This window comes from Bacillus sp. B2-WWTP-C-10-Post-4, assembly GCF_009183805.1.
GTDB classification, from domain to species: domain Bacteria; phylum Bacillota; class Bacilli; order Bacillales; family Bacillaceae_G; genus Bacillus_A; species Bacillus_A cereus.
This window is the reverse complement of sequence record NZ_WEII01000002.1, coordinates 57,672-115,342: the sequence shown is the minus strand read 5'-3', so window position 1 is coordinate 115,342 and position 57,671 is coordinate 57,672. Positions and strand designations below refer to the sequence as shown.

Sequence of the window (57,671 nt, the reverse complement as noted above, 5' to 3'; positions counted from 1 at the left end):
TTGCAATTACATCTGTACTAATATCAATTTGACCGTACTTCGTTTTAATTTCAATTGACATCTCGTTTCCCCCTTCATAAATGGTGAAAGTGAGCTAGACTACTTTAGTTACTATCATATAATCTTTTTAAAGAAAATTCCATCGTTCTTTCTTTTCACTCTCATATTTTATGTTTTAAATTACACTTTTTTATGATGAGCAAAATAGTCCATTGTTATTATACAACATGTACCACTATAATATGTCAAGCAATTTTTATGGATTTCAACTTTTCTTCATTGACATATAGTGTCAAGTAAATTTTCTTGATTTCTTTTTTCTACGGTGTTGCATTCTCTTTTTAGTTGTGTTAAATTATAGTAGTGTTTTTAGCATCGCATAAAAGACTAACATTGAAAAATTACGTATGGTAAGGTATCAAGGGAGGGAAATATAAATGGCTCGTGTTTGTGCTATTACTGGAAGAAAAGCTCGTTCTGGTAACTCTCGTTCTCACGCAATGAACGCTACAAAACGTAAGTGGGGCGCTAACCTTCAAAAAGTTCGCGTACGCATCGACGGAAAAGTTCAACGTGTTTACGTTTCTGCTAGAGCATTAAAATCTGGCAAAATCGAACGTGTTTAATAATAAAAAAAAGAGCCGATAGGCTCTTTTTTTACTATAACAATGGAAAAAGCACCGGTGATAGGTGCTTTTTTTAATCTTTTTTGAAGGTATTTAACATTGCACGAACTATTCCACCAAGAAATTTAGGTAACTTAATTGTATAAAATCTCATGGTTTCCCTCCTAATCCCCATTACTCCACTTGGTCACTATATGATGTAAGGAGCAAAATTGTTTCTTCAATCAGTGCTTCTTATCAACATTAATATGCCAGAAGTAAATGAAAAAGTACCTTTTTCCTCAACGAGTTCGTTACTAATACAAAGTGTTGATCCCCACTCTATTGTTTTATTAGTAAGAGGGTACTTAAAACCAAACAATGTAATCCCTTCCACTATTTCAGTAACTGGTACAAAAGATACATAAGGAAAATTTTTATTTTCTTCAATTATATGTGTACCCATTTTTTTAACTGTTATTTCATTTTTATTGTCCACAATACACATTTCTATCTCTACTTCTAACCCTTTTAAAAGCATCTGTATATTTGCCAAACCGTGATCAAGCCTTCCACCAGTAGCACCAAAAATACGAATTAGTGCCGGCTTCTGTTCTAATGCCCAGTTGATTGCAATTTCTAAATCCGTTTGATCTTTTTCCCGCGGAACAATATGTAATTCGTTCGTTTGCTGTCCCATCCATACTAATTCTTCTTCAGTAACTGAATCGTAATCTCCAAACGCAACAGCCGGGGTAATCCCTTTCTTTAATAGACGGTATACTCCCCTATCAACCGCTGCCCACACTACTTCCTCATTCTCGTATCGAGCAAAATCTGCGCAATATTCCGAAGGTCCTCCTGCCAAAATATGAATAATCATTTTTTCTTCTCCTTCCATTGTAAAAAGGCAATCTGCCATTCGGTAGATTGCCTTTTTACATATTTTTATCCTATCCTATAAATGCCTTACTAGGATAAAAGTTCATCACTACCCACGAATTACGCGAATTGCTTCACCGCGGTCTTTTTGATTGTATACTGCTGACCCAGCTACAAGTACATTTGCTCCTGCTTCCACACAAAGTCTTGCTGTTTCAGCATTTACACCACCATCAACTTCAATTTCCACTTCTAGATTGCGCTCTTTCACCATGTCTGCAACTTGTTTAATTTTCGGTAATACAGAATGGATAAACTTCTGTCCACCAAATCCAGGGTTTACTGTCATAAGTAATACCATATCTATATCTTCTAATACATGCTCAATCACTGAAACTGGCGTATGTGGATTTAATACAACGCCCGCTTTAATACCATGAGATTTAATTAACTGAATTGTACGATGTAGATGCGGACACGCCTCTACGTGAACAGTAATAATATCCGCTCCCGCTTGTGCAAAAGTCGGGATATAGTTATCAGGATTTTCAATCATTAAATGTACATCTAATGGTAATGATGTAATCGGACGGATTGCTTCTACAATTAACGGTCCAATCGTAATATTTGGTACGAAATGTCCATCCATTACGTCAACGTGAATGTAATCCGCTCCGCCCTTTTCTACATCTTTAATCTCTTCCCCTAATTTTGAAAAATCTGCTGATAAAATCGATGGTGCAATTTTAATCATAACTAATACCTCGGCTTTCTCTCTCTAATTTCTTCTACAAATTGTTTATAGTTCTTATAGCGATATTCTGTAATCTTCCCTTCTTCAACCGCAGCTTTCACCGCACATTTCGGTTCAGAAAGATGTGTACACCCTCTAAATTTACAGTATTGGCTCGCTTCTTTCAACTCTGGAAAACAATATGTAAGATCTTCTACTTCTATATCAATGAAATCTAGTGAACTAAAACCCGGTGTATCTGCTACAAGTCCACTCCCAATTGCAATTAATTCTACGTGTCTTGTCGTATGCTTCCCGCGTCCTAAATGGGAGGAAATATCATTTGTTTTCAGCTCTAATTCTGGACGTAGCACATTAAGCATTGAAGATTTCCCAACACCAGATTGACCCGCAACGACAGAAACACAATTTTCTAAGTATGGTTTTAATATATCAATACTTTCTGACGTATTAATAGAAGTAAATAAAACATCATAACCCATCTCACGATAATCATTCGCATAAGCTTCAACAGTTGCTTTCATCTTTTCATCTACTAAATCCATCTTGCTAATACAAATAATTGGCTTAATGTTATGATATTCAATCAGCACTAAAAATCGATCTAACAGTCCAGGATTAAAATCTGGTTCTACTGCAGAGAACACAAGGATCGCTTGATCGACATTAGCAATAGGAGGTCTAACAAGTTCATTTTTTCGATCAAACACTTCAAGCACATAACCTTCAGTTGGATTATCTGCCTGAAAAACAACTTGGTCTCCTACAAGTGGTGTAATTTTATTTTTTCTAAATACACCTCGCCCACGACATTGCGTAACCCCTTCTTCATGCTGCACGTAATAAAACCCACTTAAAGCTTTTATAATTTTTCCTTCTGGCATAGAATTCTCCTTTTTTGTATAAGGTGATGCTGAATTTAAAAATGAATGGATTTAAATTTTCCAAATAACGATTTCAAAACCTACCATATATACTTTCGCTAATATACATTGAATTTCCCATTAAATGCAAAAAAATATTTACAGCTGCATCACTTTACTAGCTTTTTGAATCATATATTTTTGCCTGCTATACCGTCCACTTTGTAGACAGCATAACAGGCAATAATAATAAGTAGACTTTCACTATTATTGAGTTGGATATGGTACTTCTTTATCAATAATCGTTACTCCATCCCGTACAATTTTATAGTGTCCCTTTGAACCTTCTTGAATTACAAATTCTAAAGAAATAGTCGCTGATTCAGTAATTGTTCTCGTTTCAACCGGTCTATCCATTTTTTGCTGCATGTCTTCTTTATAAATTTCTATTGTTTGCGGCTTTTTTTCACCTGTTACAGCAGGCTCATATGGGATAGAGATATTGTCCACTTTTACCGTTTTAGTCACTTTAGGCTTTTGACCATCAGAGATAATAATAGTTACTTTATCTCCCTCTTTTAATGGTGTACCTGGTTTTGGAAATTGCGAAATTACAAGTCCTTTTTCGACTGTATCTGAATACTCTCGTTTTATATCTGACGTTAGTTTTCTCTCATTCAAATAACCAGTTACACTATTTTCAGTCCACCCCGAAAAGTCACCTGGTCTAATTTGATAAGGCCCTTTACTTACCCAGATTTTCAGTTCTTGCTCCGCTTCTATAACCATCTGATCAGGCGTCGGAATTTGTTCTACAATTTCACCTTTCGGCTTATCATTTTCAATATAATTTACCGTAACTTGTTTATATTTTTCTTCTAACTCAGCTTTTACACTCTCAAAGTTTTGACCTGTGAAATTTGCCATCTTACTTTTCTTTTTTCCACCTGATTGATAGATAGTAATTTTAGCGTTTTCTTTTACGACTCTTCCTGCTACAGGGTCCGTTTTTATTACATCCCCAACTTCAACATCATCTGTATATACAATATTAGGCTCCGTCACCTCAAAGCCCTTTTCTACTAATGTATTTACAGCTGTCGTGTATTTCATACCAGCCACATCAGGAACTTTCACATCTTTCGGAATAAATAATCCTGGAATAACCGTAAGTGCTAATGTTATTCCTATTGCTAAAAATAAAAATGTTGAAATTAAAACTTTAAGCCACTTGTTACTCCGTTTTTTCTTCTTATCTAACTCAGCTGCTTCTGCTCTTATCGGTTCTTCTACCTTACTCCCTTTTAAAACAATCGTTTCATCACTTACATTTTCAAATAATTGTTCTTGTTGAATAATCGGAATCGCTTTCGTCGCTTCCATATCTTCCGGTATGTAAAATGGTTGCTCATTTATCCTCTCTGGATATAGCGCAGTTTCAATATCTCGCTTCATCGCATTGGCAGATTGATATCGGTGAAACGGATCTTTTGCAGTTGCCTTTAATATAATATTTTCAACACTTTGCGGAATATTTTCATTCCATCTTTTTGGTGATGGGATTTCACTTTGTAAATGTTTTAAAGCTATGGCAACAGCAGATTCGCCAGAAAACGGTTGTCTTCCTGTTAACAATTCAAACATAACTATCCCAAGAGAATAGATATCTGATTGTTTATTTGCTATCCCGCCACGTGCCTGTTCTGGTGATAAATAATGGACTGAACCGAGCACTGAATTTGTATGTGTAATTGTTGTTGCACTTGTAGCTGTCGCAATTCCAAAATCTGTTACTTTTATTATTCCATCAGCTCGAATTAAAATATTGTGCGGCTTTATATCACGATGCACAATTTCAAAATGATGGGCATGTGCCATAGCGGATGTTAACTGCTCCATAATATCAAGAGCTTCTCCTATAGGTAACATCCCTCGCTCAATTATGTATTGCTTCAATGTTTGCCCTGGTACATATTCCATGACAAGATAGTATATACCATCTTCTTCTCCGACATCATACATATTCACAATATTTGGATGCGACAACGTTGTAACAGACTGCGCTTCTCGATGGAAACGTTTAATAAACTCTTCGTTATTTGAGTAGTCGAGTCTTAATATTTTTACCGCTACATCTCGGCCAAGTATATCATCATGAGCTAAATATACATTGGCCATTCCGCCACCACCAATCATTTTCAGCAGCTTATAACGGTCATTTAAGCGTTTTCCAATCAGCACGTTGCACTTCACCTACTTTCGTTTGTCGAACCCGCATAATCAATAAGAACAAGTGTGATATTATCTTCTCCACCGCGATCATTTGCCAATTGAATGAGACACTGCCCTTTACCTTCAAGCTGTTCATTTAACTGTAAAATTTGTCGCATATCATCAATAGAAACTTTGTTTGATAACCCATCAGAGCAAAGAAGTAATTGATCATCTTCCTCAATCACCAACGTTTTAACATCTAACCCAACTTTTTCTTCTGTTCCTAATGCTCTTAATAACACATTCTTTTTCGGATGATACTCTGCGTCTTCCTTTGAAATTTCACCATGTTTCACAAGCTCATTTACAAGTGAATGATCTTCCGTTACTAGCGTCATTTCTCCTTCTGATACCATATAGCAACGACTATCTCCTATATGCCCTATTGTCACAAAGCTTGGTGTACAAACAGCTATTATAAGCGTTGTTCCCATACCATTACATTCTGCATTTTGCTGAGCGTATTCATATATACGCTCATTAATAATCCCAACACTAGTATGTAACCATTGTTCTACTTTTTTCGGCTCATTCATATTATGTGTTTGCTTCCAATAATCATGGAATAATTGAATGGCCATCGAGCTAGCTACATCACCAGCTCGATGACCTCCCATTCCATCTGCTACTACCGCTAATACATTTCCATCTAAATTGTGAAAAACTCCTGCACTATCTTCATTATGTTGACGAACTTTTCCTTTATCCGATAGAAATACGGCTTTCATCTCGTCACCTCGTCTCTTCTTTGCGCTCCTTCGCACGCAACTGACCGCAGGCTGCATCAATATCATGACCTTGTTCACGGCGAATCGTTACATTCACTCCACGATCTTTTAACGTTTTCTCGAACAAGAAAATTTGTTCACGTGGCGTACGTACATAATCACGTTCAGGTACGTAGTTTACCGGAATCAAGTTCACATGACATTTTACACCTTTTAAGAGCGCAGCAAGCTCTTCAGCATGCTCTACTTGGTCATTTTCTCCTCCAAATAATCCATATTCAAAAGTAATACGACGCCCTGTTCTATTTACATAGTATTTAATAGCTTCCATTAAATCTGGTAATTTATAAGCACGGTTAATCGGCATTAATTTTGAACGTAATTCTGAGTTTGGAGCATGCAATGAAATCGCAAAATTAATTTGTAGATCTTCTTCAGCAAACTTATAAATTTTCGGGATAATTCCACTCGTCGAAACAGTCATATGTCTCGCACCAATATGAAGTCCTTTTTCATGGTTAATGATGCGTAAGAATCCCATTAAATTATCATAGTTATCAAATGGTTCTCCAATCCCCATAACAACAAGAGAACTTACACGTTCTTCTGTTTCATCAAGCGCGCGCTGAACTTCTACTACTTGCGCTACGATTTCTCCAGCTTCTAGGTTTCGCTTTAATCCACCAAGTGTCGAAGCACAGAACGTACACCCAATACGACAACCAACTTGCGTTGTTACACAAATGGAATTTCCATATTCGTGTCGCATTAATACCGTTTCAATAGAATATCCGTCATATAATTGGAATAAGAATTTAATTGTTCCATCCGAAGACGTTTGTTTTACTAACGTGTTTAAAGTAGTAATATCAAAGGAATTCGACAATTTATCACGCAATCCTTTAGAAAGGTTTGACATATCCTCATAATTTTTTACACGTTTTTTATATAACCAATCAAAAATTTGTCCAGCACGGAACTTCGGTTCTCCTTGTTCCTTTAACCAATCTTGCATTTCATGAAGTTGTAAAGAGTAAATTGATGGTTTCTTCGTTTCTAAATTTTTCTTTTGTTTTCTTACAGTCGTTTCCATGATGCTACACCTTCTTCCTTAAACAAGCAATATAAAAGCCATCCGTCGCAAAATAATGCGGTAAAATTTGTACTTGACCTTCATCAATATACGGAGTTAATTTTTCTGGCATACGCTCTTTAAGCGTAGTATCCCATTCAAATTCAGGATGTTCTTGTAAAAATTTCTCTATTACTTGTTCATTTTCTATTTTCTCAATTGTGCACGTACTATAAACAAGACGACCGCCTTGTTTTAATAATGGTGCTATTTTTTCTAGTATTGCAATTTGAATCGTCGATAATCTTTCACTATCACCTTTATCTTTTCCTAACTTAATATCAGGTTTACGTCTAATTACACCAAATCCAGAACACGGTGCATCTACCAATATTTTATCAAACGTTTCATTTGCAAAGTGCTCTTGCACTTTTCTAGCATCTAGCGCTTTTGTTTCGACATTTTCTAGACCAAGTCGCTCTGCTTGCTGTTTAATTAAACGTACTTTGTGTGCATGTAAATCAAGGGACATGACCTTACCAGTTCCCTTTAATCGTTCCGCGATATGCGCTGTTTTTCCGCCTGGAGCAGCACAACTATCAAGAACTGCATCTCCCGTATTCGGTTCTAAAGCGCGTGCTACAAGCATAGAACTTTCATCTTGAATAGAAAGAAATCCTTTTTTAAACGCTTCTGTATGCGCTACATTTCCTCTTTCAATCTGAATTGCATCATCTGACAAGTCACCACGTTTTGCTTCTATACCTTCACTTGCCAACAACTCAATCGCTTCTTCTACCGTTACCTTATCAACATTCACACGTGCTGTTGGTACAGGTGGTAACATGTTTACTTCGCACATTTTCTCTGCAGTTTCTAAGCCATATGCAGAAGTCCACTCTTGTACAAGCCAAACTGGATGACTCGTCGCAATTGCAAGACGTTCTACTGGATCCTTGATTTCATCTACAGAAGGTACACCTTCTCTCTGAATCGAACGTAATACACCGTTCACCATACCAGCAATTCCTTTATGCCCGCGACGCTTTGCAATCTCAACCGCTTCATGAATAGCCGCTCTTTCTGGCACTCGGTCTAAATAAATCATTTGATATAAAGATAAGCGAAGCAATACTCTTACCCACGCCTCAACCTTCTTTTTTAGAAAAGGCTGTAAATAATAATCTAATGTGTCACGACGTTGAATCGTTCCATATACAATTTCAGTTAATAAACCAATATCTTTTCTATCAATTGTACTTTTTTCAATTAGATTATTTAAAAGTAAGTTGCTATATGCACCACTTTTTTCCACTTGAATTAAACCATCAAGAGCTAATTCACGAACATTTTGTCTCATGCATTTTCTCCTAACTTCGTTCCAATTTCAGGTTTTGTTCCACGTAAAAATTGTGAACAACTCATACGCTTTTTACCAGAAGGTTGCAATTCAGTAATTTTAACACCTGTTTCATTACTAGTTGCTACAACAAAACCATCTTCTTCGATTGCAACAATCGTACCTGCTTCAGCCGGTTCAGTTACAGGCACTTTTTCTCCCCACCATACTTTAACAACTTGTCCTGCTAAAGTTGTATAAGCAACTGGCCATGGATTCAATCCGCGAATGTGATTGTATACTTCTTCACCTGTTTTTGTCCAATCAATTTTCTCTTGCTCACGTTTTATATTGTACGCAAACGTTACTTCTTCTTCGTTTTGTTTAATCGGTTCTAACTTACCTTGAATTAATAAAGGTACTGTTTTAGATAGAAGGTGTGCTCCTGCTTCACTTAATTTATCAAATAATGAGCCTGTCGTTTCACGCTCTTCAATTTCAACTTCCACTTGCGTTAAGATATCACCAGCATCCAATTTTTCTACCATATACATAATTGTAATACCTGTTTTTTCTTTACCTTCCATAATTGCATAATGAATTGGTGCACCACCACGAAGTTCAGGAAGTAAAGAAGCGTGAACATTAATACATCCATACTTCGGTGCTTCTAAAATTTCATTTGGTACAATCTGCCCAAATGCAGCTGTTACAATTAAATCTGGCTCTAATGCCAATACTTTTTCATATTCATCTTTTTCACGAATTTTTAACGGCTGTAACACAGGGATACCATGTTTTTCCGCTTCAACTTTAACAGGTGTAGGTGTTAATACTTTTTTTCTACCTACTGGACGATCAGGTTGCGTCACAACACCTACTACCTCATAGCCATCTTCAATAAGACGACGAAGCACCGGCACTGAAAAGTCCGGTGTTCCCATAAACACTACTTTTATCATTTAAAAACCGCTCCTTTTAACACCTATTCTAGTTCGTTTTCTTCATAATATCTTGTCACTTTCGATGTAAATAAAACACCGTGTAAATGATCGATTTCATGTTGAATTGCACGCGCTAAAAATCCTTCCGCTTCTAATAAGAATACTTTCCCACGGCGATTTTGTGCTCTTACTTTAATATAATCGGCACGTTCTACTTCACCATAAAGTCCCGGGAAGCTTAAACAGCCTTCGGGACCTACTTGTTCACCACGTTTTTCTAATATTGATGGATTGATTAACTCGATTTTCCCAGTATCATCATCGACATCAACAACCGCTACTTGCAAGCTTACACCTACTTGAGGCGCAGCTAAACCGACTCCGTCCGCAATTAACATTGTTTCATGCATATCTTTCAACAATTTCACTAACTTTTTATCAAAGTTAATTACTCTTTCGCATGGTGTTTCTAACACTTCATTTGGATGCTTTATTATTTCTAAAACTGCCATATTTCCCTCCGCTACATTAACATTGTTGGATTAAAATCAATTGAGATTTGTAGCTCTTTTTGCATTTCTGCTTGATAATGTTCATTTACCATTTTGAGCACGTTCTTTAAGTTTGGTTCCCGTTTGTATTTTATCATGCATTGATAACGATATCTATCTTTTATCCTTGGAATCGCTGAAGCAACTGGTCCTAGCACCATTGTTTGCTGTGAGCAATGCGTTCGTAAATACGAGGCAATTTTTTCCGTCACTTGTACCGCTTTTAATAATTCAGAATGAGATACAGTTACGAGTACAACATAGTAATATGGGGGATATTGTCTTGTTCGTCTCATTTGCATTTCTTGGTCAAAAAACACATCATATTGTTGGTTCTTCGCTAACTCTATACTGTAATGTTCTGGCGTATACGTTTGAATCACAACTTCCCCTGGCAATTCATGTCTACCCGCTCGTCCACTTACTTGCGTCAATAGCTGATATGTCTTTTCACTCGCCCGAAAATCAGGTAAGTGAAGCATCGTATCTGCAGTTAACACCCCAACGAGCGTTACTTTCGGAAAATCTAATCCTTTAGCAATCATTTGTGTTCCGAGTAATATATCTGCTTTTTCTTCCCCGAACGCCTTTAATAATTTTTCATGCATTCCTTTTCGACTTGTCGTATCTACATCCATTCGAATGACTCGTGCCTCTGGAAATAGTTTTGTAATTTCTTCTTCTACCTTTTGTGTACCTGTACCAAAGAAACGAATGTATGTACTTTGACAAGCTGGACACTCAGTTGGCATATTCTCTTCGTAACTACAATAATGACATTTTAAACGATGATTCATTTTATGATATGTCAATGAAATATCACAATGCGGACATTGAACAACATACCCACAATCACGGCACATAACAAATGTAGAATGACCTCTTCTATTTAAAAAGAGTACCATTTGTTCTTTCTTTTCTAATCGATCTGCTATTTTTTCATGCAGCGCCTTAGAAAACATTGATCGATTCCCGTCACGAAGTTCTTCTCGCATGTCAACAATCTCTACCGTTGGTAAAGCTTGTTCATTCATACGTTTTTCCATTGTTAATAGTTCATAAACACCTTTTTTCGCCCTTGCAAACGATTCAAGTGTTGGTGTCGCACTACCAAGAACGATAGGACATTTATGATATTGTCCTCTCCAGACAGCTACATCTCTTGCATGATACCTCGGATTATCTTCTTGTTTGTAACTTGATTCATGCTCTTCATCAATAATAATAATCCCTAAATTCTCAAAAGGCGCAAAAACAGCTGAACGCGCACCAACTACAACTTTCACTTCTTTTCTTAAAATCTTACGCCACTCGTCATACTTTTCTCCAACAGACAACGCACTATGAAGAACTGCAACTTGTGAGCCAAACCTACCTTTAAAACGATCCACCATTTGGGGCGTTAGTGCAATTTCAGGAACAAGAACGATAGCTTCTTTTCCTTTCTTGAGCACTGCTGCTATAGATTGTAAATATACTTCTGTCTTTCCACTTCCTGTAACACCATATAGTAAAAATGGATTATAAGTTTCATTTGTAATTGATGATAAAATCGGTGTAATAACTTGTTTTTGTTCCTCCGTAAGCGGAAATGGTTTTGTTTGTTCAAAATCATCATCGTCATACGGATTTCGGTATACTTCCACATACTTTTCTGAAATGAATCCCTTTTTAACAAGTGCTTTTATTGGAGCATCTGTTATTTGTAACTCTTCTGTAATTACTTTCAACGGTGCACTTTTATAATTTTCCACAAAATAATAAAGTACATCTTGTTGTTTTTTACTTTTCAGTTCAAATGCCGCTAATTCCAATTTATCTTCTGGCAACTCCGGCTGAACCACTCTTTGCTTCTTCTTTTGTACTTTATCTTTCACTTGATAAACGACTTCAACCGTACCATTTTTAATTTCTTGTTGAATAGTTCGGTATAAATGTGGCTGTTGCTCGATTACTTCAAAATCAATTGCTTCTTTATCCTGAAATAAATATAGTATTTCAGGTGCTATTTCTTCCTGTTTACAAAGTTGTAGACGTTTTTTATACATTGCTTTTATCGCAGTTGGAAGCATCACTTGAAAAGCTGAAATCATGTAGCATAACGTTTCACTTGTAAGCCAATATCCAAGCTTTAATAATTCATCATTTAAAACCGGTGTTACATCTAATATTTCATGGATTGTCTTTAACTTCTTACTTTCTACATCCACCGAATCTTTAATCCCAATAATAAAACCTTGCAATTTTCTTGGGCCAAACGGAACTACTACACGCATTCCTGTCTGTACAATATCTTCCCATTTTTTAGGGATAATGTAATCAAATGGTCGATCTGTCTGACGAGCAGGTACATCAACAATTACACTTGCAAATTTCATAAACGATCATCTTCTAACATCATTTCAATTTGCTTCAATATTTCACGAGCTACCTCTTTTTTCATTAAAAGTGGCAACTCAATAACTTTTCCATCTTTTCTATACATTGTTACAATATTCGTATCCGTGCCAAATCCAGCTCCTTGCGCTTTTACATCATTCGCGACAATCATATCTGCATTTTTCTCACGTAGTTTTTTCGTTGCATATTCCTCTACATTTGTCGTTTCAGCAGCAAAACCGATAAGTAACTGTTTATCCTTTTTCTGACCTAACGTTTTTAAAATATCCACCGTTCTTTCAAGTTCAATGACAGCATCACCATTTTGCTTTTTCATTTTATTCTCATGAACATATTTCGGACGATAATCTGCAACTGCTGCTGTTTTAATGACAACGTCTACGTTTTTATAATGTTGAAGAACCACTTCTAACATATCTTGTGCAGATTCCACTTGCACTGTCGTTACATGTAACGGTGGATTTAATGCTGTCGGTCCTGAAACGAGTATAACATCAGCGCCTAAATTCGCTGCCACTTCCGCAATCGCATACCCCATTTTTCCAGAAGAAAAATTTGTCATAAAACGAACTGGATCAACCTTTTCACGTGTTGGGCCAGCAGTTATTAATATTCTTTTTCCCTGCAATGGTTTGTGTTCTGAGAAAGCTTCCTCTAACCGTGCAATAATTGCTTCAGGTTCTTCTAGTCGTCCCTTCGCTACATATCCACATGCTAAAAAGCCTTCCCCAGGCTCAATAAATGTATATCCTAGCGTTTTCAATGTCATCATATTTTTTTGAACTATTTTATTTTCATACATATGCACATTCATAGCAGGCGCAATCCATACCGGAGCTGTAGTAGCTAACAAAGTAGTTGTAATCATATCATCTGCAATACCACCAGCTAACTTTCCAATACAATTGGCAGTAGCAGGTGCGACAAGTACAACATCCGCCCAATCTGCTAAATCAATATGAGCAATAACAGCTGAGTCTTTCTCATCAAATGTATCCGTATATACATCATGGCGAGAAAGCGCTTGGAATGTAAGAGGCGTAACAAACTTCATTGCCGACTCACTCATCATTACTTTTACAATCGCGCCAGATTGTGTCAATTTACTCGTTAACGCAGCTGCTTTAAAAACCGCAATGCCTCCTGTTACACATAGAAGTATCTTTTTCCCTTTTAGCATATGACTCGTCCTCTTTCTTTTTCAAACTTATAATACTGAAATAGAATTCTCAGCTCGTCAGTACCAATATTTCATTCCTTTCGTAAAAAAATAACAACCTACTTGTAAATAGGTTGTTACCGTTACATAGAAAATTATAAAGTCTATGTTTTATTTTGTCGAAGGCAAAGGCTTATTCAGCTACTTTATCTTCACTTGGTACGTAGCTTAATGCTTCTGCATCGATTTCTTCTAATGCTTTACCTACACATTTATGAGAAACAGGTTTTTCTACAACACAGTTATTAGCAAGTTGCATTTCACGCGCGCGTTTTGCAGCTACTGTTACTAATGTGTACTTAGAATCGATTTTTTGTAGTAATGAGTCAATTGATGGATTTAACATAATTATAGACCCTCCGTCATTTCTTTATAATATTTTGCTACCCTTTCGCGGCGGCAATGTTCGCCAACCACAATTGCTTTAATTCTATCACAAGCTAATTCAACTTGATCGTTTTCTACTACATAGTCGTAAGCGTCCATCATCTCGATTTCTTCTTTCGCTACAGTTAAACGATTTTCAATAACATCTTCAGTCTCTGTACCACGTCCGACAATACGGCTTTTTAGTTCAGATAAACTTGGAGGTGCTAAGAAAATAAATACACCTTCTGGGAAAGCTTTCTTAACTTGAATTGCTCCTTGCACTTCAATTTCTAAGAATACATCTTTTCCTTCTTGTAATGTTTTTTCAACATAGTCAATCGGTGTTCCGTAATAATTACCTACGAACTCAGCCCACTCAAGTAATTTTTCATTACGAATCATTTCCTCGAATTCTTCTCTTTCTTTAAAGAAATAATCCACACCATCTACTTCACCTTCACGCGGCTTACGTGTCGTTACTGAAATAGAGTACTGAAAACGTGTATCCTCATGGCTAAACAGCTCTTTACGAACCGTCCCTTTTCCAACCCCAGAAGGCCCTGAAAGAACGATGAGCAATCCTCTTCTACTTCTCATAAATATGTAAAACCTACCCTTCCTCACTTAAATCTTCTTTATTATTCAAACGATGTGCAATCGTCTCTGGTTGAATTGGACTTAATACAACATGCCCATCATCCATAACAATAACCGCCCTTGTTTTTCTCCCATACGTAGCATCAAGCAAAGCATTATGTTCGCGTGCTTCCTGTACTGTTCGTTTAATAGGAGCTGACTCCGGACTTACAATAGCAATAATTCGATGAGCAGATACAATATTTCCGTATCCAATATTTAAAAACCGCATGGCCATAGTTTGCGCCTCCTAGTAAGTCTATCCGATTTCTCCACCACGTATAACTTTATATATTTTTTGAAAGCTACTCAATATTTTGTACTTGTTCACGAATTTTTTCAAGGTTATTTTTCATTTCTACAACATATTTTGAAATTGTTAAGTCATTTGCCTTAGAACCAATCGTATTAATTTCTCTATGCATCTCTTGCACGATGAAATCCATTTTCCTTCCAACAGGCTCTTCAATCTGCAATGTTTCACGAAATTGCTCTAAATGACTTTGCAAACGAACTAACTCTTCATGAATATCACAACGCTCTGCAAAGATTGCGACTTCTGTTAGCAATCTTTGTTCATCTAGATCTTGATTATGTAATTCTTTTAAGCGATTTTCTAATCGTTCACGATATTTTTGTGTAACAATTGGTGCATGTGGAATAATTGCATTTACACAATTGCTAATCTCTTGTAAACGATACGCTATATCTTTATGTAATCGTTCTCCTTCGCCATCTCTCATCGTTTTCAACATATGAGCAGCTTGACGAACAGCCTCATATAAACTGTTCTCAAAATGTTCATTTACATTTTCTATTTCTTCAATTGCTGTTACTTCTGGCATTGCCATTAATTGCTGAAGTGTAATAGAATCTTGTAATTGAAATTTCCCTTTTATATCTTCCATCATCGATTGGTACTGCTCAAGAAGTGACCAATTCACACTTAATTTTCTTTCAACAAGTCCTTCACCCGCTATACTAATAGACACTTCAATGCGTCCACGTCGAACTTGCTGTGCAATTATTTTACGAATTTTGTCCTCAAATACCATCATTTGCTTAGGAAGTCGAATACTCATCTCTAAAAAACGGTGGTTCACCGATTTCATTTCTACTGTAATTTGAAAAGTATCACTTTCTACTTTCGATCTTCCAAACCCTGTCATACTAGAAATCATTTTTATCACATCCAAGCCATAAAATAACTCAATGAAAAAGGTAATAGAGACAAGGCTCTACTACCTTCTGTAAATTATATCACATTTTCATAACATTGACTATTTCAAGTTTAATCCCTTCTTATATAATATCGGCTTTTTCTTCTTAGTCTTTTTCCCTGTTAATAAAGAACCTACTAGTAAGAAAGTCGGAATTGATGATAAACCTCCAATTAATAACCAATCTCTTGCTTGTATCGGCATTGTGCTAAAGATTGGTTGTAACGGTGGATAATATATAACCACTAGCATGAGTAGTAACGAAATAATAACCGCCCCTACTAAATACACGTTCCCAAATGGATTACGGTGAAAGACAGAATGCTCACTACGACAATCAAATACATGAATAAGCTGAGCAAGTACCAACGTCGCGAACGCTACAGTTTGTGCATATTTCAGTTCATTTGGATGTTGGTTATACGCAATAATAAACGCCACTAACGTCACTGCTCCAATTAAAAACCCTCGACTTATTATTTTCCACGCAAGCCCTCTAGCGAATACCCCTTCTTTCGGGTGACGCGGTGTTCTCTTCATCACATCTCCTTCAGCCTTATCCAAACCTAATGCCATCGCTGGTAAACCATCAGTAACTAAGTTCACCCATAAAATTTGAATAGGAACCATCGGCAGTGGTAATGCAAGTAACATCGCAAATAACATAACTAAAATTTCTCCAACATTTGACGCCAATAAGTAGCGAATGAACTTACGTATGTTCTCATATATATTTCTTCCTTCTTTAATTGCTGATTTAATTGTAGCAAAATTATCGTCTAGTAAAACAAGTGAAGAGGCTTCTTTCGCAACATCTGTCCCTGTAATTCCCATCGCTATCCCAATATCCGCTGTTTTTATCGCTGGAGCATCGTTCACTCCATCACCTGTCATCGCTACTATATGTCCTTGATTTTGCAGTGCCTTAACAATTTTCAATTTATGCTCAGGTGATACACGAGCGAATACATACGTATCTTCTACAACATTTTCTAATTCCTCCACATCCATATTCGCGAGTTCTACTCCTTCAACAACGCGTCCATCTGGTGGTAAAACTCCTAATTGTTCAGCAATCGCCATTGCTGTCACTTTATGATCACCTGTAATCATTACTGTTCGAATACCAGCTTCTTTACACTCTTTTACCGCCTGCGCCACTTCTGGCCTTGGCGGGTCAATCATACCTTGTATTCCAACCAACATAAAATCTTTTTCAACGTCTCTTTCATGTTCAATAGAATCCGTGACTTTTAAAGGTTTAAACGCAACTGCAATTGTTCGAAGCGCTTGACTACCTAAGCTATGAATAGCCGCCTGTACTTCTTTTCTATATAGCTCACTTAACGGCTGCTGCTTATCCCCCCATAAGATTGTTTGACTCAGTTGCAAAAGAACATCCGGTGCTCCTTTCGTAACAATAAACTTTTTCCCCTCTCGATCTCGTACAATAACACTCATCATTTTTCGAGTTGAATCAAAGGGGAATTCACGAATAATTTCAAATTTCCCTTTTAATGCCTCACGTGTTATCCCAGCTTTCATTGCTGCAGCTACAAGCGCTCCCTCTGTCGGATCTCCATCTAATACGTACGCCTTTTTCTTTTGAATAATATTTGCATTGTTACATAGTGAACCAAATGTAAGTAGCTGATAAAGTGATTTTGTCTTAGCTGGATTCACTTCTTTTTCACCTTTCATAAAAGAGCCATTAGGTTCATATCCTTGCCCTGTCACTTTCCACAATTCTCCGCCTGACCACATATGTGTTACCATCATTTTGTTTTGCGTCATTGTTCCCGTTTTATCAGAGCATATAACAGAAGCGCAGCCTAACGTTTCTACGGCCGGTAACTTCCTTACAATTGCTCTCTTTTTTATCATACGCTGTACACCAAGTGATAAAGCTACTGTAACAATTGCTGGCAATCCTTCTGGAATAGCCGCAACAGCTAGCGATACGCCAGCTAAAAACATATGATATACTTCATTCCCTTGATACACACCAGCCAATACAACGAGCGCTGTCAAAATAAGAGCTACAATAATTAATATTTTTCCGAGCTGTTCTAACCTTCTTTGCAGTGGCGTTTCCATTTGCTCTGCATTTTGCAACATATTTGCAATTTGCCCCATCGCTGTATTCATACCAGTTGCTACAACGACTCCTGTACCAGATCCTCGCGTAATCATTGTCCCCATAAAAGCCATATTTTTTTGATCCCCAATTGCAACATCTTGCCCTTGCAATGCTTCTACCTTCTTTTGTACAGGTACGGACTCCCCTGTCAAAGCAGACTCTTCAATATATAAACTTGATGCCTCAACAAGACGCACATCAGCCCCAATACGATCACCACTGGAAAACTTAATAATATCACCTAAAACAAGTGCTTTAGATGGTGCTTTTACCCACTTTCCATTCCGCATTACAGTAACTTGCGGAGCGGCTAGTTCCTTTAAAGCTTCCAATGATTTTTCAGCTTTTCTTTCTTGAAAAAAGCCGAGAATACCATTGATAATAACAATGGCAACAATAGCAATAGAATCAATGTATTCACCTAAAAACGCAGAAACAATTGTTGCTCCAAACAAAACGAGTACCATAAAATCTTTAAACTGTGCTAAAAATACCATTAGTGCAGAAGGCCTTTTTGCTTCTTCTAATTCATTAGTACCAAATTTCTTTACTCGCCCTTCTGCTTCTTTCTCTGTAAGTCCAACCTTTACATTCGTATTCGTTCTTTCTTCCACTTCATGTGCTCGCATTCCATACCAGTTCATCCTGCTATCGACCTCCTGATTCCAGACATACTCTATTGAAAGCTTATTCAGCCTCGTCCAAAAAAATGCTATAATTAACATTTAGTTAGAAAGGAGTGTTCATTTATGGCATTCGATGGATTATTTACAAGAGCGATTACACATGAAATTGAAAATTCTCTTTACACAGGAAGAATTTCCAAAATATATCAACCTTCAAAATACGAGATTTTATTACATATTCGAGCGAATGGAAAGAACCAAAAACTAATTCTTTCATCTCATCCTACATATGCGCGTATGCACTTAACGAATCAAAACTACGATTCGCCAGCAATACCGCCGATGTTCTGTATGCTTCTTCGCAAACATTTAGAAGGTGGATTTATTGAAAAAATTGAACAAATCGACTTAGAACGCATTATTCAAATTACTGTTCGCAGTCGTAATGAAATCGGAGACGAATCATTAAAAACATTAGTAATTGAAATAATGGGACGACATAGTAACATTATCTTATTAGATACGAAAACAAACGTGATTTTAGATAGCTTAAAACACGTTTCATTAGCCGTAAACCGTCACCGAACTGTATATGCTGGTGCTGAGTACGTCGCGCCACCAGCCCAACATAAAATCAATCCTCTGCAAATTGAAACCGCAGATGATTTTATTAGACCGCTAGACTTTCTATCTGGAAATATGGATAAACAACTCGTCGGTGCTTTCATGGGAATATCCCCATTATTTGCAAAAGAAATAGTAAAGAAAGCCGGTATGGTAAACGAGAAAGCATTATCAGAAGCATTTTTCTCTATACAAACACCATTACTATCTCATGCATATACACCTACAATGATTACTGCAAATGGAAAAGAATTCTTTTATCTTTTCCCTCTTACACACTTGCAAGGAGAAGAAAAAACATTCTCATCAGTAAGCGAATTGTTAGATCGTTTCTTCTTTGGCAAAGCAGAACGTGATCGTGTAAAACAACAAGCTCATGATTTAGAACGCTTTATGCAAAACGAAAAAAATAAAAACGAGAAAAAACTCATTAAACTCCAAAAAACACTGCAAGATGCTGGAAAAGCAGATAAATATCAACTATTTGGAGAGCTACTTACAGCCAATATGTACGCTTTAAAAAAGGGCGATAAAGATATTGAGGTCGTTAATTATTACGATGAGAATGGTGGAACTGTAAAAATTACATTAGATCCTTTAAAAACACCATCTGAAAATGCACAACGCTATTTCCAAAAGTATCAAAAAGCAAAAAATTCAGTTGTTGTTGTAGAAGAACAAATCGAAAAAACAAATGAAGAAATTCTTTATTTTGATAGCTTACTTCAACAAATGGAAGCTGCTTCTTCAAAAGATATTGAAGAAATTCGTGAGGAATTAGCTGAAGAAGGTTATGTGCGCAATCGTAAAACGAAAAACGCAAAGAAAAAGCCTACTAAACCAGTATTAGATAAATATGTAGCAAGTGATGGCACAGAGATTTTCGTTGGTAAAAACAATAAACAAAATGATTATTTAACAACGAAGTTTGCCCGCCGTGATGAAATTTGGTTACATACGAAAGACATACCTGGCTCTCACGTTGTCATTCGTTCTTTAGAACCTGCTGAAGAAACTTTACTAGAAGCTGCCAAAATTGCTGCCTATTACAGTAAAGCGAAAGAGTCTAGCTCTGTACCTGTTGATTTCACCAAAATACGCCATGTCAAAAAACCGAGTGGTGCAAAACTTGGTTTTGTTACGTACGACAATCAGCAAACCGTATATGTAACACCAGATGCTGATATTGTAATGAAATTAAAAGCGTAAATAAAAAATGCGTTGCTTATAAGCAACGCATTTTTTTATATTCGTTCACACTAATTCATATACCCATTTACTAATTCATAACACCTTGCTTTTGTCATCTTATATTTCTCTTCTGAGGCTTCGATACGCCTCATCGTTCCGTTATTTGTATCAGTACCAATTGCTTTAACTTTACTTTCTTTTTCTTTAACCCACGCAATTTGTTTCGTTTTTAACGACTGGAACGCATCAGCTGACATCGTACTTTTTAATGTACTGTAAATTTCATTTAGTTTATTATCCCACAGTTCATAATTTCCTTCTATTTCATTTACTATATCATTGGTTGACATAGCATTCGTATGTTTTTCTTGTTTATCTATAGCAGCTAATTCGCTTAAAACATTTGCTCTATCTATCTTTGAAGAAGATTCTTTTTGCGATTGTTTCTCGTCTTTTGAGCCTGTATACGCACTGGAATCCTTTCTCTGTACTTGTTCTGTTTCTTGAATATTTCTTTCTTTCGTTACTTTTTCATACCTATTTTCATCTACATTGTATGAAATAAGAGATGTTTTCGCATTTACAGTAATTAATCCGTTACTATCTTTGAATATATATTTCTTATCGCCACTATTTTCTTCACTTACAAATGACACATTCTTATCGTCTGGCATTTGTAAAATTCTATTTGCTTCTTCTTTTGTAAGTTTTAAATCTTCAGGAAAAACGAATGACCATTTATCCATTAACCATTCCCCTTCTTTATACACCAAATGAAATTCCCATTCTTGGGCCGCATGACCTATTTCATCTTCTAAACTTAATGTATGTACCGTTAAATTTTCTTTATCTTGTGAAGAAGAAAATCTTATTTCAGATTGAAAATAATTTGGGAATGGTAACATATCAGTCTCTCTTGATCTATTAAAGTTATTAAGCAATTCAGGAAGCTGATTCTCTACAAACTTTTTTGAAACTAATCCCTTAACTCCTTTTTTAACTGTCTCTAAATCCCCAGAATTATTTCGGCTCCATCCATTTTCTTTTTCCATCTCACTAAACGCGTTTGCTATTCCATCTACACTCTTTCTTACAATCTTTTTTGCTTCTTTTTCTGTCACTTCTGGCGCTTCATCAAGCTGGTCAATCATTTTATTCACTTGAACTTTGTTTTCACTTGTTTCACACCCCGTTATAACAAGCATACTAGCGGCCAAACAAAATGACATTACTTTACTTAATTTCTTCATACATTCACATTCCTTAACTCAATTTTTTCGTTACATCTCTTTACCTACAAAAAAACGTAACAATCCCTTATTATACCAATCTTTTAATTTGTTTATACAAAAAATATAATATTTAAATTAAAAAGATTTTGTTTGCAAGTTTACATTATTGTTCATTCACATAAAAACTTACTGTAAAAATTATATATATATTTATTTTACATCCGTCTAGTTTTTTTGACACACAGCTACCCTCTTCTCTTTTATTCTAAATAAATATATTGGCACAATTCTTGCTTTATTAATATAAAAAGGAGGAATTAAAATGAATATAAGAATAACTAACATCCAAAAACAACTACATAATTACGGAATCGACGGGTTACTTATTACAAAGAAAGAAAACCGTCAATATGCAACAGGCTTTACAGGTAGCGCTGGCGTCGTCTTAATCTCTGCCGATCAAGCTGTTTTTATCACTGATTTCCGCTATGTAGATCAAGCGAAATCACAAATAAAAGATGCTGAAATTATTATGCATAAAGGAAATTTAGAAAAAGAAATTGCACATCAAGTATCGAAATTAAACATTCAAAAACTTGGAATTGAAGAAAACAACATGACATTGCAACAATATAAAAACTTGCAAAAATACGTACAGGCGGAAATGATTCAAGTGTGCGAAATTATCGAAAATATTCGTATCATTAAAGACACGCCTGAAATAGAAACAATGAAAATTGCAGCTAATATCGCGGACGAAGCATTTCACCACATTCTTACGTTTCTAAAACCAGGAATAAGTGAAAATGCTGTACGAGATGAATTAGAATTTTTCATGCGAAAAAAAGGGGCTACATCTTCTTCATTCCAAATCATTGTAGCCTCAGGCGTTCGTTCTTCACTTCCCCATGGAGTTGCATCAAATAAAATAATCGAACGAGGGGATATCGTTACATTAGACTTCGGTGCACTTTACGACGGATATTGTTCCGATATAACACGTACTGTAGCAATAGGGGAACCATCGGAAGAATTCAAAAAAATATACAATGTTGTACGAGAAGCGTTAAAACGTGGGACTGAAGCGATTAAGCCTGGAGAAACTGCGAAAAGTATCGATGATATAACGAGGGATTACATTACAGAACATGGATACGGTCAATACTTTGGCCACTCTACTGGGCACGGTCTTGGGTTAGAAATACATGAACCGCTTCGCCTATCCCAAGAAAGTAAGGTAACTTTACAAGAAGGTATGGTTGTTACAGTTGAGCCGGGCATTTACATACCGAACTGGGGCGGTTGTAGAATTGAAGACGATATCGTCATTACAAAAGAAGGCTATGAAGTTATTACAAAATCAAATCGGGAACTAATTGTAATCCCTTGTTAATAACAAAACTTTTTCTTTGCACATAGAATTCCTTCTCTGGAGTATTCATTTAAAGAGGGGGAATTTTAATTGAATTTTATAATTGAGAAAATAGAGGGTTTACAAGGAGAATTTTCAAATCTTGTTTCCATGATGAATTACGCTCGCTATACAACAATGCAAGCAGTGGAAGGTTTAACAATTGAAGAACTTGATTATTTATATGATAAGGACGCAAATTCAATTGGTATGTTATTGTACCATATGGCTGCTATTGAATTTTACTACCAAATTCATACCTTTGAAGACCGTGAACCGACGGAAGCTGAATTAGAACATTGGTTACCTGCTATTGAGTTAGGGAACCTTGGACGCGAGAAAATAAAAGGAAAATCTATAAAATTTTACATCAATACATTACAAGAAGTACGTTCCAAAACGATTGCAACATTTCAATCATTACCTGATGAATGGCTGTTTAAAACAACAGACTTTTGGTATGACAAACCAGCTAACAACTACTTTAAATGGTTTCACGTTTTTGAAGATGAAATCAATCATCGCGGACAAATTCGTTTAATTAAAAAAATGCAAAAATCTCATTCAGTAAAATGAGAAAATGCCACCGAATAAGGTGGCATTTTCTTTTATTCATTAACGAATAACTTTTCGTTTACTTTTTTAACGATTACCACTACCGACATTAATATACATATTAAATACAGCATTTTCGCAATAAATAACCACCTTGAAACATTACAATTCCATCTAGTATCTCATTTCCTTTCAATAGCAAAAACGGAATTGTGCTGATTATAATGACAAACTCAATGCTGAAAACAATTTTCTTCTTTCGACTATATACTTTCCATTCCTTCCAGCGATACATAGGTGCAAAAATCAATGCTCCTATACATAATATAATCGGTATCCATTCACTTTTAAGAAATTGCCCTGAAATAACTGATAATAGTAAACAAACGAGCACACCATAATACCCTATTTTCTCTCTCATTCATACTCCCCATTCTACTTCTCCTTTAATATGTAACTTGCTATGCTTATAACAATTTTCAGAAAAATAACAACGACAATTACAATATAAAGACCTTTTGCAGACGACATCCATTCTTGAAAAATAGAGATTTTTTCCATTCGTTTCTGCCCTTCTATTAAAATAACTCCTATAAAAAATGAGCAAACAACAATGACACCTATCATAATTCCGATACTTTTCTTACTATATTGTTTCATATCATTCCAGTTATATAACAGTACAAAAACAAAGCCGAAAACAGGTATGATACTGATCCATTCATTGTTTGTAAACAAATTTAAAGTGATTAATAGACTACAAGATATAGTAAATCCCCAAAACCCAATTTTTTTGCGCATAAGCCCTCCTCGAATTCCATTTTTAGGATTATTTGTATTGCAACATCCATTTATCGTTCTTACCATTACAGTACATGAAATTTTACTTTTTTCTTTTTCCTATACTCACATACTTTCATTGCTTTCATACAATAAACTACACGAATGCCTAAAGGATGTGAATGTTATGGGAGTTGAATTAACGCTATTACACGCTCTCTACATTATTTGTTTACTCACTATTATTACCTTTTTTATTCTCCGAAAAGATACGACTATCATTTGTATTGTTTTTATCTTTTTATTAGCATTAACTGCAACAAGTTCTATCCCTCTTGCCATTAGCGGAATTTTTCAAAGTTTCATTTACGCCATTACTGAGCTATTACCAACTATATTAATCATCTCCATTATCGTATCAATGAGCAATTTACTCGTTCATACTGGCATAAATGATACGATGATTTCACCATTTACAAAAATGATTCGTACACCTACACTCGCCTACTGGATTATCGGCCTTTTAATGATGACCATTTCTTTCTTCTTTTGGCCTTCTCCAGCTGTCGCCTTAATGGGAGCTATTTTATTACCGGTTGCTGTACGTGTCGGCCTTCCTCCAATTGGGGTTGCAATTGCTATGAACTTATTTGGACACGGCATCGCCTTATCTGGAGACTTCGTTATTCAAGGTGCACCGAAATTAACTGCAGACGCGGCTGGTCTCCCTGTTTCCAGCGTCGTATCTGCAAGTGTTCCACTCGTTATCGTTATGGGCATTGTGACAACTTCTGTCGCTTTTTTCTTCTTACGAAAAGAGTTTCATACAGGCTTATCTATACAAGAAGCTATTCCATCAACTGAGTTTTCTAAAACGCTCACTTCATTATCTCCTCGCATAAAAAAATGGCTCGCTATTTGTATCCCTATCATATATATCATTGATATCCTTTGCATGATTCAATTTAAATTACAAGGAAGCGACGCAACTGCACTTATCGGCGGAACGACTGTTATTATGATTATCATCATTTCCCTCATCGCCTACAAAGGAAATGGACTGAATAAAACGACCGATTATTTCATAGAAGGGCTCCAATTTGGCTTTAAAATTTTCGGACCAGTTATTCCTATCGCTGCACTCTTTTATTTAGGAGATAGTGGATTTGTAAAAATTATCGGTGACTATTTACCGAAAGGTTCACACGGAATCATTAACGACTTAGGCATCGCTTTATCTCAAACTGTTCCTTTAAATCAATATGTATCGGCAGGGACATTAACCATCGTTGGTGTCATTACCGGCTTAGATGGATCAGGTTTTTCAGGTATATCACTTGCTGGTTCCATTGCCAATCTTTTTGGAACAGCACTTGGCCATGGAACAGCTACATTAACAGCACTCGGGCAAATTGCAGCTATATGGACCGGGGGCGGGACGTTAATTCCTTGGGCGCTTATTCCTGCTGCTGCAATTTGCAAGGTAGATCCATTTGAACTTGCACGCCGAAACTTTTTACCTGTTATTATCGGTTTAATTGTCACCACTATCTTTGCGATGTTTATTTTATAACGTAAGCAAGTGTTCTCTTGCTTACGTTTTTTCTTGTAAAATTCATCATGAATTACTGGTTTTCAACAGGGATTCGTTATCCCTTAGCGAAATTATATTAGGAGAGTAATTTTTTCAAAACGTTTACGAGAAACAGATTACTTCAATTAGAAAAGGGGACATAACTATGAATGAATTGATTTTCGTCTTATTAATTTGTCCGTTACTTATCTTTATCGTTTCTGTTATTGGAACGCGCAAGACGAAAACGTATTACGTAATGCCGATTGTAACGTTTGCTAGTTTTTTAATAATAGGTGTTATCGCCTTTACTCCAAAATTTTTCTTTTGGGTCGGCATGTATAGCATTTTCTCATTTATTGTTTCTTATGTGACTCTATTGTTTGTAAGAGGATATAAGCTTGCAGAAAGCGCTAAGTAGTTAAGGAGATTGTAATATGATTTTCTTTGATATTGATGGAACTTTACTTGAAATTATAACAATGATATAAAAAAACGACCGCGTTCCCCCGCGGTCGTCTTTTTTCGTGTTACGCTGTGATCCAAGCTTCGTTAGCTGGATTTTTACGCCACTCTTGTAATTTCTTCGTTTCAGCTTGTCCAATCATACCTTTTTCTGCTGCAACTTCAGTTAATGCACTGTAATCACTTAAAGAATATGATGCTACGTTCGCTGCTTCTAACTTTTCTTTTCCTGCTTCTAGCTCGTATGTGAAGATTGATACGATCCCTAATACTTCACAGCCAGCTTCGCGAAGTGCTTCTACACATGTAATTGCACTACCGCCAGTTGAAATTAGGTCCTCTACTACTACTACTTTTTGACCTTTTTCAGCTTTTCCTTCGATTTGGTTCCCTTTACCGTGACCTTTTGCTTTACTACGTACGTAGCACATTGGTAAATCCATACGATCGCTTACCCATGCAGCGTGCGCAATACCAGCAGTTGCTGTTCCTGCAATAACTTCTACAGTTGGGAAGTGCTCTTTAATTAACTCTTCTAATCCAGCTGCAATCGCTTGACGTACTTTTGGATAAGATAAAGTTAAACGGTTATCACAATAAATTGGTGATTTCATACCTGAAGACCATGTGAATGGATCGTTTGGTTGTAAAAATACTGCTCCAATTTCTAATAAATGCGATGCGATTTCTTTTTTCATACTGTTACACCTTCCCACTGTTGTTTTACTGTTTTATACGCTTCAAGCGGATTTTCTGCTTTTGTAATACTACGTCCAACTACGATGTAGCTTGAGCCAAGTTCCCTCGCACGTTTCGGTGTTGCTACGCGCACCTGGTCATTTACATCATCGCTTGCAAGACGAATCCCCGGTGTTACTGTTACAAATTCATTTCCGCATACTTCACGTAATTTTGGAACTTCAAGTGTTGAACAAACAACGCCATCAAGTCCACTTTCTTTCGTTAGTTTTGCATAATGAGCAACCGCTTCTTCTAACGTTTTCTCAATGCCGATCTCTTTTTTCATCATAGCTTCCGAAGTGCTTGTTAGTTGTGTAACTGCAATACAAATCGGTCTCTCTTTTCCTTCTTGCTTACCTTCCTCTAATCCCTCAATCGCAGCTTTCATCATACTGCTTCCCCCAGCAGCATGAACATTTACCATATCAACATCTAGACTAGCTAGGCTACGCATAGCGCTTTTTACTGTATTCGGAATATCATGAAGTTTTAAATCTAGAAAAATCTTATGTCCTTTTTCTTTTAAGTACGTAATAATCGCAGGGCCTTCTTTGTAAAATAACTCCATACCAACTTTGACAAATAACTTTTCCCCTTCAAAGTGGCGCAAGAATTGTTCTACATCTTGTTTCCCTGGAAAATCTAATGCAACGATTAACGACTGTGACATGTTTGCTTCCAGCTCCTTCCTTGACATTCCGAAATGTGATCAAATCCTAATTCATCTAGTAATGCTGGTAACTCTTCAATAATTGTCGGACATACGAACGGATCAATAAAGTTCGCTGTACCTACTGCAACTGCGCTTGCGCCAGCATAGAAGAATTCAATTACATCTTCCGCTGTCTCAATACCACCCATTCCGATAATCGGAATGTTTACCGCTTGGCTTACTTCATGTACCATACGAATTGCTACTGGCTTAATCGCAGGACCTGATAATCCACCTGTACGGTTTGCTAAAATTGGTTTAGCTGTTTTTAAATCTAGACGCATACCAAGCAATGTATTAATCATCGTTAAACCATCTGCACCTGCATTTTCAATCGCTTTTGCAATTTCCACAATGTTTGCCACATTCGGTGACAACTTCACGTATACAGGTACTTCAGAAACCTCTTTTACTCGCTTCGTTAAATCAGCAGCAATTTCAGGATTTGTACCAAAGGCGATACCACCTGTTTTTACGTTCGGACAAGAAATATTTAATTCTAGTGCATGGACATTAGGCGCTTTAGAAATTTCCTTCGCAACCGCTACGTAATCCTCAGCTTGTGAGCCTGCAACGTTCGCAATAATTGGAAGGTCAAATTGTTCTAACCATGGTAATTCAGAATTCATTACTTTGTCTAATCCCGGGTTTTGAAGTCCGATTGCATTTAACATACCGCCCGGTGTTTCAGCAACACGAGGCGTTGGATTTCCATAACGTGGTTGTTCTGTCGTCGCTTTAATCATGATTGATCCTAGTACACTTAAATCGTAAAACTGTGCATATTCACGACCAAACCCAAAGCATCCAGATGCCGGTATAATTGGATTTTTTAATGATAATCCTGGTAATTCAACTTGCAATCTGTTCATAGTACAACCTCCCCGATTGGAAATACTGGTCCGTCGCTACACACCTTCTTGTAAGAATGTCCACTTGGATCTTCTTGTAAGTGGCATACACATGCGAAACAAGCTCCAATACCACAGCCCATACGTTCTTCTAAAGAAATATAAGCTTTTTTCTCTTTGTAACGTCCTTCTAATGCACGAAGCATCGCTAACGGACCACATGAATAAAGAATATTAAAGTCAATTCCGTAATTATCAATTACATCTGTGACAAATCCTTTTGTACCGTGTGTACCGTCTACTGTCGCAACGTACGTATCACCAAGTTCTGCAAATTTTTCTTCATAGAAAACTACATCTTTCGTTTGAAAACCTAGGATGTGAATTACGCGTACCCCTTTTGCAACGAGGCGCTGTGATAATTCATAAAGTGGTGGTACACCAATTCCCCCGCCTACTAGTAAAGCTGTTTGACCAGCTTCTGCTTCTTCTACAGGAAAACCATGTCCTAGCGGTCCTAGTACGTCTACCATTTCACCTTGTTTTCTAGTTGCTAATGTTTTTGTCCCTTGTCCTTCTGCACGATATAGCATTGTAAATTCGTTCTTCTCTTGATCTACATTACAAATACTAATTGGGCGGCGCAGAAGGGGCGCAATGCCCTCTGCTACCTTAATGTGTACAAACTGCCCTGGTTCGTTCATTTGCTGTACTAACGTTCCTTGAAGCACTAATTCGTAAATATTTTTTGCGATTTCTTTTTGATTAACGACGATCATATTTTGCTTTTGCATCATGCATGTACCACCTCGTGACGCTTTGTTTGCGTAATTTCTTTCATTGAATGAGCTGAGAATGTCATAGATTCTAATACTCGTAAGATTGCTCTCGTTGTATCAAGTGATGTTAAGCAAGCCACACCATTTTCTACTGATTCACGGCGAATGCGGAAACCATCACGCGCTGGTTGTTTACCTTTTGTTAATGTGTTAATTACAAACTGTGCTTTTCCTTGACGGATAATATCTAGTAAGTTGTAGTCTTCAGAATCAATTTTGTTTACAACTTGTACTGGGATATTTTGCTCTGCTAACGATTGTGCTGTTCCAGCTGTTGCTAATAAGTTATAGCCGATTTCGTGGAAACGTTTTGCAATTTCCATTGCCTCTTCTTTATCTTTATCCGCTACAGTAATGATTACTGAGCCGTGCGTTGGGATGTTAATTCCAGAAGCAACTAATCCTTTATATAATGCTTTTTCAAGCGTTAAGTCTTTACCCATTACTTCCCCTGTTGATTTCATTTCAGGTCCTAATGTTGTATCAACTGAGCGTAGTTTCGCGAATGAGAATACCGGAGCTTTTACATATACTTCTTTCTCTTCTGGGTGATAGCCAGTTCCGTATCCTTGCTCTACTAGGTCTTGCCCTAAAATAACTTTCGTTGCAACATTCGCCATCGGTACGCCTGTAATTTTACTTAAGAACGGTACTGTACGGCTTGCACGTGGATTTACTTCAATTACGTACACTTGATCTTTGAATACTACAAACTGGATATTTAGTAATCCAACAATGTTTAATCCTTTTCCAAGTGCAATTGTATGTTCAATGATTTGTTCTTTTAGTTTTTCAGATAAACTTTGTGGTGGATATACTCCAATTGAGTCACCAGAGTGAACTCCAGCGCGTTCAATATGTTCCATAATACCTGGAATGAATACATTCTCACCATCCGAAATTGCATCTACTTCAATTTCTTTACCAACCATGTAACGGTCGATTAATACTGGGTGATCTGCATGAACTTTAACTGCATTTTTCATGTAGTGCAGCAGTTCTTCTTGACGATATACGATTTCCATTGCACGTCCACCTAGTACGTAAGATGGTCTTACTAATACTGGGTAACCAATTTCTTCTGCGATTGCTACCGCTTGTTCTACAGTCGTTGCTGTTTTACCAACTGGTTGCGGGATGCCAAGTTTTGTTAAAGCAGCTTCGAATTTATCACGATCTTCTGCACGGTCTAAGTCTTCAAGTGATGTTCCTAAAATTTTCACACCGTGTTCTTCTAGTTTCGCTGCTAAGTTAATTGCCGTTTGTCCACCGAACTGAACGATAACACCTTCTGGTTTTTCTAAATCGATAATGTGCATTACATCTTCAATCGTTAATGGTTCAAAGTATAATTTGTCAGAAATACTGAAGTCTGTTGAAACTGTTTCTGGGTTGTTGTTAATGATAATTGCTTCATATCCAGCTTCTTTAATTGCCCATACTGAGTGAACTGTTGCGTAATCAAACTCAACACCTTGACCAATGCGGATCGGACCAGATCCTAGAACTACTACACTCTTACGATCTGTTACAATCGATTCATTTTCGTCCGCATATGTGCTGTAGTAATATGGCGTTGCAGATTCAAACTCTGCCGCACAAGTATCTACCATTTTGAATACTGGCATCATATTATTTTCTTTACGCATATCGTAAATTTCGCGCTCCGTTTTGTTCCAAGCTGCTGCAATGTAGTGATCGCTGAAGCCCATTTCTTTTGCAGTTTGTAGTACTTCCATATTTCCTACGTTCGCTTTTACTTCACGTTCCATATTTACGATGTTTTCAACTTTTTGTAAGAAGAAGAAGTCCATTTCACACCATTCATTGATTTCTTCTTTCGTTACACCTTGGCGAATTGCTTCTGCTACAATAAACAGTCGTTCATCATCCGCTTTAATGATACGTTTTTTCATCGTTTCTTTATCAAGTTCTTTTAAGTGGTCTAATTCTAAGTGATAAATGCCAAGCTCTAAAGAACGAACTGCTTTTAGTAATGATTCTTCTAAGTTACGTCCGATTGACATAACTTCACCAGTTGCTTTCATTTGTGTTCCAAGCGTTCTGTTCGCTGATTCAAACTTATCAAACGGCCAACGTGGAATTTTTGAAACAACATAGTCTAACGCTGGCTCGAAACAAGCGTAAGTTTTTTGTGTTACTGGGTTTACAATTTCATCTAACGTTAAGCCGACTGCAATTTTTGCTGCTAATTTCGCAATTGGATATCCAGTTGCTTTAGATGCTAGTGCAGATGAACGACTTACACGTGGATTTACTTCGATTACATAGTATTGGAAGCTATATGGATCAAGCGCAAGCTGAACGTTACATCCGCCTTCAATTCCTAGTGCACGAATAATTCGTAATGAAGTGTTACGTAACATTTGATATTCACGGTCACTTAGCGTTTGGCTCGGTGCTACTACAATCGAATCACCTGTGTGAACACCAACTGGATCGATGTTTTCCATGTTACATACTACAATCGCGTTATCATTTGAATCACGCATTACTTCATATTCAATTTCCTTACAGCCAGCAATACTTTTCTCTAATAAACATTGTGTTACTGGACTATGTTTTAAACCACTTGTTACGATTTCAATTAGCTCTTCTTCGTTATGGCAAATTCCGCCGCCCGTTCCTCCTAATGTGAACGCTGGTCGAACGATTACTGGGTAACCAATTTCATTTACAAATCCATATGCTTCATCAAGGTTATGAATAATTTCACTTGGTGGTGTTGGTTCATTTAAATCTTGCATTAATGTACGGAATAAATCACGATCTTCCGCTTGCTCGATTGCTGATAATTTTGTTCCTAAAATTTCAACTCCGCACTCGTCAAGTACGCCTGATTTTGCAAGTTCAACAGCCATGTTTAAACCTGTTTGACCACCTAATGTTGGTAGGATTGCATCAGGACGTTCTTTACGAATAATACGGCTTACGAATTCTAATGTTAATGGCTCGATGTATACTTTATCTGCTGTTGCAGTATCCGTCATAATTGTTGCTGGGTTAGAGTTAACAAGGATTACTTTGTAACCTTCCTCTTTAAGAGATTGACAAGCTTGTGTACCAGAGTAGTCAAACTCCGCTGCTTGCCCAATTACAATTGGTCCTGATCCGATTACTAAAATTGTGTTAATGTCTAGGCGTTTTGGCATAACTCTTCCCCTTCTTTCTTGAAGTTTTCAATCATTGTTAAGAAATCTTCGAATAAATCATTTGCATCTTCTGGTCCCGCTGAAGCTTCTGGATGGTATTGTACTGTAAATGCTGGGAACTTCTTATGACGAAGACCTTCTACCGTTCCATCGTTTAAAGCAACATGTGTAATTTCAAGATCTGTATTTTCAACTGATTCTTCTTCTACTGCGTATCCGTGGTTTTGAGATGTAATTGCTACTTTTCCAGTTGCAAGATTTTTTACTGGATGGTTTAAACCACGGTGACCAAATTTCAACTTACTTGTATTTGCACCTGATGCTAGAGCGAACAATTGATGTCCTAGGCAAATTCCGAATAAAGGAACTTTACCGATAATGTCTTTTAACATTTCAATTGCTTCTGGTACATCTTTCGGATCTCCAGGTCCATTACTTAACATAATTCCATCTGGGCTAAGGCGTAAAATTTCTTCTGCTGTTGTGTTGTAAGGAACTACAATTACATCACAGTCACGCTTATTTAATTCTCGTAAAATACCATGTTTCATACCGAAGTCTACTAGTACAACTCGGTGACCACGACCTGGGCTTGGGTATGGATCTTTCGTTGATACGCGTTTTACATGATCTGTAAATACTGTCGCTTTTAATTGACTTACAATGTACTCTACATCTGCATCCATATTACAAAGGCGTCCGCGTAATGTACCGTATTGACGAATTTTTCTCGTTAATTTTCTCGTATCAATCCCTGCTAATCCTGGGATATTTCTTTCTTTCAAGTAATCATTTAACGAAATTTCATTACGGAAGTTTGATGGATGATCACAAATTTCGTTTACGATTAAACCATTTACAGATGGGTGAATGGATTCAAAATCGTCACGGTTAATGCCGTAGTTTCCGATTAATGGGTACGTGAATGTTACGATTTGACCGCAATATGATGGATCAGATAATGTTTCTTGATATCCAGTCATTCCTGTTGTAAATACAACCTCACCTGACTTTTCGATTTCGCCTCCGAAACCTGTTCCAATTAATACTGTTCCATCTTCTAAGATAAGTTGTCTTTTCATACTAATGCACTCTCCTTTTGCCATGCGATCTTACCACCAACGATTGTCATTACCGGCCATCCTTGGCATTTCCAACCTGCGAATGGTGTATTTTTTCCTTTTGATAAGAATGTTGTTGGGTCAATCTCTTCTTCTTGTTCTAAATCAATGATTGTAATATCAGCTGTTCTACCTTCTTTCAGGCGACCTGCTTCTAAGCCGAATGTATCAGCTGGCTTTTCTGTTAAGAATTGAATTAATTGTTCTAATGTAATAATTCCTTTTTTCACAAGGTTTGTGTATAGAAGTGGGAATGCTGTTTCAAAACCAGTAATTCCAAACGGTGCTCTTTCAATTCCTTGTGCTTTCTCTTCCGCTGTATGCGGTGCATGGTCAGTTGCAATCATATCGATCGTTCCATCTAATAAACCTTCAATTAATGCTGCATGGTCTTCTTTTCCACGAAGCGGTGGGTTCATTTTAAAGTTAGGATCAGCTGATGGGATATCATCTTCACATAACACTAGGTGATGCGGTGTTACTTCTGCTGTTACTTTAATTCCAGCGCGTTTCGCATCACGGATTACACGTACCGAACCTTTCGTACTTACATGACATACGTGATAGTGGCAATCTGCTGCTTCAGCAAGCAGTATATCCCTTGCAATATGTACAGATTCACATACTGATGGGATACCGTTTAATCCGTGTTTCTCAGAAAACTTCCCTTCATGTACACAACCTTTATTAATAAGCGTATTCTCTTCACAGTGCGCAACTACTGCCATATCTAATTTTGCTGCACGTTTCATAGCCGCTAACATCATGCTCGCATCTTGTACGCCTACGCCGTCATCTGTGAAAGCAAATGCTCCAAGTTCTTTTAATGTTTCGAAATCTGTCATTTCAGAACCAGCTTGACGTACTGTAATTGCTCCGTATGGTAGTACGTTAACATGAGCTTTTTCTTCAATACGTTTTTGCAAGTCTTCCATATGTTCTCTGCAATCTGGTACCGGACGTGTATTTGGCATTGCGCAAATTGTAGTGAATCCACCTTTTGCCGCTGCTAGTGTACCTGTTTCAATTGTTTCTTTATGTTCACCACCTGGTTCACGAAGATGTACGTGTACATCTACTAATCCAGGTGCGATTAACTTTCCGTTCACATCGATTACTTCAGCATTATCTGCCGTAATATTTTCTGCTACCTTAGCGATTTTACCGTCTTGTACGAGAAGATCCGTTGCTACGATTTTTCCTTCTTCATTCATATAACGACCATTTTTAAACAAATAATTCATGTTTCATTCCTCCTAATACATTTGGTAAGGCGCGTTTTAGTACAGCCATTCTTACGTAAACTCCATTTTCCATTTGTTTAAATATGCGTGAACGCTCACACTCAACAAGTTCACTTGCAATTTCAACATCACGGTTTACAGGAGCTGGATGCATAATAATGCTTCCTTCTTTCATACGCTTTTCTCTTTCTACTGTTAATCCGTGTTTCTCATGATATTCTTTCATAATGTCTGTTTCATAATGATCATGACGCTCATGTTGTACACGGAGTAACATCATTACATCAACTTCTGGAACAAGTTCATCTAATGGTTTGTATGTTCCAAATGTGTTGTCTTCATCTTTCCACTCTTCTGGACTTGCAAAGTAAATTGTTGCACCAAGCTTCGTTAATGCTTCTGCATTAGAACGTGCTACTCGGCTATGACGAACATCTCCTACTATTGCAATCTTCAAACCTTCAAATCTTCCAAACTCTTGTTTAATTGTAAGAAGATCGAGTAGGCACTGCGTTGGGTGGTTTCCGCATCCATCTCCAGCGTTTAAGATTGGAATATTCACCTGATCTTTTAGTTCATCGAAGTAGCGATCTTGCTCGTGGCGGATGACCACTGCTTTTGTTCCGATTGATTCTAGTGTTCTTATCGTATCGTATAAAGTTTCTCCTTTTTGTACGCTAGATGCATCAGCTGAAAAGTTTAAAACATCAAGTCCTAATCTCTTCTCAGCAACTTCAAAGCTAAATCTCGTTCTCGTACTATTCTCAAAAAACAAGTTCGCAACAAAAGTTTGCTCTGTCGTTTTGCTCTCTTTTCCATTCGCAAAATCTTCTGCATCTTTTAGGATTTCTGAAATTTCTACTTTCGATAATTCACTCATCGTTAACAAATGGCTCATCGTCATCCCTCATCTTTCTGATTTTTATGTTACCACTTTTGAATTTTTATAACAACCTTTGCATAAAAATACCCTAGTCATGTGAGACTAGGGTGCAAGAAAGAAGCCACCCTTTCCGGTCTCACAGGACTGAATTAAAAGGTTATTATTATGAAGCAATCTGCTTAGATTGTTTTATTTGTTTCGTTTCCGGTAGTAGTAGATTTAACAGTACACCTACAATTGCTGCTAGTGCCATTCCTTCTACTTGGAATGATTCTCCTACGTGAAGTACCGCTCCACCAATACCGATTACTAATATTACTGATGCAATCATTAAGTTTCGTTTGTCACTTAAATCTGTTTTATCATCTACCATCATGCGTAATCCGCTTGATGCGATTACACCGAATAGTAAGATTGATACACCACCCATAACTGGTGTTGGGATCGAATGAATCAGTGCAGAAATCTTACCGATAAACCCGAACATGATTGCGAATACTGCTGAACCGATGAATAAGTATACACTGTATGCTCTCGTAATTGCTAGCACGCCGATGTTTTCACCATACGTTGTATTCGGTGGCCCACCGATTAGTGACGCAATTAATGTTGCTACTCCGTCACCGAAGATTGAACGGTGTAAACCTGGTTTTTCAATTAAATCTCTTTTAATAACATTTCCAAGAACAATTTGATGTCCGATATGTTCTGATATTGTTACTAGTGCAACTGGTACCATCAAGAGTACAATCTTCCATGAAAACTCTGGTGTATATGTTACAAATGGTACTGTGAAATCTGGTACAACAAACCATTTTGCCTCAGCTACCGGCTTTAAGTCTACTAGCCCTTGGAAGTAAGCGAAGATATATCCGCCGATAATGCCAAGTAACACTGGTATGATACTGAAAAATCCTCTTCCAAATATCGAGCATATAATTGTAATTGCTAATGTTACTAACGCTACTGAAAAGTGTGTAAAGCTATATTTGCCATCCGCACCGTTCATCGCCATATTAACTGCTGTATGTGCTAAAGCTAGACCGATTACCATTACTACTGGACCAACTACGATTGGTGGTAGTAATTTCATAATCCACTCTGATCCTGATTTCTTAATTCCTAGTGAGATTAAGATGTACACAAGTCCTGCTAGCAAACCACCAAGCATTGCTGCTCCCGGTCCACCTGCCGTTTTCGCTGTTATAATCGGTGCGATAAAGGCGAATGATGATCCTAGATAGGCAGGTACTTGACCTTTCGTTATAAGAAGGAACGCTAACGTTCCTAATCCACTTGATATTAATGCTACTGATGGATTCAATCCTGTTAAAAACGGAACAAGCACTGTTGATCCAAACATCGCGAACAAATGTTGTATACTTAAAAATAACCATTTTCCCGGTTTCGGTACTTCATTAACGTCTAACACTGGCTTTTGTTCCATTGTTACATCCTCCTTCAGTTTAAATCTTTGCAATAAAAAAACTCTTTGTGCCTGTGCACAAAGAGTCCTACACTTTCGTATGCCAAATTTGACATATGAAAGCCAAGACCCTTTGGCAGCCTCACAGGACTACATTTAAAAGGGCTTTACTTATCGTATATGCTTACTCGATCTTGTTGATCTGTCTCTTGCAAATCAACTTCGATACGCTCTTCACTTGATGTTGGAATGTTCTTCCCTACATAATCAGCGCGAATTGGTAATTCGCGATGACCTCTATCAACAAGAACCGCCAATTGGATTTGAGATGGTCTACCTAAATCCATAAGAGCATCCATTGCTGCTCGAACTGTTCTTCCTGTATATAATACGTCATCCACAAGGATAACTTTCTTCTTCGTAATATCTACAGGGATATCAGAACCTTTTACAAGTGGTTCTTTATTTTTCGATTGTAGTGTTAAATCATCACGATATAACGTAATGTCTAACTCTCCAACTTCCATTTCTTTTCCTTCAATTTGACCAATTCGTTCTGCCAAACGTTGTGCAATAAAAATTCCACGAGTTTTAATTCCGACAAGAACACAATTATCGACACCTTTATTTCGTTCCACGATTTCATGACTAATTCGTGTTAAAGCGCGGCGAATCATTTGGTCATCTAAAACGACAGCTTTCTCTTGCATGCTCTACACCTCCAAGCTTTTTTCTTGCGTGAGAGTAATGGTATAAAAAAAGTCCTCTCAGCGTGTGCGAGAGGACTTTTGAAAAAAGGGTACAACATACCCTAAGTATTTCAAACCGTTACCTTCTCAACCTCACGGGGCTGTGTTAAAGGATCATTATTTAACTGTTGTCAGTATCTCAGTTTTCTTATGATTTGTCAATACTATTTTCGTAAAATATTTAATACGTCTTCAAACACTTCTGGAATCGGTGCCTCAAACTGAATATATTCACCAGTACGAGGATGATCAAAGCCTAAAATACCCGCATGAAGTGCTTGTCCATTCATATCTAACGTTTTCTTCGGACCATACTTCGGATCTCCTGCAAGTGGATAGCCAATATATTTCATATGAACACGAATTTGGTGCGTACGTCCCGTTTCTAAGCGACATTCTACAAGCGTAAAGTCTTTAAAGCGTTCTAACACTTGGAAGTGCGTAACAGCGTTCTTACCATTTTCATCAACTGTCATACTTTGACGCTCTTTCTTATCACGAGCAATCGGAGCATCAATCGTTCCCTTATCATGCGGAATCACACCGTGTACAATCGCTTTGTAACGTCTCGTTACTGTTTTTGCTACAAGCTGATTTACAAGCGATTCATGTGCCATATCATTTTTAGCAACCATTAATAGTCCAGATGTATCTTTATCGATACGATGCACGATACCTGGACGCATTACACCGTTAATGCCTGATAAGTCTGTACAATGGTGCATAAGGCCGTTTACAAGTGTACCACTTGTATGCCCTGGTGCTGGATGTACAACCATACCACGTGGCTTATTTACAACAAGCACATCTGCATCTTCATAATAAATTTCTAAATTTAAATCCTCTGGTTGAATATCTAACTCTTCTGGTTCAGGAATTGTTACTGTAATTTCATCTTCTTCTTTTACTTTATAATTCCCTTTTACCGCTTTTCCGTTTACTGTCACAACGTCATCTTTAATCCATTGCTGCACTTGCGTACGTGACCATTCGTTATTTATCCCTGCAACGAATTTATCAATTCGCTCGTTTTTTTGCTCTGCTGCAACTGTTACTTGTACTACTTCACTCATTCAATTACTCCTTCGCTTTCTTGCCTTCTAATAATGTTTGAATAATAATTAATACAACACCAATACATAATGCTGAATCAGCTATATTGAATACTGGATAGTTGTACGAGAAAATATACACGTGAATGAAATCCACTACTTCTTGTCTAAATACACGATCAATAAAGTTACCAATTGCCCCGCCCAAAATTAGGCTTAACGAAATACCTAGAAGCTTGTCTGTTTTCGCATACTTTTTCATATAAAATACAATAAACACTACAAAAACAACTGTAATAATGTAGAAGAACCACATTTTATTTTCTAAAATACCCCAAGCAGCGCCTCTATTTCGATGTGATGTTATGTATAATACATTGTCGATAATCGGAATACTCGTACCCAATTCCATGTTCTTTACAATTAACCACTTCGATATTTGATCGATAGCAATGACGAATAACGCTATTACATAATATATCATTTTCATTTCCCCCACAAAGACAGTGTACCTCAAAATTTTAGCATAGCTGCTACCTTTTCACAATGAACCTTTATAGAAGAATAAAATAAATTTAAAAAGGTAATATAATATCGTTGTGCGTATTCATACATTTACCTTTTCGTAGAAGAATTCATGAATCGTACGGGCAGTCGGCATTGTCTTCATTTGCTTTGTCGAAATTAATCTCCCCGTCTCTTCACAAATACCATACATGTCTATTTCCATTTTAAATAATGCGCGTTCTACATCCTTTAAATCCTCTTTTATATCATGTAATAGCAATTTTTTCTTTATCTCTTCCTTAATTTCATATCCAAGCTCTTGGCTGAACTCGACATCATATTTGTGCATTACTTCTTTAGCTAGTCTCTCTTGCAACTCTTTTCTCATCAATTGCAATTCTTCTTTTATTTCCATGTAAATTTCATTCACGTGTACATTCCTCCTAGCTGTAATGTACAGTTAGTGTGTCCGAAATTTATTTGCTTACCTCACACACATTTTTCCTTCACAGGAAAGAGTCTGAAAGTGATCTTGATATGCCATCAACAAAAAAACTGACCGCATCAATAGCAGTCAGTTTTTTATTATTTTACATAGTTTTCTTTAACAACTGTTGCACAACGCTCACATAATGTTTCATGTTCAGCATCTTTACCAATTGTTTCTGAAACTACCCAACAACGTTCACATGTTTCACCAGTTGCTTGAACAACAACAACCGCTGTATGTTCATACTTCGGTGCATCTGCTGGCGCTTCATCCATCATACCACCAAGTTTATACTCAGAAACGATGAATAATTGCTTTAAGTCTTCGCTAATAGACTCTAACATAGCTTTCATTTCTGCAGTTGGATATAGCGTAATGCTTGCATTTAATGACTTACCGATTACTTTTTCATTACGAGCTACTTCTAGTGCTTTTAACACGTCATCACGTAATGTCATAAATGCATCCCATTTTGTTTTTAACGCTTCCGCGTCATCTAATTGTACAGCTTCTGGCATATCAGTTAATTGTACACTTTCTTCTGTTACGCCTGGAATATATGGCCATACTTCATCAGCTGTGTGCGGTAAGATTGGTGTTACAAGTTTCGTTAACGCAACAAGAACATCATATAATACAGTTTGAATTGCACGACGATCTTCGTGGTTTGCACCTTCAATGTATAAAATGTCTTTTGCAAAGTCTAAGTAGAATGAACTTAAATCAATTGTACAGAAGTTATGAATTGCATGATACACAGCAGCGAAGTCGTATGTCTCATATGCTTCTTTAACTTTTGTAATCAAGTCATTTAATTTTACTAACATGTAACGATCTACTTCACGAAGTTCAGCTACAGCTACTGCATTTTCACTTGGCTTAAAGTCGTCTAAGTTTCCTAATAAGAAACGGAATGTGTTACGGATTTTACGATACACTTCTGCTACTTGTTTTAAAATATCATCTGAAATACGTACGTCAGATTGATAGTCAACAGAAGATACCCATAAGCGTAAAATGTCTCCGCCTAATTGATCCATGATTTTCTTCGGTACGACGATGTTTCCAATCGACTTACTCATTTTACGTCCTTCACCATCTAGTACGAAACCGTGGCTTAGTACGCCTTTATATGGAGCTTTACCTGTTACAGCAACTGCTGTTGATAATGAAGAGTTAAACCAACCACGATACTGGTCAGATCCTTCTAAATATAAATCAGCTGGACGCTGTAAATCTTCGCGCTCTTCTAATACCGCTTGGTGAGAAGAACCTGAATCGAACCATACATCCATGATGTCTGTTTCTTTACGGAATTCACCATTTGGGCTACCTGGATGTGTAAATCCTTCTGGTAATAGATCTTTCGCTTCACGCTCGAACCATACGTTAGAACCGTTTTCACGGAATAAATCTGCTACATGGTTAATTGTTTCATCCGTAATAATTGGATCACCATTCTCAGCATAGAATACCGGAATTGGCACACCCCATGCACGCTGACGAGAAATACACCAGTCACCACGGTCACGAACCATATTATGAAGACGAGTTTCTCCCCATGCTGGTACCCATTTTGTTTCTGCTACAGCTTCTATTAATTCTTTACGGAATGCTTCAATAGATGCAAACCACTGTGCTGTCGCACGGAAAATAATTGGTTTTTTCGTTCTCCAATCATGTGGGTATGAATGTGTAATGAATGTTAGTTTCAGTAACGCGCCTACTTCTTCTAATTTTTCTGTAATTGGTTTGTTAGCTTTATCATAGAATAAGCCTTCAAATCCAGGTGCCTCATTTGTTAATACACCTTTATCATCGACTGGGCAAAGTACTTCTAATCCATACTTTTTACCAACAACGAAGTCATCTTCCCCGTGTCCTGGTGCTGTATGAACACAACCTGTACCTGCATCTGTTGTTACGTGATCTCCTAGCATAACTAATGAATCACGATCGTAGAATGGATGTTTTGCAACTGTATACTCAAGTTCGCTACCTTTTACTGTTTTCATAACTTCAGCATTTTCCCACTCTAACGTTTTTGCAACTGTCTCAAACAGCTCAGAAGCAATGATATATTTCTCATCATTTACTTTTACAATGCTATATTCAAGCTCTGGATGAACAGAAATACCTAAGTTTGCAGGTAATGTCCAAGGTGTTGTTGTCCAAATGATGTACTTTTCATCACCTTCTAATACGTTCTTTCCATCTTTTACAGGAAATGCTACGTAAATAGAAGCTGATTTTTTATCTTGATATTCAATTTCAGCTTCCGCTAAAGCAGATTCACTCGTTGGAGACCAGTAAACTGGTTTTTGACCTTTATAGATATAACCTTTTTTCGCCATGTCACCAAACACTTTAATTTGTTGTGCTTCATAAGCTGGCTCTAAAGTAATATATGGATTATCCCAATCTGCACGTACACCTAGACGCTTAAATTGTTCACGTTGACGTTCTACTTGTTCATATGCATACTCTGCACATAACTTACGGAACTCAGCAACTGTCATTTCTTTACGTTTTACACCTTTATTTGTTAAAGCTTGTTCAATTGGTAAACCGTGCGTATCCCATCCCGGAACATATGGCGCACTAAAACCAGTCATTGATTTATAACGAACAATAAAGTCTTTTAATACTTTATTTAATGCATGTCCCATATGAATGTCACCATTCGCATATGGAGGTCCATCATGCAATACAAATAAAGGACGACCTTTTGTATGTTCTTGTACTTTTTCGTAAATATTCATTTCAGCCCATTTTTCTTGCATTGCAGGCTCACGTTTTGGTAAATTCCCACGCATTGGGAACTCTGTTTTTGGCATCAGTAATGTATTTTTGTACTCCATGCTCAATTCCTCCTTACATGTATAAAAGAAATACTTAAAAAACGGAATAAAAAAGAGACCTTCTCATCCCAAAAAGGGACGAGAAAGTCTCCCGCGGTACCACCCTAGTAGATCATATACATATGTATAGAATCCTCTTTATATTCTTAACGCGAATACACGCCTACGCTTACTCTATTTGTTCAGCGCGGAACTCCAGGGTGATATTCCCACTATCTCCTTATCCTGAGCTTACACCATCCTCAGTTCGCTATATAAGGTTTGAAAAGGTACTTATCCCTATCTTCGTTTTTCTTAATAAATATGTTGTTTAAAATTATATGTAATAATGAGAAAAACGTCAAGCTTACACTGTTTCTTCTTTTTTCAACAGTTCATCTACTTCGTCTTCTAATTCAATTAGTTTATCCCAATCATCGTTGTTTAACATCTCAAGCTGTGTTTCTAATAACATACGGAAACGAGTTCGGAATACTTTCGCTTGTTTCTTTAGCTCTTCAATATCAAAAGCAACTTTTCTTGATTTTACTAATGCTTCGTTAATAATACGATCAGCATTCTTTTCAGCTTCACGCACAATTAATTTCGCTTCTTTTTGCGCATTACGTTTTACTTCTTCCGCTGCTTCTTGTGCAACAACGATAGATTTGTTTAACGTATCTTCAATATTAGAGAAATGATCTAACTTCCCTTCTAACTGCGCAACTTTTTCTTCTAAAGCTTTTTTCTCACGAATGACCAATTCATAATCTTTGATAATTTGATCAAGAAACTCATTTACTTGATCTTCATCATAGCCACGGAATCCGCGACCAAATTCTTTGTTATGAATATCTAATGGTGTTAACGGCACAACGCCACCTCCAAGTAGTTATCTAAATTTCCTCTTTCAATTATATCTTTTCTTCGACAAAATAGGAGGATTTCCTTCTAAAAAACCAATCATTTTAGTATACCATACAAAATTCTCCATTTGTCGCGTTTTGTTCTACCTTCTACAGAAAATAATTTACTTCGGCCATATCCTCTAACAGAAAAAACATCTCCTGGATAACATTCATAAGAAGTTTGCTCCACTGTTTTCCAATTGACTTTTACTAAACCATTTTTTATGAAAGGTTGTACTTTCTGTCTAGATAAATGTAACATTTCAGCTAACATAACATCTAAACGAAGTGAAGAAACCGTTCCAGATTTCTCTCCCCACGTTTCATGTATCTGTAGAATTTGTTCTCCTTGCACTGACGCTAAAGAGACTTTTACTTTCCCTATTGATTGTAAGTTCATCTCAATATACGATACAATTTCTTTCGCAACTACAATTTGGGCACGATTTTCTTGCAGCAAAATATCACCACATTTTTCTCTTGTTAAACCAAGAGACATAAATGTACCTAATATTTGCCTATGTTCTAGCGTATAAAACTTGGAAGGATAGTCAATTTCTAATACTTCTACTTGAAATTCTTCTTCATTTAATTCTAGATAGTCTGGATAAATAAGTGCTCTTTTACGCTCTGCATTAGGCGTTGCACCACCAAATTGCACAGCAACATCACCTTGTCCTATTACCATAGAAACAATTTGTTGTTGCCTAGGATCGAGAAAATCCGTTAACTTCACTTGATGGTACTCCGCCGCTCGCTTCCACTCTAGCACTTTATCCACAAAGACCTCCTCATCAGGCCTAAAATGTTCGTAGATGCTCATGTATTTACCTTCTTACTATAAGAAATAGCTTAATAAACTGAACAAACCAGTTTTAGCAAGTTTCAACGCAAAGATCGCAACGATTGGAGAAATATCAATCATTCCAAGCGGCGGAATAAAGCGGCGGAATGGTTCTAAATACGGTTCACAAATACGTGCCAGGAACTCTCCAAAAGATGATTCCTTTGCACCAGGAAACCATGATAGGAGAATGTAAATAATAAGTGCCCACGAGTAAATCTCGATAGCATAACTTAACACTATAAAAACTGTTGTCATGGCGTATTACCACCTCTTTATATTTGTTTCTTCTTCTTCACCGAATAACTCTGAAATCGCACCAACAATATCTACATTTTCAGGTGTACACATAAATGTTTTCGGCCCTATTTTTTGAATATCCCCGCCTATAGCGTATACAGTACCACTTAAAAAGTCAACGATACGTACCGCTTGATCAGTAGACATTCTCTGCAAATTAATTACAACAGCTCGTCTACCTTTTAAGTGGTCCGCAATCCCTTGTGCTTCCGAATATGTGCGTGGTTCTAATAAAACAACTTTTGAAGATTGTTTTGCTGTTTCAATACTCACAACGTTTTGCTTCGGTTGCGCTTTCGGAAACGTAACGTCTTGTTGTTCTGGTGGATCTTGCTGCTTTTTCATGTCTGTTTGCTCCTTTTCATAACCATATTGAGCTGCTTCTTTTTCTTCCGGTGTATCAAAAAAGAAGTATTTTACTTTTGACCAACTCATAATAAGATTCTCCTTCCTTTTACGCTTTTCCTACTAAAATCGTTCCCAAACGAATATATGTAGCCCCTTCTTCAATTGCAATCTTGTAATCGTTGGACATTCCCATTGATAATTCTTTACATGGCGCATGTAATAACTCTAGCTCCTGCACCTCTGTTTGCAGCATACGTAATTCCTTAAAACAGCGTCTGATTTCTTCCTCTTCTTCTGTAAATGGAGCCATCGTCATTAGTCCAACCACTTCAATTTTATCGAATTCTTGCAAACTTTGAATAAAAGAAACAACCTCTTCTATTGCCAATCCTTGCTTCGATTCTTCAGATGAGGTTTTCACTTGAATAAAGCATTTCACTTTCTTATCAGCACGTTTCTGAATTTCTTTCGCCAGTGAAAGACGATCTAACGAATGTAAATAATCAATTTCATTAATGATTTCTTTTACTTTTCTCGTTTGTAATGAGCCAATAAAGTGCCAATTAACTTTTGAACCGAAATGCTCGTATTTCTGTAAGAAACCTTCATTTCTATTTTCACCTAAATCGATAACTCCAGCTTCAATTACTTCGTTTGTTTTTTCAATCCCTACAGTTTTTGTAACTGCAACAAGTTTAATTTCTTGCAACGAACGTCCAGCTCGAGCGCAAGATTCTTTAATAGCTTCGTTTACAATTACTAAATTTTCTTGTACTGTCACTTGCTTTCTTCCTCCTTAAAACCTATGAAACTCAACATTCTTCCTGTCTTACCTTGATCACGACGATGAGAGAAAAATAGTTGCTCTTCACAGCTTGTACAAAGAGATGACATTACAATATGCTCTTCTTTTATGCCTGCTTGTACACATAATATACGATTAATTTCTTTTAAATTAATTGCGTACTGCCCGTCAGAAATTTTTTGATGAGGAACAGCACCCCTAACTACTTCCTGTGCTGCTGTTAATACACGATCATCCACAACATAACAACAAGATCCGATCGACGGCCCAATTGCAACATGAATTTCATCACTTGAAATACCTTCTGCATTCCACTTTTGAATCATTTCCTTTGCAATCTCTTGTACAGTGCCTTTCCATCCAGCATGCGCAAGTCCTATCATACCATGTGATGGTGCATAAAAATAGAGCGGAACACAATCCGCGTAACAAGACGTTAACAGAACATCTTCATTACTCGTATAAATGCCATCTGTTTTTGAAATGCCGTCCTCATATGAATAGACACCACTTCCCTTTTCCTGTTGCCCTACTTTTTTAACATGATGAGCATGAACTTGTTCAGAGCAAATCCAATTTTCTAATGGTTTTTGTAACTTATTTGCTAAAATGCGTCTGTTTTCATGAACGTTCTCCACGATATCATTCACATGTAATCCTAAATTCATCGCATGAAAGGAGCCCGTACTTATCCCACCATCTTTTGTCGTAAATCCAGCAGTAATGTTTCCAAGTTCTTTCCACGCTTGTAAATACAGTATACCGTCCACATATTTAAATGGTTCTCTCATAATAAAGCGGCTCCTTTTAATTAAAATAACAGAAAAAAGCATGGTACTTCCTGTCTATTTTACCATACTTTTATTTTTTCATAATCCTAACAGAAAAAAAAGAGGAATTTGTAATATTCTTTATGAAATTGTCGGTGTTTGTATTGATTCTGTTACAGAATTAACAGGATTTACTCTTACAAGTATGACATCTTCCCCAATTTTCACAATTTCCTTCCAAGGAATTACAATCTCAACATCTTTTCCAAAAATACCTAGCATACGTGTCTGTTTGGAAATAATAACAGAACAAATTTTCCCTGTGTTCATATCAATTTCAATATCTCCAATATTCCCAATCCTTTTTCCATCTGAAATATTTATAACATCCTTCATCTGTAACTCTGAAATTCGTATCACCATTTTCATCCTCTCCCTTATATGACAAATTGGAAACTGTTTCTCATATTTACAGGAAGCCACCTATACGAAATTATATGAACACTAATCCCCTACTATGAGCACAAACCATATTACATATAAAAAGGTCTCACCATAATTGGTGAGACCTTATCCTTGAATCGTTTTATTCATTTGTTTAATGGCTGACTTCTCTAAACGTGATACTTGCGCTTGGGAAATCCCAATTTCTTCTGCAACTTCCATCTGTGTCTTTCCCTGGAAGAAACGTTTTCTAATAATCATTTTCTCTCTATCATTTAAACGCTTCATTCCTTCTTTCAATGCTAATTCTTCAACCCACTGCTCGTCCTTTTGTTTTTCATCACTTAACTGATCCATAACAAAGATAGGATCTCCCCCATCATTATAAATCGGTTCAAATAATGAAACTGGATCTTGAATTGCATCTAAAGCAAATACTATCTCTTCATGAGTTACTTCTAGCACTTTTGCAATATCCATTGCTGTTGGTTCTTTTGAATTTTCTGCAATCAACTTTTCTCTTACTTGCAAAGCTTTATACGCAATATCTCGCAATGAGCGCGATACGCGAATCGGATTATTATCACGCAAATATCTGCGTATTTCCCCAATAATCATCGGCACAGCATACGTTGAAAATTTTACATTTTGGCCTAAATCAAAATTATCAATTGATTTCATAAGTCCGATGCAACCAACTTGAAATAAATCGTCAACATATTCTCCTCTGTTATTAAATCTTTGGATGACGCTCAGTACAAGACGTAAGTTTCCATTCACTAATTTTTCTCTTGCGCTTATCTCTCCACTTTGCATTTCACGAAATAATTTACGCATCTCTTCATTTTTTAATACTGGAAGTTTAGCTGTATCAACACCGCAAATTTCTACTTTGTTTCTCGTCAAAGTGTTCCCTCCTATCGGGAGTTGCTGTACAGTGTAAAGTATTTCCTTTGAAGGGGATTTTATGCATGTGGTTTTTTCACGATTTGTTATTTAAATTATCTTTCCTAATACAACTAAATAGAATAAGACCAGCCTACATAACGGCTGGTCTTATTCTTTACACCATTTTATTAAATTCTTTTCGTAATCTTTTTATAATTCTTTTTTCTAAACGCGAAATGTATGACTGTGAAATCCCAAGCATATCAGCCACATCTTTTTGCGTCTTTTCCTCTCCTCCAGCAAGCCCAAACCGAAGTTCCATAATTTGTTTTTCACGATCATTTAATTGGTGTAATGCTTTCATTAAAAGGTGACGATCTACAGTAGCTTCTAAATCTTTTGTAATAATATCATCATCTGTACCTAACACGTCAGACAATAACAGTTCATTCCCATCCCAATCAATGTTTAGTGGTTCATCAAAAGAAACTTCCGAACGATTTTTGTTATTTCGACGTAAATGCATTAAAATTTCATTTTCTATACAACGCGATGCATATGTTGCTAATTTTATTTTCTTTTCTGGATTAAATGTATTTACCGCTTTAATAAGGCCGATTGTTCCTATACTAATCAAATCTTCAATATTTATCCCTGTATTTTCAAACTTTCTTGCTATATATACAACGAGCCTTAAGTTACGTTCAATAAGTAATGACCTTGCTGCCTGATCTCCTTTTGGCAATTTATTCAAAAGAACTTCCTCTTCTTCTTTTGTTAACGGTGGTGGCAACGCTTCACTTCCACCAATATAATAAATTTCATCGGTCTTAATTCCTAATTTCAGCAATACTTTATACCAAAGGTATACTAAATAAAATTTTAATTTCATCATATTATCCCGCCTCTCATTATTAAGCGATTACCATTTTTTGTGAAATCAACATTTTTGGATGCACAATACATTGATACTCCCCATTAGTAGAAAGCTGTTGTGTATTTAATCCAATTAATACTTTGTTTACAACAATAGAACTACCTTCATGGTCAACTTGCACACTATCAGGCTTAATTGCCCACAAAAATTGACTCTCTACTCCTACTGCACGGAAAGGAATTAAGCGTAATTTTGTCGCCCAACCAGAATCATTTTCTGGTATTTGAGGAATTTCTGTTTTGGAATAAATTTGTTCTGTTAACCAAGATGGTAAGCAATGTTCTAATGATGAAACATGCATAATCATAACGGGTGTTTTTGTTAATGGGTCATAAAGTTGGTTCCCACTGTCAATAAGACCTGCCAGTTCTAGTTCTTCTTCTGCTAATTGAATTTTTACTTTCACAATTTGATCATAGTGTATTTTCGTGACCTCTACGCTTTCAATACGCTTTTTAGAAAAATAATAAATTACTGGAAAACCAAAAATAACAAATAACCAACTAATTGGATCACCGTAAGAAATTGACTGAGATTGAACCAATCCATTTACCATTTCATTCGTTTGCAAAAAGAAATGAGTTCCAATTAATCCTCCGCCAACCATAAAGGTTACAAAGTAAAAAGTAAAAACAGTTTGTGCATAATTTCTAAATGTTGTAAACCCAAATGCTGTATACACAATAAGTAACGAGTACAGTAGTTTCATAATTGGATGTGTCATCATAGAAGCAAAAGGAGTAAAGGCAAAAATAACAATAGTTGAACCTATAAATGCCCCTAACACAAGCCTCCATTTTTTGATTTTCTTTTTTAACACGGTAGCTGTTAATAAAAGCAAAAGAAAATCAATGCAGGCGTTTAACAACCAAACAACGTCGGCGTAAACAACCAAACAATTCACCTCTTTTTTCAAGTTGAGACTAGTATAATGCATATCCAATAGGAAAGTGTGTCAATTTGCGGAGGTGTTTTTTTGTTATTTTGTGATTTCTAGACATAATCTGTCGGTAAAAAATAAAAGTACAAATTCATAGAATGATATACTCTTATTTTCACCAACAAAATATACCAAATAAAAAAAAGACCTGCTTAGCAGGTCTTTTCCATTTAAAAAACAAAAAAGGAGCATGAAAGCTCCTTTTTTTATCGTCTACGACGGTTACGTAAAAATGCTGGAATATCGATATCATCTGAATCTGAATGACGCTCATGTACAACTGGCTCTTCACGCTTCATTTCACGTTTTACTTCACGTTGTTTTGAAGGTTGAGCTACTGGTTGTTGCTGTTGTTGCGTGTGGTTCGCATTCGGACGAATAATTGGTTTTGGTGGTTGAGTTGCAATGCTATCATCAAAACCAGTTGCAATTACAGTTACAACGATATCATCTTTTAATCCTTCGTTAATAACAGAACCGAAGATCATATTTACTTCTGGATCTGAAGCTGAAGCTACGATATCTGCCGCTTCTTGTACTTCATATAAGCTTAAGTTAGCGCCACCCGTAATGTTCATGATAACACCTTGAGCTCCATCAATAGATGTTTCTAGTAATGGACTAGAAATCGCTTTTTTCGCAGCTTCTGCAGCACGATTTTCCCCGTTACCAGAACCAATACCCATTAAAGCAGAACCTCTATTAGACATAATTGTCTTTACGTCTGCAAAGTCTAAGTTAATTAAACCTGGCGTTGCAATTAAATCCGAAATACCTTGAACACCTTGACGTAATACATTATCAGCTTCACGGAATGCTTCTAACATTGGCGTATTTTTATCAACAATCTCTAATAAGCGATCGTTTGGAATTACAATAAGAGTATCTACATTTTCTTTAAATGCTGCAATACCAGATGCTGCTTGCGTCGCACGCTTACGTCCTTCAAAAGTAAATGGACGTGTTACAACACCAACTGTTAAAGCACCTAATTCTTTTGCAACTTGAGCAACAACTGGAGCTGCACCAGTTCCAGTTCCACCGCCCATACCGGCAGTTACGAAGACCATATCCGCACCACGAAGTGCTTCTTGGATCTGTTCTTTACTTTCTTCTGCAGCTTTTTTCCCTACTTCAGGGTTTGCGCCTGCACCAAGTCCACGCGTTAATTTTCCACCAATTTGCATTTTTGTTTCAGCTTTTGATAGATTTAATGCTTGTGCATCAGTGTTCACAGCGATAAAGTCTACACCTTGTACACCGTGTTCAATCATACGGTTTACAGCATTGTTTCCGCCACCGCCGACACCGATAACTTTTATATTCGCTAATTGATCTTGAGTAGTATCAAACTCTAACATGTCGAAATCCCCCTAGAACCTCATTTTTCGTGTCCAATTTTAATCCCATAAATAACGGAATACACGTTTTACTTTTGACATCATGCGGTCATCATTTTGATTATTATTGTTTTGATTACGAGTTTTTTGTTTCGCGGGTTGCTGTTGTACCGGCGTTGGTGCTGGTGCTGGTACTGGTTCAAAATGCTCTTGCTTTTCCTGCACATTTTTCCCACGTAATTTAGCTTTTTGATAAGAATGTTTAATTAATCCAACTCCACTTGTATATTGAGGCTCACGCACACCAATATAATCAGGAGTTGCTACACGAACATTTTCATGTAAAATATCATATGCAAGATCAAGAACACCTGGCATAGAAGCAATTCCGCCAGTTAGTACATAACCAGAAGCCACTTGCTTTACTCCTAACTTACGCACTTCATCTTGAACAAACATTAAAATTTCCTCTACACGAGCCTCTATTATATCCGATAATTCCAACTGAGAATATTGTTCTGTTTGATCACTTCCCATAATAGGAACCGTAAACATCTCTTCTTCAGATGCTGTATCATAAAAAGCATGTCCATATTTCAACTTAATTTGATCTGCATTTTCTGTTGAAGTTTTCAACCCAATCGCAATATCTTTCGTTATATGGTCTCCACCTAATGGTAATACGCTCGTCGCTTGTAACTCTCCATCTTTAAAAATAGATAAAGTTGTAGATCCTCCCCCCATATCAACAAGGGCTACTCCTCTATTTTTTTCATCTGAAGATATAGCAACTGTTGCAGCCGCTAAAGGTTGAAGACAAATATCAACAATTTCAAGACCTGCTTTTTCTACACAACGAAGTAGGTTATGTAGTAAAGTTCTCGAGCCTGTAATAAGTGTACCTTCCATTTCTAATCTTACACCGATCATCCCGCGTGGATCGTTAATCTCGTCAAGACCGTCTACGATGAACTGTCGAGGTACCACATCAATAAACTCACGTTCTGGAGCAATTGACACAACTTGTGCTGCATCTAGAACGCGTAAGACATCTTCATTCCCGATTTCACGATCTTCATTTGAAACAGCGACTACTCCGTGACAAGGAAGTAGCTGTACCTGGTTTGCATTGACACCTACTACAACTTGCTCAATGTGGATTCCCACCATGCGCTCAGCTTGTTCAATTGCTTTTTTAATTGATCGAACAGTCTCGTCTATATCAACTATCGATCCCTTCTTTAAACCATTTGATTTTACATTTCCAACACCAATAATGTTTAAGCTGTCATTAACCATTTCACCAATGATGACTTTAACATTGGATGTACCGATGTCAAGACTAACATATATTTCATTGCTGTTCATTCTTTGGCACCTCCTTCTTTATTTATACCATACAACTCAATATATGGAACAACAATCGCAACTTTACTATTTATAAGAAAAATATTCAACGTCTTTATACGTTTCCCTTTTTTAACCCTATATTTTTCTTATTTTTATTTAGCATTCAATTAAGAATATCGCAGTAAACTATGAATAACTGCTTATCTTGAAATAATTCTATTTCGAGTGTAAAGTTTACCGCCAAGTATAAGTCTACACTAAGATGTACTCATAGAAAAGTGAAACTTGTACCAATACTAGTATGAATCTAAGAATTTTTACATATTTTTCATCAAATGAACCATTCTTCTAAATTCGTATACATATAATAGAACATTCGTTTCGTTTTTTCTGCTATAAGCAACGAAAACTACCATTCTATTCTTTTTTTTCTTCCGCACCTAATTCTTTCGTATATGCACCTACTTCTAAGTCAATTAATACCTTCTTACCTGGCTCAATTGTTTTTAAAATAAGTGGATAGGCTTCCATACGTTTTGCGAAATTTTGAATCGTAGTGCTCACTTCATAACCTTCATTCATATATAAAGTAAGATGATCTTCATTCGCATTCGTTGGTGAATAGCGAATCTCCGAAATAGATTTTAAAATAGCTGGTGTTAATTTTTCTAGTTCAGCGATTAACTCCTTCATTTTCTCTTCTTTAAAAGGTTCAAAAATCGGTGCTGCAACAGGAAGTTTTCCATTAGGTAGTACATCAAGCGTTTTTCCATTTTCTAATAACGGTTGTAATTTTCCCTCTTTATTTATATAACCAATCGTTAAATATTCTTCGATATGAATATCAATCTTGTTTGGAAAACGTTTTTTTACATTTACTGCTTTAATTTCTTTTCGCTTCGTTAAGTTTTCTTCAGCTTTATGTGCTGTCACTCGGAAATAACTTGTATCATATGTCACGCCTGAATCCTTCATTACTTGCTCATCCGTCATATAGTGATTTCCAAACACACTAATCTTTTTTATATTACTAAGCGGAGACCGAAAATAAATTAAAAAGAGCACTAATAAAAATAAAATTGATATGTATAAAATCAATCGATGATTAACATTTTTTTTGTTTTTTTTCTTTTGATTTTTCAATTTTGGTACACGATCTTGTAGTTTAATCACTTTACTATTATTCATGTACGATCCCCCTATGTAACATAAAGAACGGCATGTTCCTCATGCCGTTCTTATCTTCTTATTATAACATAAATGATAATGAGCGGAACGAATAACCGTTATCTTCCAATGATTTCTACTTCTGTGTGCATATCTACATCAAATTTATCCTTAATTGTATGTTTTATTAATTCAATTAAAGACAATACATCTTGCGCTGAAGCTCCCCCGGTATTAACAATAAAATTGCCATGCATTTCAGAAATTTGAGCTCCACCAATCCTATAACCACGAAGCCCTGCTTTTTCCACTAAATCTCCTGCAAAATGTGGGATTGGATTCCGAAATACACTTCCTGCACACGGGTGATTCCATGGTTGCGTTTCACGGCGGTAATCTTTATTATTTTGCATACTACGTACAATTTCTTCACGTTTTCCCGCCTGTAATTGAAACACCGCCTCTAAAACAATACCAGGACGTTTCGTTTGCAATACAGATGCCCGATAAGAAAACTCCAGTTCTTTATTCGTTAACCAGTCAAGTGTACCGTCTTCAAACAGAATGAGAGCCTTCGATAATACACTCGATATATCCGATTTATGTGCACCTGCATTCATGTATACTGCACCACCGACACTTCCTGGAATACCGCTCGCAAACTCCAATCCAGCTAACCCTTGACGACTAAGTAAAGTTGACAATTTAATAAGAGGATATCCACTACCAACTCTTACCTTATGTTTTTCGACCTCTAAGTGATCTAATCCTTCTCCTAAACGAATAACAACACCTTCTATGCCTTGATCAGATACAAGAAGGTTTGAACCGCGACCAATTACAGTCCACTTCGTTTTGTATTGCTTTACTAACTGTAATGTTTTTTCAATACCGGCTACATGCTTTGGCACAATTAAAATATCCGCTGGTCCACCTATTTTCATAGTTGTATAACGTGCTAACGGCTCGTTAACTAAAACACGACCAACGTCTGCTTCTATAAGCTCATTTACTAATTGTTCCATAGACAATCTCCCCCATATTAAGTCTCCTTATGACAATAATATGCAGGGCGTTCACCTAACGTTATCCCTCTATTTACGGGCAGTACAGCTCCTAAATCAAAATTCGGCGGAATCAGGATGTCAGTAAACATCCTATTAGTGAAAGATAATAATCAACGAGAGAGAATCACTCCCCACTGATTAAAGCCTCACTTTATTTTTTTACAAGCTTATTCATTACTTCATACAGCTTATTTGCTGCATCTGGAATACCTAGTTGCTTAGCCGCTAGCTTCATATTTTGTAATGTTTGTGCATTCAATAAAATCTCATCAATATCACGAATAAGCGTTTCAGCTGTTAAATCTTTTTCAAGTAACATTTTTGCCGCTCCTTTATCAACAACTGAACGTGCATTTTTTTCCTGGTGATTATTTGTTACATACGGACTCGGTATTAACACACTTGGTTTTCCTAACGCTGTTAATTCTGCAAGTGTTGTTGCCCCAGCCCTTGAAACAACAAGGTCTACACCAGTTAGTACCTCTGGCATATTATGAATGAACGGCTTAATAATAACATTGCTTGGGTTCCCTTTTTGCTTCACGGCTTCCATCACTTTATCATAATGTACTTCACCCGTTACATATAGTATTTCGTAGCTTTTGTTCCCAAACTGTTCAATTGCTTCAACGAAGGCATCGTTAATCGGTCTAGCCCCACGACTTCCACCAAATATAAGTACAGACTTTTTAGGAAGAGAAAGCCCAACTGAACGTTTCCCCTTCATTCCATTTTGATCCATTACCTCTGATGCTCGTGGATTACCTGTCATTACCACTTTTGACTCTGGAAAATGCTCTATAGCTGCTTCAAAACAAACAGCAACTTTATCAACATAACGGCTTAAAAACTTGTTCGTTACACCTGGTACACTATTTTGTTCATGTACAATAGTTGGAATACCTAATTTGGCTGCAGCGTATACAACTGGTCCACATACATATCCACCCGTTCCAATTACGATATCCGGATTAAAACGACGAATGTATCGTTTACTATCCTGTACACCTTTTAGAAAACGCATTACTGTTTTCACATTATCTAATGATATTTTTCGTTTAAATCCACTTATAACAATAGATTGAAATGGTATACCTGCTTTTGGAACGATTGTACTCTCTAGTCCATTTTCCGTACCAATATATAAAAATCTCGCTTCTGGATTTAACTTTTTTATTTCTCTAATTAAAGCAAGAGCTGGATAAATATGACCACCAGTACCCCCACCACTCACTAATACACGCACTACTAACTCCTCCGCTTCTCTTTTCTTATTTCCATTATACTTATTTCTATATACATATTGCATTTTTACACACATACGAAAAACCCTGTCTTATAAACAGGGTTTAGTAGCGAGAATGGCGACTTATATTTAATAATACACCTACTGCCATTAACATTAATGTCAAACTTGATCCACCATAACTTAAAAACGGCAAGGTAATACCCGTAACAGGCATCAGTCCTGTTACAACACCAACATTAATCATTACTTGAATCGCAATCATCGCCACAATACCTACTGCTAAAAACGTACCATATAAATCTGGCGCTCCTAATGCGATACGAATCCCGCGCCATAATAATAGACTAAATAATAATAACACAAATGAACCACCAATAAAACCTAATTCCTCGGATAAGATCGCAAATATAAAGTCAGTTTGTGGTTCAGGTAAATAAAGAAATTTTTGTCTACTTTGTCCAAGTCCAAGCCCAAATAATCCACCAGGTCCAATTGCAAGTAATGATTGGATAATTTGAAATCCACTCCCGAGCGGATCTGACCACGGATCTAAATATGATGTAATGCGTTTCATTCGATACGGTGCTGATGCAATTAACCCTACAAATCCTGCTACACCAATCAAACCAAACATTGCAAAGTGAAAGACTCTCGCTCCCGAAATGAATATCATAATGATACATGTCCCAACCATTACCGTTCCTGTCCCAAGGTCTGGCTGTAACATAATCATCCCAAAAGCAAGAAACACAAAACTAAGGGCCGGTAATAAACCACGTTTAAAAGATGTAATCAATTTTTGCCGTTCTGCTAAAAACTTTGCCAAGAAAATAATCATCGCAAACTTCATAAATTCTGACGGTTGAATCGAAAATGCTCCGATTCCAATCCAACTTCGTGCTCCTCCTCGAACAAGACCTACTCCAGGAATAAGAACGAGAATAAGAAGAATGAAGCAAACTAGCAAAATCACTTTTGAATACGTACGCCACACCCAATAATCAATTTTCATAATAAAAAACATAGCTACTACACCAAGACCCGCAAACAGTAATTGTCTTTTTGCAAAAAAGAATGAGTCCCCCATTTTATAAGAGGCCCAAACTGCACTCGCACTATAAACCATAATCATTCCGATTGTCAACAATGAAAGTGTTACGATGATGAGAATAAAATCAGGCGTTTTCTTCATTACCCACAAACACCACCTCTTTAGGCAGAACCTTTTGCCCT

56 protein-coding genes, 1 pseudogene and 1 other annotated feature (1 of these 58 only partly in view) are annotated in these 57,671 nt (G+C 36.7%); of the genes and pseudogenes, 6 read left to right on the top strand and 51 right to left on the bottom strand.

Annotation, left to right across the window (positions count from 1 at the left end):
- Nucleotides 1-61, bottom strand: partial view of an Asp23/Gls24 family envelope stress response protein gene (locus GBN78_RS02360; RefSeq protein WP_000021109.1) — the 5' portion only. 302 nt of this gene lie to the left of the window's left edge; 61 of the gene's 363 nt are visible here — the first part of the coding sequence; its start codon is at nucleotides 59-61; the stop codon falls past the left edge of the window.
- Between the two features lie 376 nt (nucleotides 62-437).
- Here GBN78_RS02360 and rpmB point away from each other — a divergent pair, with 376 nt between their 5' ends.
- Complete coding sequence (gene rpmB, locus GBN78_RS02355) at nucleotides 438-626, top strand: 50S ribosomal protein L28 (protein WP_000124776.1); 189 nt, start codon at nucleotides 438-440, stop codon at nucleotides 624-626.
- A gap of 73 nt (nucleotides 627-699) precedes the next feature.
- On the opposite strand, the gene spoVM is transcribed toward rpmB, so the two are convergent.
- From spoVM to GBN78_RS02270, 17 genes are all read right to left on the bottom strand, one after another.
- On the bottom strand, nucleotides 700-780 hold the full coding sequence (gene spoVM / locus GBN78_RS02350; protein WP_001213599.1) for a stage V sporulation protein SpoVM: 81 nt from the start codon (nucleotides 778-780) through the stop codon (nucleotides 700-702).
- A gap of 66 nt (nucleotides 781-846) precedes the next feature.
- Entirely contained in the window at nucleotides 847-1,527 is a 681-nt protein-coding gene (locus GBN78_RS02345) for a thiamine diphosphokinase (RefSeq protein ID WP_000752663.1), read from the bottom strand.
- Nucleotides 1,528-1,596: 69 nt separating this feature from the next.
- On the bottom strand, nucleotides 1,597-2,241 hold the full coding sequence (gene rpe / locus GBN78_RS02340) for a ribulose-phosphate 3-epimerase (protein WP_000589974.1): 645 nt from the start codon (nucleotides 2,239-2,241) through the stop codon (nucleotides 1,597-1,599).
- A 2-nt stretch (nucleotides 2,242-2,243) separates the two neighbouring features.
- A complete protein-coding gene (rsgA, locus tag GBN78_RS02335; RefSeq protein ID WP_001113932.1) occupies nucleotides 2,244-3,125 on the bottom strand; it encodes a ribosome small subunit-dependent GTPase A in 882 nt (293 codons plus the stop codon).
- A 246-nt stretch (nucleotides 3,126-3,371) separates the two neighbouring features.
- The gene (gene pknB, locus GBN78_RS02330) at nucleotides 3,372-5,345 is read right to left on the bottom strand and encodes a Stk1 family PASTA domain-containing Ser/Thr kinase (RefSeq protein ID WP_000904748.1); all 1,974 of its coding nucleotides are present in this window, start codon (nucleotides 5,343-5,345) and stop codon (nucleotides 3,372-3,374) included.
- An 8-nt stretch (nucleotides 5,346-5,353) separates the two neighbouring features.
- Nucleotides 5,354-6,106 carry a Stp1/IreP family PP2C-type Ser/Thr phosphatase gene (locus GBN78_RS02325; protein ID WP_000648703.1) on the bottom strand — a complete coding sequence of 251 codons (753 nt, stop codon included), beginning with the start codon at nucleotides 6,104-6,106 and terminating at the stop codon, nucleotides 5,354-5,356.
- 4 nt (nucleotides 6,107-6,110) lie between these two features.
- Nucleotides 6,111-7,199 carry a dual-specificity RNA methyltransferase RlmN gene (rlmN, locus tag GBN78_RS02320; protein WP_000450541.1) on the bottom strand — a complete coding sequence of 363 codons (1,089 nt, stop codon included), beginning with the start codon at nucleotides 7,197-7,199 and terminating at the stop codon, nucleotides 6,111-6,113.
- A 4-nt stretch (nucleotides 7,200-7,203) separates the two neighbouring features.
- Nucleotides 7,204-8,538, bottom strand: a complete 1,335-nt coding sequence (gene rsmB, locus GBN78_RS02315) for a 16S rRNA (cytosine(967)-C(5))-methyltransferase RsmB (RefSeq protein WP_001249682.1) — start codon at nucleotides 8,536-8,538, stop codon at nucleotides 7,204-7,206.
- The gene (gene fmt, locus GBN78_RS02310; RefSeq protein ID WP_000598805.1) at nucleotides 8,535-9,479 is read right to left on the bottom strand and encodes a methionyl-tRNA formyltransferase; all 945 of its coding nucleotides are present in this window, start codon (nucleotides 9,477-9,479) and stop codon (nucleotides 8,535-8,537) included. Before fmt ends, rsmB begins: the two co-directional genes overlap by 4 nt.
- Before the next feature lie 23 nt (nucleotides 9,480-9,502).
- Nucleotides 9,503-9,973 (bottom strand): peptide deformylase, encoded by a 471-nt coding sequence (gene def, locus GBN78_RS02305; RefSeq protein WP_000279455.1) that lies wholly within the window; start codon nucleotides 9,971-9,973, stop codon nucleotides 9,503-9,505.
- An 11-nt stretch (nucleotides 9,974-9,984) separates the two neighbouring features.
- Nucleotides 9,985-12,390, bottom strand: coding sequence for a primosomal protein N' (gene priA / locus GBN78_RS02300; protein WP_152126896.1), 2,406 nt, complete (start codon nucleotides 12,388-12,390; stop codon nucleotides 9,985-9,987).
- Entirely contained in the window at nucleotides 12,387-13,592 is a 1,206-nt protein-coding gene (gene coaBC / locus GBN78_RS02295; protein ID WP_000911751.1) for a bifunctional phosphopantothenoylcysteine decarboxylase/phosphopantothenate--cysteine ligase CoaBC, read from the bottom strand. The genes priA and coaBC overlap by 4 nt, the downstream gene beginning before the upstream one ends.
- Nucleotides 13,593-13,764: 172 nt before the next feature.
- A complete protein-coding gene (gene rpoZ / locus GBN78_RS02290) occupies nucleotides 13,765-13,977 on the bottom strand; it encodes a DNA-directed RNA polymerase subunit omega (protein WP_000933960.1) in 213 nt (70 codons plus the stop codon).
- Between the two features lie 2 nt (nucleotides 13,978-13,979).
- Nucleotides 13,980-14,597 carry a guanylate kinase gene (gene gmk, locus GBN78_RS02285; protein ID WP_001257741.1) on the bottom strand — a complete coding sequence of 206 codons (618 nt, stop codon included), beginning with the start codon at nucleotides 14,595-14,597 and terminating at the stop codon, nucleotides 13,980-13,982.
- Between the two features lie 13 nt (nucleotides 14,598-14,610).
- Nucleotides 14,611-14,874 carry an extracellular matrix/biofilm regulator RemA gene (gene remA / locus GBN78_RS02280; protein ID WP_001251456.1) on the bottom strand — a complete coding sequence of 88 codons (264 nt, stop codon included), beginning with the start codon at nucleotides 14,872-14,874 and terminating at the stop codon, nucleotides 14,611-14,613.
- Nucleotides 14,875-14,941: 67 nt separating this feature from the next.
- A complete protein-coding gene (locus tag GBN78_RS02275; protein ID WP_000625869.1) occupies nucleotides 14,942-15,817 on the bottom strand; it encodes a YicC/YloC family endoribonuclease in 876 nt (291 codons plus the stop codon).
- Nucleotides 15,818-15,916: 99 nt separating this feature from the next.
- Nucleotides 15,917-18,640 carry a calcium-translocating P-type ATPase, SERCA-type gene (locus tag GBN78_RS02270; RefSeq protein WP_001104777.1) on the bottom strand — a complete coding sequence of 908 codons (2,724 nt, stop codon included), beginning with the start codon at nucleotides 18,638-18,640 and terminating at the stop codon, nucleotides 15,917-15,919.
- Between the two features lie 105 nt (nucleotides 18,641-18,745).
- Between GBN78_RS02270 and GBN78_RS02265 the strand changes: the two genes are divergently transcribed.
- Nucleotides 18,746-20,455 (top strand): Rqc2 family fibronectin-binding protein, encoded by a 1,710-nt coding sequence (locus GBN78_RS02265; protein ID WP_000863278.1) that lies wholly within the window; start codon nucleotides 18,746-18,748, stop codon nucleotides 20,453-20,455.
- Between the two features lie 50 nt (nucleotides 20,456-20,505).
- Here the strand turns inward: GBN78_RS02265 and GBN78_RS02260 are convergent, their stop codons facing one another.
- Nucleotides 20,506-21,687 carry a lysozyme inhibitor LprI family protein gene (locus tag GBN78_RS02260; RefSeq protein WP_000736528.1) on the bottom strand — a complete coding sequence of 394 codons (1,182 nt, stop codon included), beginning with the start codon at nucleotides 21,685-21,687 and terminating at the stop codon, nucleotides 20,506-20,508.
- A gap of 304 nt (nucleotides 21,688-21,991) precedes the next feature.
- On the opposite strand from GBN78_RS02260, the gene GBN78_RS02255 reads away from it, so the two are divergent.
- Entirely contained in the window at nucleotides 21,992-23,062 is a 1,071-nt protein-coding gene (locus GBN78_RS02255) for a M24 family metallopeptidase (protein ID WP_001026208.1), read from the top strand.
- A 69-nt stretch (nucleotides 23,063-23,131) separates the two neighbouring features.
- Nucleotides 23,132-23,656: a DinB family protein gene (locus GBN78_RS02250; protein ID WP_001009251.1), complete on the top strand. Its 525-nt coding sequence runs from the start codon at nucleotides 23,132-23,134 to the stop codon at nucleotides 23,654-23,656.
- A gap of 32 nt (nucleotides 23,657-23,688) precedes the next feature.
- Here the strand turns inward: GBN78_RS02250 and GBN78_RS02245 are convergent.
- A pseudogene (locus tag GBN78_RS02245) lies at nucleotides 23,689-24,056 on the bottom strand (YoqO family protein).
- Nucleotides 24,057-24,070: 14 nt separating this feature from the next.
- Nucleotides 24,071-24,436, bottom strand: coding sequence for a YoqO family protein (locus tag GBN78_RS02240; RefSeq protein ID WP_001227566.1), 366 nt, complete (start codon nucleotides 24,434-24,436; stop codon nucleotides 24,071-24,073).
- 166 nt (nucleotides 24,437-24,602) lie between these two features.
- Between GBN78_RS02240 and GBN78_RS02235 the strand changes: the two genes are divergently transcribed.
- Both GBN78_RS02235 and GBN78_RS02230 read left to right on the top strand, forming a co-directional pair.
- Nucleotides 24,603-25,988 (top strand): hypothetical protein, encoded by a 1,386-nt coding sequence (locus GBN78_RS02235; protein WP_000537868.1) that lies wholly within the window; start codon nucleotides 24,603-24,605, stop codon nucleotides 25,986-25,988.
- Nucleotides 25,989-26,154: 166 nt separating this feature from the next.
- A complete protein-coding gene (locus tag GBN78_RS02230) occupies nucleotides 26,155-26,409 on the top strand; it encodes a YbeF family protein (RefSeq protein ID WP_001003936.1) in 255 nt (84 codons plus the stop codon).
- A 109-nt stretch (nucleotides 26,410-26,518) separates the two neighbouring features.
- Here GBN78_RS02230 and pyrE read toward each other — a convergent pair whose 3' ends face one another.
- The 30 genes from pyrE to spoVE form a co-directional block, all read right to left on the bottom strand.
- Nucleotides 26,519-27,151, bottom strand: coding sequence for an orotate phosphoribosyltransferase (gene pyrE, locus GBN78_RS02225; RefSeq protein WP_000711449.1), 633 nt, complete (start codon nucleotides 27,149-27,151; stop codon nucleotides 26,519-26,521).
- Entirely contained in the window at nucleotides 27,148-27,864 is a 717-nt protein-coding gene (gene pyrF, locus GBN78_RS02220) for an orotidine-5'-phosphate decarboxylase (RefSeq protein ID WP_000083505.1), read from the bottom strand. The genes pyrE and pyrF overlap by 4 nt, the downstream gene beginning before the upstream one ends.
- The gene (gene pyrD / locus GBN78_RS02215; RefSeq protein ID WP_001081049.1) at nucleotides 27,849-28,778 is read right to left on the bottom strand and encodes a dihydroorotate oxidase B catalytic subunit; all 930 of its coding nucleotides are present in this window, start codon (nucleotides 28,776-28,778) and stop codon (nucleotides 27,849-27,851) included. The genes pyrF and pyrD overlap by 16 nt, the downstream gene beginning before the upstream one ends.
- Complete coding sequence (pyrK, locus tag GBN78_RS02210; protein ID WP_070184349.1) at nucleotides 28,775-29,554, bottom strand: dihydroorotate oxidase B electron transfer subunit; 780 nt, start codon at nucleotides 29,552-29,554, stop codon at nucleotides 28,775-28,777. The genes pyrD and pyrK overlap by 4 nt, the downstream gene beginning before the upstream one ends.
- Nucleotides 29,551-32,769: a carbamoyl-phosphate synthase large subunit gene (gene carB / locus GBN78_RS02205; protein ID WP_001126100.1), complete on the bottom strand. Its 3,219-nt coding sequence runs from the start codon at nucleotides 32,767-32,769 to the stop codon at nucleotides 29,551-29,553. Before carB ends, pyrK begins: the two co-directional genes overlap by 4 nt.
- A complete protein-coding gene (locus GBN78_RS02200; protein WP_000828680.1) occupies nucleotides 32,754-33,851 on the bottom strand; it encodes a carbamoyl phosphate synthase small subunit in 1,098 nt (365 codons plus the stop codon). Before GBN78_RS02200 ends, carB begins: the two co-directional genes overlap by 16 nt.
- Nucleotides 33,848-35,134, bottom strand: a complete 1,287-nt coding sequence (gene pyrC, locus GBN78_RS02195) for a dihydroorotase (RefSeq protein ID WP_001108366.1) — start codon at nucleotides 35,132-35,134, stop codon at nucleotides 33,848-33,850. The genes GBN78_RS02200 and pyrC overlap by 4 nt, the downstream gene beginning before the upstream one ends.
- On the bottom strand, nucleotides 35,118-36,032 hold the full coding sequence (gene pyrB, locus GBN78_RS02190; protein WP_061138980.1) for an aspartate carbamoyltransferase: 915 nt from the start codon (nucleotides 36,030-36,032) through the stop codon (nucleotides 35,118-35,120). Before pyrB ends, pyrC begins: the two co-directional genes overlap by 17 nt.
- A 148-nt stretch (nucleotides 36,033-36,180) precedes the next feature.
- On the bottom strand, nucleotides 36,181-37,464 hold the full coding sequence (gene uraA, locus GBN78_RS02185) for a uracil permease (protein WP_000435928.1): 1,284 nt from the start codon (nucleotides 37,462-37,464) through the stop codon (nucleotides 36,181-36,183).
- Nucleotides 37,465-37,610: 146 nt separating this feature from the next.
- Nucleotides 37,611-38,153 (bottom strand): bifunctional pyrimidine operon transcriptional regulator/uracil phosphoribosyltransferase, encoded by a 543-nt coding sequence (gene pyrR / locus GBN78_RS02180; RefSeq protein ID WP_001156491.1) that lies wholly within the window; start codon nucleotides 38,151-38,153, stop codon nucleotides 37,611-37,613.
- 203 nt (nucleotides 38,154-38,356) lie between these two features.
- Nucleotides 38,357-39,265, bottom strand: coding sequence for an RluA family pseudouridine synthase (locus GBN78_RS02175; RefSeq protein WP_000005830.1), 909 nt, complete (start codon nucleotides 39,263-39,265; stop codon nucleotides 38,357-38,359).
- 4 nt (nucleotides 39,266-39,269) lie between these two features.
- Nucleotides 39,270-39,728, bottom strand: a complete 459-nt coding sequence (lspA, locus tag GBN78_RS02170) for a lipoprotein signal peptidase LspA (protein WP_000642184.1) — start codon at nucleotides 39,726-39,728, stop codon at nucleotides 39,270-39,272.
- 123 nt (nucleotides 39,729-39,851) lie between these two features.
- On the bottom strand, nucleotides 39,852-40,181 hold the full coding sequence (locus tag GBN78_RS02165) for a TraR/DksA C4-type zinc finger protein (RefSeq protein ID WP_001002956.1): 330 nt from the start codon (nucleotides 40,179-40,181) through the stop codon (nucleotides 39,852-39,854).
- Nucleotides 40,182-40,336: 155 nt separating this feature from the next.
- Nucleotides 40,337-43,102, bottom strand: a complete 2,766-nt coding sequence (ileS2, locus tag GBN78_RS02160; RefSeq protein WP_000455949.1) for an isoleucine--tRNA ligase — start codon at nucleotides 43,100-43,102, stop codon at nucleotides 40,337-40,339.
- A 71-nt stretch (nucleotides 43,103-43,173) separates the two neighbouring features.
- Nucleotides 43,174-43,397 (bottom strand) — a binding site (T-box leader).
- Nucleotides 43,398-43,448: 51 nt separating this feature from the next.
- The gene (divIVA, locus tag GBN78_RS02155) at nucleotides 43,449-43,955 is read right to left on the bottom strand and encodes a septum site-determining protein DivIVA (RefSeq protein WP_001131611.1); all 507 of its coding nucleotides are present in this window, start codon (nucleotides 43,953-43,955) and stop codon (nucleotides 43,449-43,451) included.
- Between the two features lie 89 nt (nucleotides 43,956-44,044).
- Nucleotides 44,045-44,812 carry a YlmH family RNA-binding protein gene (locus GBN78_RS02150; protein ID WP_002098127.1) on the bottom strand — a complete coding sequence of 256 codons (768 nt, stop codon included), beginning with the start codon at nucleotides 44,810-44,812 and terminating at the stop codon, nucleotides 44,045-44,047.
- Between the two features lie 15 nt (nucleotides 44,813-44,827).
- Entirely contained in the window at nucleotides 44,828-45,091 is a 264-nt protein-coding gene (locus GBN78_RS02145) for a YggT family protein (RefSeq protein WP_000214233.1), read from the bottom strand.
- A gap of 6 nt (nucleotides 45,092-45,097) precedes the next feature.
- Nucleotides 45,098-45,568 carry a cell division protein SepF gene (locus GBN78_RS02140; RefSeq protein WP_000119129.1) on the bottom strand — a complete coding sequence of 157 codons (471 nt, stop codon included), beginning with the start codon at nucleotides 45,566-45,568 and terminating at the stop codon, nucleotides 45,098-45,100.
- 19 nt (nucleotides 45,569-45,587) lie between these two features.
- Complete coding sequence (locus GBN78_RS02135) at nucleotides 45,588-46,262, bottom strand: YggS family pyridoxal phosphate-dependent enzyme (protein WP_088045376.1); 675 nt, start codon at nucleotides 46,260-46,262, stop codon at nucleotides 45,588-45,590.
- On the bottom strand, nucleotides 46,259-47,077 hold the full coding sequence (gene pgeF, locus GBN78_RS02130; protein ID WP_088045378.1) for a peptidoglycan editing factor PgeF: 819 nt from the start codon (nucleotides 47,075-47,077) through the stop codon (nucleotides 46,259-46,261). The genes GBN78_RS02135 and pgeF overlap by 4 nt, the downstream gene beginning before the upstream one ends.
- A 120-nt stretch (nucleotides 47,078-47,197) precedes the next feature.
- Nucleotides 47,198-47,479: a YlmC/YmxH family sporulation protein gene (locus GBN78_RS02125; RefSeq protein WP_000236745.1), complete on the bottom strand. Its 282-nt coding sequence runs from the start codon at nucleotides 47,477-47,479 to the stop codon at nucleotides 47,198-47,200.
- A gap of 147 nt (nucleotides 47,480-47,626) precedes the next feature.
- Nucleotides 47,627-48,406 carry an RNA polymerase sporulation sigma factor SigG gene (gene sigG, locus GBN78_RS02120; protein WP_000197755.1) on the bottom strand — a complete coding sequence of 260 codons (780 nt, stop codon included), beginning with the start codon at nucleotides 48,404-48,406 and terminating at the stop codon, nucleotides 47,627-47,629.
- A gap of 157 nt (nucleotides 48,407-48,563) precedes the next feature.
- Nucleotides 48,564-49,283 carry an RNA polymerase sporulation sigma factor SigE gene (gene sigE / locus GBN78_RS02115; protein WP_000976948.1) on the bottom strand — a complete coding sequence of 240 codons (720 nt, stop codon included), beginning with the start codon at nucleotides 49,281-49,283 and terminating at the stop codon, nucleotides 48,564-48,566.
- 19 nt (nucleotides 49,284-49,302) lie between these two features.
- Nucleotides 49,303-50,220 carry a sigma-E processing peptidase SpoIIGA gene (spoIIGA, locus tag GBN78_RS02110; protein ID WP_000261970.1) on the bottom strand — a complete coding sequence of 306 codons (918 nt, stop codon included), beginning with the start codon at nucleotides 50,218-50,220 and terminating at the stop codon, nucleotides 49,303-49,305.
- A gap of 251 nt (nucleotides 50,221-50,471) precedes the next feature.
- Nucleotides 50,472-51,626: a cell division protein FtsZ gene (gene ftsZ, locus GBN78_RS02105; protein WP_000888984.1), complete on the bottom strand. Its 1,155-nt coding sequence runs from the start codon at nucleotides 51,624-51,626 to the stop codon at nucleotides 50,472-50,474.
- Nucleotides 51,627-51,665: 39 nt separating this feature from the next.
- Nucleotides 51,666-52,973 (bottom strand): cell division protein FtsA, encoded by a 1,308-nt coding sequence (gene ftsA / locus GBN78_RS02100; RefSeq protein ID WP_001087557.1) that lies wholly within the window; start codon nucleotides 52,971-52,973, stop codon nucleotides 51,666-51,668.
- A gap of 399 nt (nucleotides 52,974-53,372) precedes the next feature.
- Complete coding sequence (gene divIB, locus GBN78_RS02095; RefSeq protein ID WP_001065789.1) at nucleotides 53,373-54,143, bottom strand: cell division protein DivIB; 771 nt, start codon at nucleotides 54,141-54,143, stop codon at nucleotides 53,373-53,375.
- A 98-nt stretch (nucleotides 54,144-54,241) separates the two neighbouring features.
- Nucleotides 54,242-55,147, bottom strand: coding sequence for a UDP-N-acetylmuramate dehydrogenase (gene murB / locus GBN78_RS02090; RefSeq protein ID WP_088045380.1), 906 nt, complete (start codon nucleotides 55,145-55,147; stop codon nucleotides 54,242-54,244).
- A gap of 193 nt (nucleotides 55,148-55,340) precedes the next feature.
- Nucleotides 55,341-56,435, bottom strand: coding sequence for an undecaprenyldiphospho-muramoylpentapeptide beta-N-acetylglucosaminyltransferase (gene murG, locus GBN78_RS02085; RefSeq protein ID WP_021728036.1), 1,095 nt, complete (start codon nucleotides 56,433-56,435; stop codon nucleotides 55,341-55,343).
- 103 nt (nucleotides 56,436-56,538) lie between these two features.
- Entirely contained in the window at nucleotides 56,539-57,630 is a 1,092-nt protein-coding gene (gene spoVE / locus GBN78_RS02080; protein WP_000753520.1) for a stage V sporulation protein E, read from the bottom strand.
- Nucleotides 57,631-57,671: the final 41 nt, after the last annotated feature.

What these genes read in the sequence shown, in the direction of transcription:
- lspA (WP_000642184.1), bottom strand. Translation starts at nt 39,728, where the DNA reads ATGATATATTATGTAATAGCGTTATTCGTCATTGCTATCGATCAAATA.
- GBN78_RS02270 (WP_001104777.1), bottom strand. Translation starts at nt 18,640, where the DNA reads ATGAACTGGTATGGAATGCGAGCACATGAAGTGGAAGAAAGAACGAAT.
- pgeF (WP_088045378.1), bottom strand. Translation starts at nt 47,077, where the DNA reads ATGAGAGAACCATTTAAATATGTGGACGGTATACTGTATTTACAAGCG.
- GBN78_RS02240 (WP_001227566.1), bottom strand. Translation starts at nt 24,436, where the DNA reads ATGCGCAAAAAAATTGGGTTTTGGGGATTTACTATATCTTGTAGTCTA.
- spoVM (WP_001213599.1), bottom strand. Translation starts at nt 780, where the DNA reads ATGAGATTTTATACAATTAAGTTACCTAAATTTCTTGGTGGAATAGTT.
- ileS2 (WP_000455949.1), bottom strand. Translation starts at nt 43,102, where the DNA reads ATGGAGTACAAAAATACATTACTGATGCCAAAAACAGAGTTCCCAATG.
- rsgA (WP_001113932.1), bottom strand. Translation starts at nt 3,125, where the DNA reads ATGCCAGAAGGAAAAATTATAAAAGCTTTAAGTGGGTTTTATTACGTG.
- GBN78_RS02345 (WP_000752663.1), bottom strand. Translation starts at nt 1,527, where the DNA reads ATGGCAGATTGCCTTTTTACAATGGAAGGAGAAGAAAAAATGATTATT.
- divIB (WP_001065789.1), bottom strand. Translation starts at nt 54,143, where the DNA reads ATGAATAATAGTAAAGTGATTAAACTACAAGATCGTGTACCAAAATTG.
- spoVE (WP_000753520.1), bottom strand. Translation starts at nt 57,630, where the DNA reads ATGAAGAAAACGCCTGATTTTATTCTCATCATCGTAACACTTTCATTG.
- rpe (WP_000589974.1), bottom strand. Translation starts at nt 2,241, where the DNA reads ATGATTAAAATTGCACCATCGATTTTATCAGCAGATTTTTCAAAATTA.
- pyrE (WP_000711449.1), bottom strand. Translation starts at nt 27,151, where the DNA reads ATGAAAAAAGAAATCGCATCGCATTTATTAGAAATTGGAGCAGTATTT.
- def (WP_000279455.1), bottom strand. Translation starts at nt 9,973, where the DNA reads ATGGCAGTTTTAGAAATAATAAAGCATCCAAATGAAGTGTTAGAAACA.
- GBN78_RS02260 (WP_000736528.1), bottom strand. Translation starts at nt 21,687, where the DNA reads ATGAAGAAATTAAGTAAAGTAATGTCATTTTGTTTGGCCGCTAGTATG.
- pyrD (WP_001081049.1), bottom strand. Translation starts at nt 28,778, where the DNA reads ATGAACAGATTGCAAGTTGAATTACCAGGATTATCATTAAAAAATCCA.
- pyrB (WP_061138980.1), bottom strand. Translation starts at nt 36,032, where the DNA reads ATGAGCCATTTGTTAACGATGAGTGAATTATCGAAAGTAGAAATTTCA.
- GBN78_RS02150 (WP_002098127.1), bottom strand. Translation starts at nt 44,812, where the DNA reads ATGAGCATCTACGAACATTTTAGGCCTGATGAGGAGGTCTTTGTGGAT.
- GBN78_RS02325 (WP_000648703.1), bottom strand. Translation starts at nt 6,106, where the DNA reads ATGAAAGCCGTATTTCTATCGGATAAAGGAAAAGTTCGTCAACATAAT.
- fmt (WP_000598805.1), bottom strand. Translation starts at nt 9,479, where the DNA reads ATGATAAAAGTAGTGTTTATGGGAACACCGGACTTTTCAGTGCCGGTG.
- GBN78_RS02235 (WP_000537868.1), top strand. Translation starts at nt 24,603, where the DNA reads ATGGGAGTTGAATTAACGCTATTACACGCTCTCTACATTATTTGTTTA.
- pyrC (WP_001108366.1), bottom strand. Translation starts at nt 35,134, where the DNA reads ATGAATTATTTGTTTAAAAATGGTCGTTATATGAATGAAGAAGGAAAA.
- rpoZ (WP_000933960.1), bottom strand. Translation starts at nt 13,977, where the DNA reads ATGTTAAATCCATCAATTGACTCATTACTACAAAAAATCGATTCTAAG.
- GBN78_RS02175 (WP_000005830.1), bottom strand. Translation starts at nt 39,265, where the DNA reads ATGAGTGAAGTAGTACAAGTAACAGTTGCAGCAGAGCAAAAAAACGAG.
- GBN78_RS02140 (WP_000119129.1), bottom strand. Translation starts at nt 45,568, where the DNA reads ATGAGTTGGTCAAAAGTAAAATACTTCTTTTTTGATACACCGGAAGAA.
- ftsA (WP_001087557.1), bottom strand. Translation starts at nt 52,973, where the DNA reads ATGAACAGCAATGAAATATATGTTAGTCTTGACATCGGTACATCCAAT.
- priA (WP_152126896.1), bottom strand. Translation starts at nt 12,390, where the DNA reads ATGAAATTTGCAAGTGTAATTGTTGATGTACCTGCTCGTCAGACAGAT.
- GBN78_RS02145 (WP_000214233.1), bottom strand. Translation starts at nt 45,091, where the DNA reads ATGACAACAGTTTTTATAGTGTTAAGTTATGCTATCGAGATTTACTCG.
- gmk (WP_001257741.1), bottom strand. Translation starts at nt 14,597, where the DNA reads ATGAGAAGTAGAAGAGGATTGCTCATCGTTCTTTCAGGGCCTTCTGGG.
- GBN78_RS02255 (WP_001026208.1), top strand. Translation starts at nt 21,992, where the DNA reads ATGAATATAAGAATAACTAACATCCAAAAACAACTACATAATTACGGA.
- carB (WP_001126100.1), bottom strand. Translation starts at nt 32,769, where the DNA reads ATGCCAAAACGCCTAGACATTAACACAATTTTAGTAATCGGATCAGGA.
- GBN78_RS02275 (WP_000625869.1), bottom strand. Translation starts at nt 15,817, where the DNA reads ATGATTTCTAGTATGACAGGGTTTGGAAGATCGAAAGTAGAAAGTGAT.
- sigE (WP_000976948.1), bottom strand. Translation starts at nt 49,283, where the DNA reads ATGATGAAATTAAAATTTTATTTAGTATACCTTTGGTATAAAGTATTG.
- GBN78_RS02125 (WP_000236745.1), bottom strand. Translation starts at nt 47,479, where the DNA reads ATGGTGATACGAATTTCAGAGTTACAGATGAAGGATGTTATAAATATT.
- pyrF (WP_000083505.1), bottom strand. Translation starts at nt 27,864, where the DNA reads ATGTCACAGTCGTTAATCGTTGCATTAGATTTTCCAGGGAAACAAGAT.
- GBN78_RS02230 (WP_001003936.1), top strand. Translation starts at nt 26,155, where the DNA reads ATGAATGAATTGATTTTCGTCTTATTAATTTGTCCGTTACTTATCTTT.
- rpmB (WP_000124776.1), top strand. Translation starts at nt 438, where the DNA reads ATGGCTCGTGTTTGTGCTATTACTGGAAGAAAAGCTCGTTCTGGTAAC.
- murB (WP_088045380.1), bottom strand. Translation starts at nt 55,147, where the DNA reads ATGGAACAATTAGTAAATGAGCTTATAGAAGCAGACGTTGGTCGTGTT.
- remA (WP_001251456.1), bottom strand. Translation starts at nt 14,874, where the DNA reads ATGGCCATGCGGTTTTTAAATATTGGATACGGAAATATTGTATCTGCT.
- rlmN (WP_000450541.1), bottom strand. Translation starts at nt 7,199, where the DNA reads ATGGAAACGACTGTAAGAAAACAAAAGAAAAATTTAGAAACGAAGAAA.
- pyrK (WP_070184349.1), bottom strand. Translation starts at nt 29,554, where the DNA reads ATGATGCAAAAGCAAAATATGATCGTCGTTAATCAAAAAGAAATCGCA.
- rsmB (WP_001249682.1), bottom strand. Translation starts at nt 8,538, where the DNA reads ATGAGACAAAATGTTCGTGAATTAGCTCTTGATGGTTTAATTCAAGTG.
- ftsZ (WP_000888984.1), bottom strand. Translation starts at nt 51,626, where the DNA reads ATGTTAGAGTTTGATACTACTCAAGATCAATTAGCGAATATAAAAGTT.
- uraA (WP_000435928.1), bottom strand. Translation starts at nt 37,464, where the DNA reads ATGGAACAAAAGCCAGTGTTAGACGTTAATGAAGTACCGAAACCGGGA.
- pyrR (WP_001156491.1), bottom strand. Translation starts at nt 38,153, where the DNA reads ATGCAAGAGAAAGCTGTCGTTTTAGATGACCAAATGATTCGCCGCGCT.
- coaBC (WP_000911751.1), bottom strand. Translation starts at nt 13,592, where the DNA reads ATGCTAAAAGGGAAAAAGATACTTCTATGTGTAACAGGAGGCATTGCG.
- GBN78_RS02200 (WP_000828680.1), bottom strand. Translation starts at nt 33,851, where the DNA reads ATGAAAAGACAACTTATCTTAGAAGATGGAACAGTATTAATTGGAACA.
- GBN78_RS02265 (WP_000863278.1), top strand. Translation starts at nt 18,746, where the DNA reads ATGGCATTCGATGGATTATTTACAAGAGCGATTACACATGAAATTGAA.